The sequence below is a fragment of the Streptosporangium sp. NPDC049046 genome (assembly GCF_040649155.1).
Taxonomy (GTDB): Bacteria; Actinomycetota; Actinomycetes; order Streptosporangiales; family Streptosporangiaceae; genus Streptosporangium.
Genome location: NZ_JBEZEZ010000001.1, coordinates 286,262 through 343,932, shown reverse-complemented (window position 1 = coordinate 343,932; position 57,671 = coordinate 286,262). Strand labels below are relative to the sequence as shown.

General features: G+C 70.9%; 47 protein-coding genes and 1 riboswitch (2 of these 48 running past the window's edge). Of the genes, 35 read left to right on the top strand and 12 right to left on the bottom strand.

Annotated elements, in window-relative coordinates; translation table 11 throughout:
* On the bottom strand, nt 1-822 hold the 5' portion of the coding sequence (locus AB0B96_RS01395; RefSeq protein WP_362895544.1) for a hypothetical protein. It extends 213 nt beyond the left edge of the window; only the first 822 of its 1,035 coding nucleotides appear in the window; the start codon lies at nt 820-822; the stop codon falls past the left edge of the window.
* A 632-nt stretch (nt 823-1,454) separates the two neighbouring features.
* On the opposite strand from AB0B96_RS01395, the gene AB0B96_RS01390 reads away from it, so the two are divergent.
* The 10 genes from AB0B96_RS01390 (at nt 1,455) to rpe (ending at nt 14,839) form a co-directional block, all read left to right on the top strand.
* Complete coding sequence (locus AB0B96_RS01390) at nt 1,455-2,948, top strand: amidohydrolase family protein (RefSeq protein ID WP_362895542.1); 1,494 nt, start codon at nt 1,455-1,457, stop codon at nt 2,946-2,948.
* A 236-nt stretch (nt 2,949-3,184) separates the two neighbouring features.
* On the top strand, nt 3,185-5,512 hold the full coding sequence (locus AB0B96_RS01385; protein WP_362895540.1) for a primosomal protein N': 2,328 nt from the start codon (nt 3,185-3,187) through the stop codon (nt 5,510-5,512).
* Between the two features lie 64 nt (nt 5,513-5,576).
* Nucleotides 5,577-7,220 (top strand): hypothetical protein, encoded by a 1,644-nt coding sequence (locus AB0B96_RS01380; RefSeq protein WP_362895538.1) that lies wholly within the window; start codon nt 5,577-5,579, stop codon nt 7,218-7,220.
* A gap of 40 nt (nt 7,221-7,260) precedes the next feature.
* Nucleotides 7,261-8,637 carry a hypothetical protein gene (locus tag AB0B96_RS01375; RefSeq protein WP_362895536.1) on the top strand — a complete coding sequence of 459 codons (1,377 nt, stop codon included), beginning with the start codon at nt 7,261-7,263 and terminating at the stop codon, nt 8,635-8,637.
* Between the two features lie 201 nt (nt 8,638-8,838).
* Complete coding sequence (gene def / locus AB0B96_RS01370) at nt 8,839-9,387, top strand: peptide deformylase (RefSeq protein ID WP_350948063.1); 549 nt, start codon at nt 8,839-8,841, stop codon at nt 9,385-9,387.
* A gap of 5 nt (nt 9,388-9,392) precedes the next feature.
* On the top strand, nt 9,393-10,322 hold the full coding sequence (gene fmt / locus AB0B96_RS01365; protein WP_362895534.1) for a methionyl-tRNA formyltransferase: 930 nt from the start codon (nt 9,393-9,395) through the stop codon (nt 10,320-10,322).
* Nucleotides 10,323-10,327: 5 nt separating this feature from the next.
* On the top strand, nt 10,328-11,770 hold the full coding sequence (locus AB0B96_RS01360; protein ID WP_362895532.1) for a transcription antitermination factor NusB: 1,443 nt from the start codon (nt 10,328-10,330) through the stop codon (nt 11,768-11,770).
* A gap of 122 nt (nt 11,771-11,892) precedes the next feature.
* On the top strand, nt 11,893-13,761 hold the full coding sequence (gene asnB / locus AB0B96_RS01355; RefSeq protein WP_362895530.1) for an asparagine synthase (glutamine-hydrolyzing): 1,869 nt from the start codon (nt 11,893-11,895) through the stop codon (nt 13,759-13,761).
* Nucleotides 13,762-13,857: 96 nt separating this feature from the next.
* Nucleotides 13,858-14,097 carry a twin-arginine translocase TatA/TatE family subunit gene (locus AB0B96_RS01350; protein WP_362895528.1) on the top strand — a complete coding sequence of 80 codons (240 nt, stop codon included), beginning with the start codon at nt 13,858-13,860 and terminating at the stop codon, nt 14,095-14,097.
* 79 nt (nt 14,098-14,176) lie between these two features.
* Nucleotides 14,177-14,839: a ribulose-phosphate 3-epimerase gene (gene rpe, locus AB0B96_RS01345; protein WP_350948067.1), complete on the top strand. Its 663-nt coding sequence runs from the start codon at nt 14,177-14,179 to the stop codon at nt 14,837-14,839.
* Nucleotides 14,840-15,088: 249 nt separating this feature from the next.
* Here the strand turns inward: rpe and AB0B96_RS01340 are convergent, their stop codons facing one another.
* The 5 genes from AB0B96_RS01340 to AB0B96_RS01320 form a co-directional block, all read right to left on the bottom strand.
* Entirely contained in the window at nt 15,089-16,072 is a 984-nt protein-coding gene (locus AB0B96_RS01340) for an oligopeptide/dipeptide ABC transporter ATP-binding protein (protein ID WP_362895835.1), read from the bottom strand.
* Nucleotides 16,073-16,143: 71 nt separating this feature from the next.
* Entirely contained in the window at nt 16,144-17,145 is a 1,002-nt protein-coding gene (locus tag AB0B96_RS01335; protein WP_350948068.1) for an ABC transporter ATP-binding protein, read from the bottom strand.
* A gap of 14 nt (nt 17,146-17,159) precedes the next feature.
* Nucleotides 17,160-18,140: an ABC transporter permease gene (locus tag AB0B96_RS01330; protein WP_362895525.1), complete on the bottom strand. Its 981-nt coding sequence runs from the start codon at nt 18,138-18,140 to the stop codon at nt 17,160-17,162.
* A gap of 127 nt (nt 18,141-18,267) precedes the next feature.
* Entirely contained in the window at nt 18,268-20,052 is a 1,785-nt protein-coding gene (locus tag AB0B96_RS01325; RefSeq protein WP_362895523.1) for an ABC transporter substrate-binding protein, read from the bottom strand.
* Between the two features lie 16 nt (nt 20,053-20,068).
* Nucleotides 20,069-21,094 (bottom strand): ABC transporter permease, encoded by a 1,026-nt coding sequence (locus tag AB0B96_RS01320; RefSeq protein ID WP_362895521.1) that lies wholly within the window; start codon nt 21,092-21,094, stop codon nt 20,069-20,071.
* A gap of 301 nt (nt 21,095-21,395) precedes the next feature.
* Here AB0B96_RS01320 and AB0B96_RS01315 point away from each other — a divergent pair, with 301 nt between their 5' ends.
* From AB0B96_RS01315 to AB0B96_RS01290, 6 genes are all read left to right on the top strand, one after another.
* On the top strand, nt 21,396-22,211 hold the full coding sequence (locus AB0B96_RS01315) for an oxygenase MpaB family protein (protein WP_362895519.1): 816 nt from the start codon (nt 21,396-21,398) through the stop codon (nt 22,209-22,211).
* Nucleotides 22,212-22,338: 127 nt separating this feature from the next.
* Nucleotides 22,339-22,469, top strand: a riboswitch (FMN riboswitch).
* Nucleotides 22,470-22,858: 389 nt separating this feature from the next.
* Entirely contained in the window at nt 22,859-23,503 is a 645-nt protein-coding gene (locus tag AB0B96_RS01310; protein ID WP_362895517.1) for a riboflavin synthase, read from the top strand.
* Nucleotides 23,500-24,714, top strand: coding sequence for a bifunctional 3,4-dihydroxy-2-butanone-4-phosphate synthase/GTP cyclohydrolase II (locus AB0B96_RS01305; RefSeq protein ID WP_350948074.1), 1,215 nt, complete (start codon nt 23,500-23,502; stop codon nt 24,712-24,714). Before AB0B96_RS01310 ends, AB0B96_RS01305 begins: the two co-directional genes overlap by 4 nt.
* Before the next feature lie 49 nt (nt 24,715-24,763).
* Entirely contained in the window at nt 24,764-25,234 is a 471-nt protein-coding gene (gene ribH, locus AB0B96_RS01300) for a 6,7-dimethyl-8-ribityllumazine synthase (protein ID WP_350948075.1), read from the top strand.
* A gap of 134 nt (nt 25,235-25,368) precedes the next feature.
* Entirely contained in the window at nt 25,369-25,827 is a 459-nt protein-coding gene (locus AB0B96_RS01295) for a PH domain-containing protein (protein WP_362895514.1), read from the top strand.
* Nucleotides 25,828-26,149: 322 nt separating this feature from the next.
* Entirely contained in the window at nt 26,150-28,390 is a 2,241-nt protein-coding gene (locus AB0B96_RS01290; protein ID WP_362895512.1) for a glycoside hydrolase family 9 protein, read from the top strand.
* Nucleotides 28,391-28,459: 69 nt separating this feature from the next.
* Here AB0B96_RS01290 and AB0B96_RS01285 read toward each other — a convergent pair whose 3' ends face one another.
* Both AB0B96_RS01285 and AB0B96_RS01280 read right to left on the bottom strand, forming a co-directional pair.
* On the bottom strand, nt 28,460-29,128 hold the full coding sequence (locus tag AB0B96_RS01285; RefSeq protein WP_362895510.1) for a TrkA family potassium uptake protein: 669 nt from the start codon (nt 29,126-29,128) through the stop codon (nt 28,460-28,462).
* Nucleotides 29,121-30,461 (bottom strand): potassium transporter TrkG, encoded by a 1,341-nt coding sequence (locus AB0B96_RS01280; RefSeq protein WP_362895508.1) that lies wholly within the window; start codon nt 30,459-30,461, stop codon nt 29,121-29,123. Before AB0B96_RS01280 ends, AB0B96_RS01285 begins: the two co-directional genes overlap by 8 nt.
* A gap of 280 nt (nt 30,462-30,741) precedes the next feature.
* On the opposite strand from AB0B96_RS01280, the gene AB0B96_RS01275 reads away from it, so the two are divergent.
* The 4 genes from AB0B96_RS01275 to AB0B96_RS01260 all read left to right on the top strand — a co-directional run bounded on the left by AB0B96_RS01275 (nt 30,742) and on the right by AB0B96_RS01260 (nt 34,672).
* Nucleotides 30,742-31,647: a MoxR family ATPase gene (locus AB0B96_RS01275; protein WP_350948080.1), complete on the top strand. Its 906-nt coding sequence runs from the start codon at nt 30,742-30,744 to the stop codon at nt 31,645-31,647.
* A gap of 103 nt (nt 31,648-31,750) precedes the next feature.
* The gene (locus AB0B96_RS01270) at nt 31,751-32,965 is read left to right on the top strand and encodes a VWA domain-containing protein (protein ID WP_362895505.1); all 1,215 of its coding nucleotides are present in this window, start codon (nt 31,751-31,753) and stop codon (nt 32,963-32,965) included.
* Nucleotides 32,958-34,064, top strand: a complete 1,107-nt coding sequence (locus tag AB0B96_RS01265) for an XdhC/CoxI family protein (RefSeq protein ID WP_362895503.1) — start codon at nt 32,958-32,960, stop codon at nt 34,062-34,064. The genes AB0B96_RS01270 and AB0B96_RS01265 overlap by 8 nt, the downstream gene beginning before the upstream one ends.
* Complete coding sequence (locus AB0B96_RS01260) at nt 34,061-34,672, top strand: nucleotidyltransferase family protein (protein ID WP_362895501.1); 612 nt, start codon at nt 34,061-34,063, stop codon at nt 34,670-34,672. The genes AB0B96_RS01265 and AB0B96_RS01260 overlap by 4 nt, the downstream gene beginning before the upstream one ends.
* Before the next feature lie 23 nt (nt 34,673-34,695).
* Here AB0B96_RS01260 and AB0B96_RS01255 read toward each other — a convergent pair whose 3' ends face one another.
* Nucleotides 34,696-35,589 (bottom strand): endonuclease/exonuclease/phosphatase family protein, encoded by an 894-nt coding sequence (locus AB0B96_RS01255; protein WP_362895499.1) that lies wholly within the window; start codon nt 35,587-35,589, stop codon nt 34,696-34,698.
* A gap of 187 nt (nt 35,590-35,776) precedes the next feature.
* Between AB0B96_RS01255 and AB0B96_RS01250 the strand changes: the two genes are divergently transcribed.
* The 7 genes from AB0B96_RS01250 to AB0B96_RS01220 all read left to right on the top strand — a co-directional run bounded on the left by AB0B96_RS01250 (nt 35,777) and on the right by AB0B96_RS01220 (nt 41,922).
* On the top strand, nt 35,777-36,817 hold the full coding sequence (locus tag AB0B96_RS01250; RefSeq protein ID WP_350948085.1) for an LLM class F420-dependent oxidoreductase: 1,041 nt from the start codon (nt 35,777-35,779) through the stop codon (nt 36,815-36,817).
* Between the two features lie 84 nt (nt 36,818-36,901).
* Entirely contained in the window at nt 36,902-38,038 is a 1,137-nt protein-coding gene (locus AB0B96_RS01245) for an aminopeptidase P family protein (protein WP_362895496.1), read from the top strand.
* A 25-nt stretch (nt 38,039-38,063) separates the two neighbouring features.
* Nucleotides 38,064-38,624 (top strand): elongation factor P, encoded by a 561-nt coding sequence (efp, locus tag AB0B96_RS01240; RefSeq protein WP_362507015.1) that lies wholly within the window; start codon nt 38,064-38,066, stop codon nt 38,622-38,624.
* Complete coding sequence (gene nusB / locus AB0B96_RS01235; RefSeq protein WP_350948088.1) at nt 38,624-39,034, top strand: transcription antitermination factor NusB; 411 nt, start codon at nt 38,624-38,626, stop codon at nt 39,032-39,034. Before efp ends, nusB begins: the two co-directional genes overlap by 1 nt.
* A 301-nt stretch (nt 39,035-39,335) precedes the next feature.
* Complete coding sequence (locus AB0B96_RS01230; protein ID WP_362895494.1) at nt 39,336-40,094, top strand: methyltransferase domain-containing protein; 759 nt, start codon at nt 39,336-39,338, stop codon at nt 40,092-40,094.
* Between the two features lie 55 nt (nt 40,095-40,149).
* Nucleotides 40,150-41,370 (top strand): DNA polymerase IV, encoded by a 1,221-nt coding sequence (gene dinB, locus AB0B96_RS01225; RefSeq protein ID WP_362895833.1) that lies wholly within the window; start codon nt 40,150-40,152, stop codon nt 41,368-41,370.
* A 147-nt stretch (nt 41,371-41,517) separates the two neighbouring features.
* The gene (locus AB0B96_RS01220) at nt 41,518-41,922 is read left to right on the top strand and encodes a DUF3040 domain-containing protein (protein ID WP_350948148.1); all 405 of its coding nucleotides are present in this window, start codon (nt 41,518-41,520) and stop codon (nt 41,920-41,922) included.
* A 349-nt stretch (nt 41,923-42,271) separates the two neighbouring features.
* On the opposite strand, the gene AB0B96_RS01215 is transcribed toward AB0B96_RS01220, so the two are convergent.
* Genes AB0B96_RS01215 through AB0B96_RS01205 form a run of 3 tightly spaced genes read right to left on the bottom strand, consistent with a single transcriptional unit; the run spans nt 42,272 to nt 46,940 of the window.
* A complete protein-coding gene (locus AB0B96_RS01215) occupies nt 42,272-44,713 on the bottom strand; it encodes a DUF3488 and transglutaminase-like domain-containing protein (protein ID WP_362895492.1) in 2,442 nt (813 codons plus the stop codon).
* Complete coding sequence (locus AB0B96_RS01210; protein ID WP_362895490.1) at nt 44,710-45,966, bottom strand: DUF58 domain-containing protein; 1,257 nt, start codon at nt 45,964-45,966, stop codon at nt 44,710-44,712. The genes AB0B96_RS01215 and AB0B96_RS01210 overlap by 4 nt, the downstream gene beginning before the upstream one ends.
* Nucleotides 45,963-46,940 carry a MoxR family ATPase gene (locus AB0B96_RS01205; RefSeq protein ID WP_350948092.1) on the bottom strand — a complete coding sequence of 326 codons (978 nt, stop codon included), beginning with the start codon at nt 46,938-46,940 and terminating at the stop codon, nt 45,963-45,965. The genes AB0B96_RS01210 and AB0B96_RS01205 overlap by 4 nt, the downstream gene beginning before the upstream one ends.
* 491 nt (nt 46,941-47,431) lie before the next feature.
* Between AB0B96_RS01205 and mraZ the strand changes: the two genes are divergently transcribed.
* From mraZ to murD, 8 genes are all read left to right on the top strand, one after another.
* Nucleotides 47,432-47,863 carry a division/cell wall cluster transcriptional repressor MraZ gene (gene mraZ / locus AB0B96_RS01200; protein WP_350948149.1) on the top strand — a complete coding sequence of 144 codons (432 nt, stop codon included), beginning with the start codon at nt 47,432-47,434 and terminating at the stop codon, nt 47,861-47,863.
* Nucleotides 47,864-48,089: 226 nt separating this feature from the next.
* Complete coding sequence (rsmH, locus tag AB0B96_RS01195; RefSeq protein WP_350948093.1) at nt 48,090-49,082, top strand: 16S rRNA (cytosine(1402)-N(4))-methyltransferase RsmH; 993 nt, start codon at nt 48,090-48,092, stop codon at nt 49,080-49,082.
* A gap of 43 nt (nt 49,083-49,125) precedes the next feature.
* Nucleotides 49,126-49,614 carry a hypothetical protein gene (locus tag AB0B96_RS01190; RefSeq protein ID WP_362895487.1) on the top strand — a complete coding sequence of 163 codons (489 nt, stop codon included), beginning with the start codon at nt 49,126-49,128 and terminating at the stop codon, nt 49,612-49,614.
* A gap of 938 nt (nt 49,615-50,552) precedes the next feature.
* Nucleotides 50,553-52,340 carry a penicillin-binding protein 2 gene (locus AB0B96_RS01185; RefSeq protein ID WP_362895485.1) on the top strand — a complete coding sequence of 596 codons (1,788 nt, stop codon included), beginning with the start codon at nt 50,553-50,555 and terminating at the stop codon, nt 52,338-52,340.
* Nucleotides 52,341-52,380: 40 nt separating this feature from the next.
* Nucleotides 52,381-53,925 (top strand): UDP-N-acetylmuramoyl-L-alanyl-D-glutamate--2,6-diaminopimelate ligase, encoded by a 1,545-nt coding sequence (locus AB0B96_RS01180; RefSeq protein ID WP_350948096.1) that lies wholly within the window; start codon nt 52,381-52,383, stop codon nt 53,923-53,925.
* A gap of 12 nt (nt 53,926-53,937) precedes the next feature.
* On the top strand, nt 53,938-55,455 hold the full coding sequence (gene murF, locus AB0B96_RS01175; protein ID WP_362895482.1) for a UDP-N-acetylmuramoyl-tripeptide--D-alanyl-D-alanine ligase: 1,518 nt from the start codon (nt 53,938-53,940) through the stop codon (nt 55,453-55,455).
* Entirely contained in the window at nt 55,452-56,510 is a 1,059-nt protein-coding gene (mraY, locus tag AB0B96_RS01170) for a phospho-N-acetylmuramoyl-pentapeptide-transferase (protein WP_350948098.1), read from the top strand. Before murF ends, mraY begins: the two co-directional genes overlap by 4 nt.
* A 31-nt stretch (nt 56,511-56,541) precedes the next feature.
* A protein-coding gene (gene murD, locus AB0B96_RS01165) for a UDP-N-acetylmuramoyl-L-alanine--D-glutamate ligase (protein ID WP_362895480.1) crosses the window boundary here: on the top strand, nt 56,542-57,671 show its 5' portion. It continues 274 nt past the right edge of the window; the window shows 1,130 of its 1,404 coding nt (coding positions 1-1,130); the start codon lies at nt 56,542-56,544; the stop codon falls past the right edge of the window.

Here is a 57,671-nt window from a genome sequence, read left to right as displayed (position 1 = left end):
CTTCGGAAAGGTGAATTCGGTGAGCTTGTTGGAGACGATGTTGTCGCGTCTAGCCTCAGCTAGAATCTCCCCTTCTTCGTTTTTTAATTGCACCTTCATCGGGCGCGGTTCGGAGGCATCAGGAAGGCTCTCGTTAACTCCGACTACGATGCGTATTTCGGACACCACTCCTCGGGCGCTGATTCGAAACGACTCTGCTGCGCTTCCCCCTGCTTCGATATCGAAAACCAGGGCGCCTGTCCCGCTATCTGAATTAAGATCCCGTAAGCAGTGAAATTCTCCCAAGCGTGGCACATGTGTAGGCTGAGAAGAAACGATCAATGATTGACTCTTTTCACCCACTACCTGAAAAAGGACTGCGGTGCCAGCGACCGCGACGACGAGCGAGACCATGCCCCAAGCGTATCCCCGACGGTGATACAGCATCTGGGTCAACCATTGCAGAACCGCCGTGAGAACGAAAACGAAGACGAGGGTCGCCCATTCGGGTGCTGCGAGGATTCCGTTCATCGCAGCGCCGGCGGATACGGTACAAACCGCCAAGATTCCCTGGCTCGCCATCCCGGGGAATTCGGTCACCCTTTCAAAGGTTACGGACGGTCGCGCTTGCTGAAAGTTGACTGACTTCACTTTCCATCCCGCGCGGAGCCAGGCTCGTACGTGCGGACGCCACTGCGCTTTCCACCAGACTTCATTTCGTGCGCCAAATGGGAGTCGCGACGCGATCCCGTCTTTAATTTCTTCAAGAAAAAGCTCGACCTGCCGGTCCTCGTGGGAAACCTCGGTGAGACGTCGCGTGAGCCACTCGTACCTGTCCGCCATCAGGCCTCGTTTCTGCATGACTCCAGATAGAGAAAAGGCAGATCCGGCAGGAGAACGATTCGTCGAGCAGCAAAGTTCCCTACCATTGTTCGGCTGGAAATTTCGTGATCTTCCCGTGGTCGGGGAACGACTCGGCCGAATGTTGATTTTCGATCGGCTCAACGTCCTGGCCCGGCTGTCGTGCCTGATTGACGGGGTTCCATGGACCCGCGGTTGGCTCTTTCTGATCGTTTGGGCGGTTTGATGATGGTCGGGTTGGTGCCGGTAAGGCCTGCGGTCGGGCCACGGCAGAGATGACCTGCCGGGCGCGAGGTCATCGCACGGCGATGCGCAGTCATGGTCGCCGACCTCTGTGTGTCAGACAGTCGGGGACGGTAAACGGGCGTAGCCGGAGGTGGTCGGGTTCATAGGGGCGGGCCAGGGCTGCGCGGATCGTCCGTAATTCCCTTGGCGTCCAAAGACGTAACGATCTTGGGGCGACGACAGGTAGGCCGCACTCGAAAAGTGCCTTTCGAACTGGTGTGGACAGGACCCTCGGCAAGTCCGATTCTCCCAGCCCAAGGCGCTTTTCGTGTCTAAACGATAATTTTTTGCCGCTTCCCGGAGGAAAGCCCGAGGCTAATCTCTGCCTTATGTCCTCACCGTCTTCTCGCCTGCTGTTGCGCAACGCGCGACTGGGTCCCGGTGGCCCGCTGCGCCATGTCCTGATCGTCGGCGGCCGGGTCGCGGAGGTGGCCGCGGAGCCGCCCCCCTGCGACGAGTCGGTCGACGTCGGGGGCGGCACCCTCCTGCCGGGGCTGTGGGACGCGCACGTGCACTCCGTACAGTGGGCGCAGGCCCGGCGCAGGATCGACCTCACCTCGGCGCGGTCGGCACGGGAGGCGGTCGATCTCGTCGTCTCGCGGGCGGACACATCCGGTACGCCTGTCGCGTTCGGCGGGTCCGGTGCGTCCGGGTTCACGGTCGGTTACGGCTTTCGCGATGGCCTGTGGCCGGACACGCCGCACAAGTCGCTGCTGCAGGCGGCGGCACCCGACCGCCCGATCGTCCTGGTCAGCAATGATCTGCACACCGCCTGGTTCAGCCCGGCCGCGCTGGCGGTGGTCGGCAGGGGCGAGCACCCGACGGGGGTGCTGCGCGAGCGCGACTGCTACGACGCGATGGCCGAGATGCCCCCGCCGCCGCAGGACGAGCTGGATCGCTGGGTGGCCGAGGCCACCACCGCGGCCGCGGCGAGGGGGGTCGTAGGCGTGCTGGACTTCGAGTTCGCCGACAACGTCACCGACTGGACCCGGCGGGTGGGGTCGCGGCGGATCGACGTCCGGGTCGGCTGTTCGATCCCGGTGAACCGGCTGGAGGAGGCGATCGGCCGCGGGCTGCGTACCGGCGATCCCGTCGCCGGTGCGGAGGGTCTGCTGGAGGTCGGGCCGGTCAAGACGTTCGTGGACGGGTCGCTGAACACCAGGACCGCCTACTGCGAGGACCCGTACCCCGGCGGCGAGGCGCGCGGGCTGCTGGAGACGGCGCCCGAGGAGTTGTACGGCGTGATGGCCCTGGCGGCCGGGCACGGGATCGACCCGGCGGTGCACGCGATCGGCGATCTGGCGGTGAGCATCGCGCTGGACGCCTTCGAGCGGGTCGGCTGCCCGGGGCGGATCGAGCACGCGCAGCTCGTCCGCCCCGAGGACTTCGGGAGGTTCGCCAGGCCGGGGCTGGTCGCGGGCGTGCAGCCCGCCCACGCGCCGGACGATCGCGACGTGGCCGACCTGCACTGGCGGGGACGGACCGGCAGGGCCTTCGCCTACGCCGACCTGCTGGCGGCCGGAGCGGTCGTCGAGCTGGGCTCCGACGCCCCGGTGGCGCCGCTCGACCCGTGGGACGGGATCGCCTCCGCCGTGGCCAGGACCGACGACGAGCGGCCGCCGTGGCACCCGGAGCAGGCGATCCCGCTTCCGGCGGCGCTCGCGGCGGCGGCCAGGGGACGTACGGGTGTGCGTCCGGGAGACCCCGCCGACCTGGTGATCACCGAGTACGATCCGGCCGGGCTGGACGGGGACGGCCTGCGCCGCATGCCGATCCTCGGCACCCTGCTCGGTGGCCGCTGGACCCACCGCCGCTCCATCTGACCAGTCCCGCGGGCGATCGCGCCGCGTCCGCTCCATCTGATCGGCTCAGCGGACGATTGCGACAGGGCCGCTCCATTCGACCGGCCCTGCGGGCGATCGCGCCGGGGTCGCCTCTCGCCGTCAACGGCACGAGACCGGGCTGTCACAGGTACGGAGACCTGCCGTCAGAGGCACGGGACCGGCCCGTCCTTCCGCCGTCGTCTGGAGGGGGTGCCCGGGTCTGGTAGGACAGGTGGGTGACCCACGCCAGCCCTTCGCCGGACGACGACGCCCTGCTGCCGCTCGACGCGGTCCGTGAGCGGCACGTGCCGGGCGGTCCCACGAGGACGCGGGGTGGCCGCGCCGGGGCCGTGAGGGCCACCAGGGTGGTCAGGGCCGCTGGGACGGCCAAAGCCTCCACGGTGGCCGAGCCGGTGAGAGGGGTGCCGGAGCCGGCCGCCGAACTGCCGGTCGCGCGGGTCCTCGTCGACACGCCGCTGCCGCACCTCGACCGGTTGTTCGACTATCTCGTCCCCGCCCCCCTGGCCGCCGCCGCCGTGCCGGGGACCCGGGTCCGCATCCGGTTCGCGGGCAAGCTCGTCGACGGGTTCCTGCTGGAGCGGGCCGAGACCACCGAGCACGAGGGCAAGCTGACCCGCCTGGAGAGGGTCGTCTCCGCCGAGCCCGTGCTCACCCTGGAGATCGCCGCGCTGGCCCGCGCCGTCGCCGACCACTACGCCGGGACCATGGCCGACGTCCTGCGCCTCGCCATCCCGCCCCGCCACGCGAGGGTCGAGGCCGAGAGCCCCACCCCGGCCGTCTCAAGTCCGGCCTCACCGGCTCAGGCCGCTCCGAGTCCGGTCCCGCCGGCCCAGACCACCTCGGCCCCGCCGGCTCAGGGCGCCCCGACCCCGGCCGACTCGACCTCGGTCACCCCGGTCCTGACCGTGTCGACCTCGGCCGTCCCGGCCCAGAGCGCACCGGCACGAGCCGCCCAGGATCCGGTGCGGGGAGAGGGGCCCGGGCCGTGGGCGGACTACTCGGAGGGGGAGGCGTTCCTGGCGGCCCTGGCGAAGGGGGACGCCCCCCGCGCGGTGTGGACGGCCCTGCCGGGCATCGGGGAGAGCGGGCCCGCGTGGCCGGAGGCGGTCGCGGTTGCCGCACGGGAGACCCTGCGTGGGGGCAGGGGAGCCCTCGTGGTGCTTCCCGACGGTAAGGACGTGGGTCTGCTCGACGCGGCCCTGAGCGCCGTTCTGGAGCCCGGCGCGCACGTGGCGCTCACCGCCGACCTCGGGCCCGCCGAGCGCTACCGCCGATGGCTGCGGGTGTCCAGGGGGCAGGTGCGGGTCGCGGTCGGGACGAGGGGGGCGGCGTTCGCCCCGGTCAGGGATCTCGGGCTCGCGGTCATCTGGGACGACGGCGACGACCTGCACTCCGAGCGGCTCGCCCCCTACCCGCACGCCAGGGAGGTTCTCGCCCTGCGCGCCCACCGGGCGCGGGCGGGCCTGCTCATCGGGGGATACGCCCGTACGGCGGAGGCGACCAGGCTCATCGCGGCGGGCTGGGCGGGGCCCATCGTCGCGGCCCGCGCGACGGTGAGGGCGAGGGCGCCGAGGGTCCGTCCGGCGGGAGAGGACTCGGAGCTGGCCAGGGACGAGGCGGCGAGGGCCGCCCGGCTGCCCAGCCTCGCCTGGCGGGCCCTGCGTGCCGGGCTGGAGAGCGGTCCCGTGCTGGTGCAGGTCCCCCGCCGGGGCTACCTGCCCGCGCTGGCCTGCCAGAGCTGCCGGGCGACCGCCCGCTGCGGGCACTGCGGCGGCCCGTTCGCGCTGCGCGGCGGTCACGTGGCCCCGTACTGCCGCTGGTGCGGCCGGATCGCGGGTGACTGGCGCTGCACGTCCTGCGGCGGCGCCCGGGTGCGGGCCCTGGTGATCGGTGCCCGCCGCACGGCCGAGGAGCTGGGGAGGGCCTTCCCCTCGGTGAAGGTCAAGACGTCGGGCAGGGACGGGGTGCTCGCCACCGTCGGCGCGGGCCGCGCCCTGGTGGTGGCGACCCCGGGCGCCGAGCCGGTGCCCGAGGGGGGGTACGCGGCGGCGGTGCTGCTGGACGGCTGGGCGCTGCTCGGCAGGCCCGATCTGCGCGCCGCGGAGGAGACATTGCGCCGGTGGATGAACGCGGCGGCCCTGTTGCGGACCTCGGCCGAACTGGTCGTGCTGGCCGATTCCTCACTCGCCGCCGTACAGGCTCTGCTGCGCTGGGATCCGGTGAACCACGCCGAGAGAGAACTGGCCGACAGGACAGAACTCGGTTTCCCTCCGGCGGTGAAAATGGCGACGCTCACCGGATCTCCGGCGGCGGTGCGGGAAATGATCGGCGAGATGACCCTGCCCCCGGGGGCGCAGGTGCTCGGCCCCGTCCCGGTGGCCTCTCCCAAGGGGGATCAAGTGCGGGAACGTGCCATGGTCCGGATCGCGCAGGGCTCGGGACCGGCGCTGGCCGCGGCGTTGAAAGGGGCCGCCGGAGTACGCTCCGCGCGCAAGGCGGCGGAGGTGGTCAAGGTGTGCATAGACCCCCTAGATGTGATTTGAGTTGTTTCCCCGATTCGCGGTGCTGGCAGTAAGCCGTTAATTTTCCCCTGTGTCGATCGAATGGGTGAATCGGGCCGTAGACGACCTGCGCGCGTGGGGGCGTGCGCACAGCCTTGACGTTGACGTGGACGAGGTGCGGCTGCTCTGCGACTACGCGAGTGACTATCTGGACGTGAACGAGCTGGGTGACTTCACCCCTGTCACCTTCGAGGAACTGCTGCTCAACATCTACCCGCGCAAGGTCATCGCCCCCCCGGAGAGCGCCCCGGAGACCGTCGCCGCCGCCCGCACCCTGGTCGACTTCCTGCTCGCCACCGAGGAGATCGGCGGCAAGATGGCCGTCCGGATGAGGACCGTCCTCGACCGGATCGAACCCGAGATGCCCATCGCCCTCGCCGACACCTCCCGGTTCGGCATGGCCAAGAGCCTCTTCAGCGCGATCGGCGCCGACTCGCTGGAGCAGGACGCCGGGAGCGCGATCCTCTCCGTCTCCGCGGTTCGCGAGGAGCCCGCCGTCGAGCACTGCGACTGTCCCGGCTGCTCGCCCCTTCCCCCGGTGCGCCTGGCGCCCCGCGAGACACTCGTCCAGAGCGCCCTGCGGGTGCCGCTGGTCACCGACGCGCGCAGGCTGGTCCAGTGGATGCTCGCCGGAGGCCGCACCCCGACCCTCAAGGGCCGCCTGCGGGTCCGCGACGCCGGCGAGGCGGCCGCCCAGCTCTCGGTGGCCGACCCGGGGCTGCTGTGGGAGCTCGCGGTCCACACCGGCCTGGTCCAGGTCGAGGGCAGCGCGATCTTCGACGGCGAGGACTTCGATCCGCTCGAGATCTGGGCCGCCACGGTCGAGTTCGTCGTCGAGAAGGACACCGGCGGCGCCGTGACGGGCGACGTCTCCCTCGACGAGGAGCTCTACGGCCTGTGCGACATGCTCTACCGCCTCCAGGCGCCCGTGCCGATCCCCCTCGTCAGGGACTATCTGGAGGAGATCGGCCTGGTCGAGGGTGGTGAGATCGACGTTCCCGAGGCCGTCAGGCGACTCGCCTACTGCGGGATGGCCGAGCCGGGTGAGGAGCTGCTCGAACTCACCCCGCTGGCCCTGTGGGGACTGCGTGAGCTCTACACCGACCTGGGCGTCGAGGCGCCCGAGGCGGCCGATCTGACCACCGCCGACGCGCCCGAGCTCATCGAGGGGCTGCTTTCCGGAATGCCCGCCGAGATGGCCGAGGCCGACATCGGGGGCTGGCTGGAGAACAGGACCCCGGAGCAGGCGGTCACCGAGTTGTTCGGTTCGGTCTCCGGCGCGCCGTCGGTCGCGAGGGGCATCGCGGTGACGATCGTCGACCGCCTCGGCCCCGACGCCGAAGAGGCGGTGCGCGCCTTCCTCAAGGAGCCCGAGCTGCGCCCGCACGCCATCCACTGGCTGAGTTCGCGCGGCCTGGCGGCTCCCACGCTCACCCAGGAGGAGATGCTCTGGATGAGCGTGGACATGCTCGCCCTGGCCATGCCCGCCGCCGAGGAGGATCCGGAGACGTTCGCCGAGAACATGTCCGCCTCGGGTCCTCCGCCACACGTGATCGAGGAGATGTGGAGGGTCGACCATCCGGAGGTCGTCGACGTCCTTGAGCTGCTCGGACGCTCCCTCAGAGATCACGGAGCGGCCAAGGCCGCCCGCAAGGCGGCTTTCAAGGCGCGTTCCCGCGCCATCGGCTGAGCCGTGTATGCGTGAGGCGCGAGTGCAGTAAGTTTCACGAGTGGCAAAGAGCGGGAACAGTGGGAACGTCTTCGACATCGGCGAACTGCGCAGGCTGGTCGACGAGCTGGGAACGGCACCACGCGAGCTGCGGGCGGCCGTTCTCGAGGAGTCCGTCACCACCACGGGCCGAGGTCGCCCCCCGCGCGGCGACGCGCTGAGCTTTCCCCCGGTCGACCTCGCCACGGACGAGGAGCTGGCCGCGCACGTCCCGCAGGTGCCGCTGGTGATCGACGCCCAGCGTGTTGCCGTCTGGACCGGCACCCGCCGGGTGACCCCCGAGGGGCTGCTGCCCGACCCGTTCACGCCGTGCGCCGAGCTCGGACTGCCGGGCCCCGCGCGGCTGCACCTGCTCTGGGTGGTCGCCGTCAACACCGGCATGCTCCGCATCGTTCGCGGCGAGGTGACGCCCGGCCCGCTCGTGCTCTCCGCCGACCTGCCGCCCCGGGCGCTGCTGGGATTCTGGGACGGCGTGGTCATGGACGTCCTCGACCGTGCCGACGACGACCTGACCGGTTCCCCGGTGATCGACGACCATCTGGCCGAGATGCTCGCCACGCTGTACGCCGTGCGCGAGGGGCTGTCCACCGCGACCCTGGTGAAGGGCATCCTGCAGTCGCACGAGGTGGCCTGCGGTGCCCGCCAGGCGGAGATGCGGGTGCTGACGGGCGCGCTTCCCGCCCAGCTGGAGTCGGCCCTGTCGCTGCTGAGCTACTGCGGGCTGGTCGAGACCTCGCGGTCAGGGCGGCCGAGGCTGACCCCGCTGGGCATGTGGGCCGTCCGCCAGGACCTGATGCGGGAGGGCCACGACGCGCCGACGGGCGCGGAGGTCGCCGTCTTCACCGACCTGGGCGCGGCGGAGCTGGTCGAGGCGATCATGAAGGGTTCCGCCGCGCCCAGCGCCGTCACCGTGTGGCTGGAGTCCCGCCACCCCGAGGCCGCCGCCCGCGAGCTGGTCAAGGTCGCCGCCTCGGGTACGGCCGGCCGCCGTGGCGCCGTGGGCACGATCCTGGAGGAGCTCGGCCCCGAGGCCGAGGCCCCGCTCAGGGAGGCCCTCTCCGAGCCCGCCATGTGGCGCTACGCCGCCTCCTGGCTGCACATCCGCCACCTGCCCGCGCCCGCCCTCACGCCCGCCGACAACACCTGGCTCGCGGTCGACTCGCTCGCCTCGCTGCTCGAGCGCGGCGACGCCTCGGAGGCGATCTGCGAGTTCGACACCCTCGAACCCGGTGAGGACCTGGTCCGGGTGATCGAGGAGATGGCTCTGGTGGACCACCCGGACACCTTCGCCGTCCTGGATCTGCTGGGTTCTCGCCACGGTGACGCGGCGGTGGCCAAGTCCGCCCGCAAGGCGGCGATGAAGGCCCGCTCCCGCTGATCCCGGCACTCCCGGTCCCCGGCGACGGCTCGCCCGGATACGTCCGTGTCCCCGGGGACGGACGTGCCCGGGTGAACGCCCGTCCTTCCGCGGCGACGGCTCGTCCGGCCGGTCCCCGTGCCCGGTCCTGAAGAGGGCCCGGGGGAGGCGGCCGCCGCCCTTAGACTGGGCGGCATCCCATGAAGTGTGAGGAGACCCCTGTTGTCCATTCAGCCGATCCGTCTTTTCGGCGATCCGGTGCTGCGCACTCCCGCCGACCCGGTCAAGGACTTCGACAAGGAGCTGCGCAAGCTCGTCAAGGACCTCACCGACACGATGATGGACGCGCCGGGAGCCGGGCTGGCCGCGCCGCAGATCGGGGTCGGCCTGCGGGTCTTCACCTACTACGTGGACGACCAGCTCGGGCATCTGATCAACCCCAACCTCGACCTGTCGGAGGACAAGGACGAGGAGGGTGAGGAGGGCTGCCTGTCGTTCCCCGGCCTGTCCTTCCCCACGCCCAGGTCGATACGGGCCGTGGCGACCGGCTTCAACATGCACGGCGAGCCGGTGACCCTTGAGGGCACCGACCTGATGGCCCGCTGCTTCCAGCATGAGACCGATCACCTGGACGGCGTGCTGTTCATCGACCGGATGGACGCCAAGCAGCGCAAGCTCGCGATGAAGGCGATCCGCGAGGCCGACTGGAGCGGGCTGTCGGCCCCCACGTTCAAGTTCTCCCCGCACGCCACCCAAGGGAAGGCTCTGTAGGAACCTTGCGACTGGTCTTCGCCGGAACCCCGGACACCGCCCTGCCCTCGCTGCGGGCACTGATCGACTCGCCTCGCCACGACGTCGTCGCCGTCGTCACGCGCCCGGACGCCCAGTCGGGCAGGGGCCGCAAGGTCCATCCGAGCCCCGTCGCCGAGCTCGCCGAGGAGGCGGGCATCGAGGTGCTCAGGCCGCCCAAGGCGGGCGACCCGGAGTTTCTCGACCGGCTCACCGAGCTCGCCCCCGACTGCTGCCCGGTGGTCGCCTACGGCGCGCTGCTGCCGCAGGCCACCCTGGACATCCCTCGGTACGGCTGGGTCAACCTGCACTTCTCGCTGCTGCCGGCCTGGCGCGGCGCGGCGCCGGTGCAGCACGCCGTGCTCCACGGCGACGAGATCACCGGCGCGGCCACCTTCCGGATCGTCAAGGAGCTGGACGCGGGTCCGGTCTACGGCGTGGTGACCGAGGAGATCCGCCCCACCGACACCAGCGGGGAGCTGCTCGCCCGGCTCGCCGAGTCCGGGGCGGGGCTGCTGGCGGCCACCCTCGACGGGATCGAGGACGGCAAGCTGGAGGCCGTGCCGCAGCCCGCGGAGGGGGTGAGCCTCGCCCCGAAGATCAGCGTCGACGACGCGAGGGTCGACTGGTCCGCGCCCGCGATGCGGGTCGATCGCCTGGTCCGCGCCTGTACCCCCGCCCCGGGCGCGTGGACCGAGTTCCGCGGCGGGCGGATCAAGCTGGGTCCCGTGCGGCCGGTTCCCGACGCCTCCGGCCTGGCCCCCGGCCAGATCGCGGCGTCCAAGAACTCCGTCCTGGTCGGCACCGCCACCTACCCGGTCGAGCTGGGTGAGGTGCAGCCGCAGGGCAAGCGCCTGATGGGCGCGGGGGAGTGGGCCCGCGGCGTGCGGCCCACCGACGAGGATCGGCTGGCCTGAAGATCATGAGCAGTGGTAACGGCCGTAACGTCCCGCGCGGCGGGGGTCACGGCCCGGCGGGCGGTTCACGCGGCGCCGGAGGCAGGGGCAGAGGTGGGCGCCCGCCCAAGCCGGTCCGCGACGAGGCGCGCAACGCGGCGTACGACCTGATGCGCGCCGTCGACGAGCGGGACGCCTACGCCAACCTGCTGATGCCCGCGCTGCTGCGCGAGCGCCGCCTTTCCGGGCGCGACGCGGGCCTGGCCACCGAGCTGGCCTACGGCACCCTGCGCGGCCTCGGCACCTACGACGAGGTCATCGCGGCCTGCAGCGACCGGGCGCCCGAGGACGTCGACCCGCCGCTGCTCGACGCCGTCCGCCTGGGCGTGCACCAGCTGCTCAAAACGCGGGTGCCCCCGCACGCCGCCGTCGGCACCACGGTCGACCTGGTGCGGCTGCGCGTGGGCATCGGCGCGTCGAAGTACGCCAACGCCGTGCTGCGCAAGGTCTCCACCCGCTCCCTGGAGCAGTGGATCCCGATCGTGGCGCCCGACCAGGCCGAGGACCCGGTGGGTCACCTGGCGGTGGCCCACAGCCACCCGAGGTGGATCGTCGACGCCCTGCGCGACGCGGTGGGCGGCGACTTCGACGAGACGGCCGCCCTGCTCGCGGCCGACAACGAGCGTCCGAAGGTGACCCTCGTCGCGCGCCCGGGCCGCTCCTCGGTCGCCGAGCTTCTGGAGGCGGGCGCGGAACCCGCCAGATACTCCCCGTACGCGGCCTATCTGGCCGAGGGCGACCCCGGTGCGATCCTCGCCGTGGCCGAGTCGCGCGCGGCCGTGCAGGACGAGGCGAGCCAGCTCGTCGCGCTCGCCCTGACGCGGGTGCCGCTGGAGGGCTCCGACTCCCGCTGGCTCGACCTGTGCGCGGGTCCCGGTGGCAAGGCGGGCCTGCTCGACGCCCTCGCGACCCAGCGGGGCGAGGCGCGCCTGCTCGCCGCCGAGCTGCAGTACCACCGGGCGCGGCTGGTGTGGCAGACCACCCGGCAGGCCGCGGTGATCACCGCGGACGGCACCGCGCCGGCCTGGCGGCCGGGGGTCTTCGACCGGGTCATGCTCGACGCCCCCTGCACCGGCCTGGGCGCGCTGCGCCGCCGTCCCGAGGCCCGCTGGCGCCGCGACCCCCGGAGCCTTCCCGAGCTGGGCAGGATCCAGCGCGCCCTGCTCGACTCGGCGATCGACGCGGTACGTCCCGGCGGCGTCGTCGCGTACGTGACCTGTTCGCCGCACCTGGCGGAGACCGTCGCCGTGGTCGGCGACGTCCTGGGGCGCCGTGACGACGTCGAGGCGCTGGACGCCCGCGATCCGCTTCCCGAGGTCGAGGGGCTGGGCGAGGGGCCGTACGCGCGGTTCTGGCCGCACCGGCACGGCACCGACGCGATGTTCCTCGCCCTGCTGCGCCGCCGCTGAGCGAACGCCGCCCTCCTGGCGAAGGAGGGCGGATGAGATCATCACCGCAGGTCAGAGGGCATTATTTGGGCATATATCGACACCTAGGGCTGTTCGCCTGAATGTAACTGCTTCCGAGCAGGATGCGGGGTGGCGAAATGTGTGGAATCTGCGGATGGGTGGACTTCGAGCGCGATCTTCGACAGTCGCGGGCCATCGCGCAGGCCATGACCGACACCATGGCCTGCCGCGGACCCGACGACGAGGGGCTGTGGCTCGCCCCGCACGCCGCGATAGGCCATCGGCGTCTCGCCGTCATCGACATCGAGGGCGGGCGCCAGCCGATGATCGCCGATGAGGACGGGCAGACACTCGCCGTCCTCACCTACAGCGGCGAGATCTACAACTTCGTCGAGCTGCGCGCGGAACTGATCGCCCACGGCCACCGTTTTTCCACCCGGAGCGACACCGAGGTCCTCCTGCGGGCCTACCTCGAATGGGGTGAGGGCTTCCCCGAACGGCTGAACGGCATGTTCGCCTTCGCGATCTGGGACGTCCGCCGCGAGGAGCTGCTGCTCGTCCGGGACAGGATGGGCATCAAGCCGCTGTACTACCACCCGCTCCCGAACGGTGTGCTGTTCGGCTCCGAGCCCAAGGCGATCATGGCCAACCCCCTGATCGGGACGCCCGCCGTCGACGCCGACGGCCTGCGCGAGCTGATCGCCTTTGTGAAGAACCCGGAACACGCCGTCTACCGGGGCATGTACGAGGTGCGCCCCGGCCACACCGTCCGGGTGACCCGCGACTTCCTGTGCCGGCGCCCCTACTGGCACCTGGAGGCCCACGAGCACCCCGACGACCTCACCACCACCGTCGGGACCGTGCGCGAACTGCTGAACGACATCGTCACCCGTCAGCTCATCTCCGACGTGCCGCTGTGCACCCTGCTCTCCGGGGGCCTCGACTCCAGCACCATCACCGCGCTCGCCGCGCTCGGGCTGGAGGGGCAGGGAGGAGGGAAGATCAGGTCGTTCTCCGTCGACTTCACCGGATACAGCGAGAACTTCACGCCCGACGAGATGCGCGACACCCCCGACACACCGTACGTGCACGACGTCGTACGGCACATCGGCTCCGAGCACGCCGACATCGTCCTGGACTCCGCCGATCTCATGGACCCCGCGGTGCGCGCCGCGGTCCTGAGGGCGCGTGACCTGCCGATCGGCATCGGGGACATGGACACCTCCCTCCACCTGCTGTTCCGCGCCATCCGGGGTCACTCCACGGTGGCGCTGTCGGGTGAGTCCGCCGACGAGGTCTTCGGCGGCTACCGGTGGTTCTTCGACCCCGAGGCGGTCTTCTCCGACACCTTCCCGTGGCTGGCGTCCCCGGGGTTCGGACGGTTCGCGGGGGTGGGGGCGCTCCTCGACGAGGACCTGATGCGCAAGCTGGACATCCCCGGCTACCGCGCCGACAGCTACCGGCGGGCGCTCGACGAGGTGCCCCGGCTACCGGGCGAGGAGGGCCTGGAACGGCGCATGCGGGAGATCTCCTACCTGCACCTCACCCGGTTCGTGCAGATCCTGCTGGACCGCAAGGACCGGATGAGCATGGCCGTCGGGCTGGAGGTCCGGGTGCCGTTCTGCGACCACCGGCTGGTGGAGTACGTCTTCAACGCCCCCTGGGCGATGAAGACGTACGACGGGCAGGAGAAGAGCCTGCTGCGCGCCGCCGCCGCGGACGTCCTGCCGCCCTCGGTCGTCGGACGCCGCAAGAGCCCCTACCCCTCGACGCAGGACCCCGCCTACGAGCAGGCCGTCCGCGCGGAGGCGGCCCGGCTGCTCGGCGGCGGCCACTTCGCCGCCGCGCCGTTCGTCGACAGGGAGAAGGTACGGGCCGTGATCGACCGGCCGGAGGCGGGCGGCGGCCCGGGGGGAGGCCGGGCGTCCCTGGAAGGACTCCTCCAGTTCAACGCCTGGCTGGAGAGATACCGCGTCCGGGTCGACATCTGACCCGCCCGGACCGTCGACCGTCGGCGGCACGGCGGCGCATCCCGTCCTCCGGCAGGCTCCGGAGACGGGGACGCCCGATCGAAAGGAGATCGTCCCATGGCCGATCTGGGACTGCCCGAACTGCTCATCATCGCGGCGGTGTTCGTGCTGCTGTTCGGCTCCGCGAGACTGCCCGACGCCGCCAGGTCGGTGGGCCGCTCCCTGCGCGTCTTCAAGAGCGAGCTGAACAGGCCGGACGACCTCCCGCCTCCTCCTGGTGCGGGCGGCGGGCCGGGCGACCTGCCGCCGGCCTCCGGCGGGAGCGGCGAGAACGGGGGACCGGGCGACAGGCCGTAGCCCCTCGGCCGCGCGGTCCTGGGCGTCGCGGACCCGAGCCGGACGGAGGAGAGGGGCCCGCCGCTAGAATCGGCCAATCATGGCCGTACAGATCTCGCCCAGCATCCTGTCCGCCGACTTCGCCCGCCTCGCCGAGGCGGCCGCGGCGGTACCCAACGCCGACTGGCTGCACGTGGACGTCATGGACAACCACTTCGTGCCCAACCTCACCCTCGGGCTGCCGGTCGTCGAGTCTCTGCTCAAGGCGACCTCGACGCCACTCGACTGCCATCTCATGATCGAAGACCCGGATCGCTGGGCACCCGGCTACGCCGAGGCCGGTGCCGGGAGCGTGACCATCCACGTGGAGGCGGCCAAGGCCCCTGTGCGTACGCTGCGCCAGATCCGCCAGGCGGGCGCTCGCGCGGGCCTGGCGTTGAACCCGGCCACCCCCGTCGAGCCGTACGAGGACCTGCTCGGCGAGATCGACATGCTGCTGGTGATGACCGTCGATCCCGGTTTCGGCGGGCAGAGGTTCCTCGACATCGTGCTGCCCAAGATCCGCAGGGCCCGCGAGCTCATCGGCCGGCACGGCGGGCAGGTCTGGCTCCAGGTGGACGGCGGCGTCTCCGACACGACGATCGAGCGCTGCGCGGAGGCGGGGGCCGACGTCTTCGTGGCGGGCAACGCCGTCTACGGCGCGGAGGACCCGGCCCGCGCGGTCGACGGCCTGCGCGCCCTCGCCACCTCCGCCGAGTCGTGAGCGGCCGGCCGCCGAGCCGCTGACCACCGGATCAGCAGGCCGCTGAGCCGCTGACCACCGGATCACCCGGCGCTGGACCGCCGGCCGTCGATTCACCCCGCGGGCGGCCGTTGAGCCGCCGAGCCGACGTCACCGGCCGCCGAGGTGGCGGCCGGTGCCGGAAAACGGCGAGGATCGGGGGAAACGCCGCCATCGGACCGCCGGGCCCGCGACTGCGGGCCAGGCGTCCCGGGGGAAGACGCGGGACCGTCAGGTCTGCAGCGCCGGGTCCAGCACCACGTCCTCGCCGTGCACGGTCGGCTCCTCGGGGAAGTGGCAGGCTGTCAGGTGACCTTCCCTGTTGCCCTCCAGCCTGAGCAGCGGGGGCTCCTCGGTCGCGCACTTCTCCTGGGCCTTCCAGCAGCGGGTGCGGAAGCGGCAGCCGGACGGCGGGTTGATCGGGGAGGGCACGTCCCCGGCCAGGCGGATGCGCTCGCGCGGCGCCTCGTCCTCCAGCACCTCGGGCACCGCCGACAGCAGCGCGTGCGTGTAGGGATGACGGGGGCGCTCGTACAGGGAGGCACGGTCGGCGACCTCGACGATCTTGCCGAGATACATGACCGCGACCCGCTGGGAGAAGTGCCGCACGATCGCCAGGTCGTGCGCGATGAACAGGAACGCGATGCCCAGGTCCCGCTGAAGCTGCTGGAGCAGGTTGACGACCTGCGCCTGGATGGAGACGTCGAGGGCGGAGACCGGCTCGTCCGCGATGATCAGCTTGGGATTGAGGGAGAGCGCGCGGGCCACCCCGATGCGCTGCCGCTGGCCGCCGGAGAACTCGTGCGGGAAGCGGTTGAAGTGCTCGGGGTTGAGCCCGACGATCTCCAGGAGCTCCCGGACCCGTTTCTCCCTGCCGCCGGGGGGATTGATGCCGTTGATCTCCATCGGGCCGCCGATGATGCTGCCCACCGTGTGCCGGGGGTTCAGCGACGAGTACGGGTCCTGGAAGATCATCTGGATCTCGGCCCGGATCGGCTTCAGCTCCTTGCGCGTGGCGTGGCCGATCTCCCGCCCGGCGTACCTGATGCTGCCCGCCGTGGGCTCCAGCAGCCGGGACGCCAGCCGCCCGGCGGTGGACTTGCCGCAGCCGGACTCGCCGACCAGGCCGAGCGTCTCACCGGCGTGCACCGTCAGGTCGATGCCGTCCACCGCGTGGACCTTGCCCACCTGGCGTTTGAAGACGAGACCGCCCATCACCGGGAAGTGCTTCTTCAGGCCGGACAGCTCCAGCAGCGCCTCGCCGCGGGGTTCACCGGTTGTCTCGCTCACTTTTGGATCTCCCTCTTCTGGGCGAGGGTCAGGTAGCACGCGTCGCCGTGGCCGCGGTGCGGGGACAGTTCCGGCCGCTCGGAGCGGCACAGCTCGGGGCCGGCCAGCTCCATGTAGTCGCACCGGGGGTGGAAGGGGCAGCCGGAGGGAACGTTGATCAGGCTCGGCGGGGTGCCGCGGACCGGCCGCAGAGGCACGTCCACGGGAGCGCTCAGGCGGGGCATGGAGGCGAGCAGGCCCCAGGTGTAGGGGTGCCGGGGCTCGCGGAGGACCTCTCTCACGGTCCCGCGCTCCACCGCCCGCCCGGCGTACATCACCAGCACGTCGTGCGCGGTGTTGGCGACCACGCCGAGGTCGTGGGTGATCAGGATGATCGAGGCGCCCGTCTGGTCCTGGAGCTCCTTGAGCAGGTCCAGGATCTGGGCCTGCACGGTCACGTCCAGGGCGGTGGTGGGCTCGTCGGCGATCAGCAGGTCCGGGTCGCACACCAGGGCCATCGCGATCATCGCGCGCTGCCGCATGCCGCCGGAGAACTGGTGGGGATAGTCGTCCACCCTGGTCTTCGGCTGGGGGATGCCGACCCGGGTCAGCATCTCGATCGCGCGGTCCCTCGCCTCGGCGCGGCTCGCGCCGGTGTGCTTGCGGTAGACCTCGGAGATCTGCCTGCCGATGGTGTGGTACGGGGAGAGCGAGGTCAGCGGGTCCTGGAAGATCATCGCGACCTTGTTGCCGCGCAGCTTCTCCATGGTGGAGTTGGAGGCGCCGATCAGCTCCTCGCCGTCCAGCCGGATCTCTCCACTGATCTTGGTGGTCTCCGGGTTGTGCAGGCCGAGCACGGTCAGGTTGGTCACCGACTTGCCGGACCCGGACTCGCCGACGACACCCAGGGTGGTGCCCTTCTCGACGTCGAACGAGAGCCCGTCCACCGCGTGGACGACGCCGTCCTCGGTGTGGAAGTCGACGGTCAGGTCACGGACCGAGAGGAAGGGAGTTGACACTTTTTTCAGAACTCCTAGCTCAGCCGGACGCGAGGGTCGATGAAGGCGTACAGGACGTCGACGACGATGTTGAAGAAGACGATCGCGGCGGCCGCCACGAGCACCGTCCCCATCAGCATGGGCAGGTCGGAGCTGTCGACGGCCTTGATGGAGAGCCGCCCGAGCCCCTGTAACCCGAAGGTGGTCTCGGTGATGATCGCGCCGCCGATCAGCGTGCCGAGGTCCACGCCGAAGATCGTGATGATGGGGGTGAGGGTGCCGCGCAGGGCGAATCTCAGCACCACGCTCCGCCCTGACATGCCCTTGGCCCGCGCGGTGCGGACGTAGTCCTCACTGAGCTGTTCCACCATCGTCGAGCGCGTCATACGGGTGTAGTTGGCGGTGAAGATGATCGCCAGCACCACCCAGGGCAGCGCGAGCCCGCTCGCCCAGGCGACGGGGTTCTCGGTGAACGACAGGTACTGGGGCCGCTGGAGGATCTGGTTCTTGTAGACGAGGAAGTAGAGCGCGAGCGTGCCGATGAAGTAGATCTGCACGGAGGCGCCGATGAGGGACGCCACGCTGGCGATTTTGTCCAGCGGCTTGCCCTGGCGCAGGGCCGCGACGATGCCGGTCGCCATGCCGAAGAGCAGGAAGACGATCGCCGCGCCGATGGTGAGGGAGACGGTGACCGGCAGCCGGTCCAGGATCGTCTCGAACACCGGCTCGCGGTTGACGAACGAGTAGCCGAGGCAGGGGGCCGGGCAGTGGCCCAGGCTTTCGTAGTCGCGGCCGACGAAGATGCCGGCCAGCCAGGCCACGAACTGGGCGAACAGGGGCTGGTCCAGTCCCAGGTTGTGCCGCGCCTGCTCCAGGAGCTCGGGCGGGCAGACCTTGCCGCAGGCGAGCCTCGCCGGGTCGGCGGGCACGGCGAAGAAGAGGAAGAACGTGACCGCGGAGATGATCAGAAGCGTGACCGCGGCGCCGAGCGTGCGGCGAGTGATGAATGGAAGCATTGCCTGTTTCCCGAGGTGGCTGGGACCGCTGCTGGGGCCGACGGCCCCTTGGCCGTGGCCTCGCGGGAGAAGGTGTCGCCCTCCCGCGAGGCCACGGCCGCCGGTGTCTCCTAAGGCTTCGTGGGTGTTACTGCTTCACGAAGATTCTGTTCGGCTGGACGACCCACGACTGCGGGTCGATCTCCGCGCCGCCGATCTTGGAGCCGTGCAGGGTGTTGGCGATCCGGTTCTCGGCGACCACGAGCGGGGTGATCGTCTCCTGGATCTTCTTGTCCAGGTCCATCCACGCCTTGTTCTGGGCGTCGATGTCGGTCATCGCGGTGATCTCGTCCATCTCCTTGGTGAGCGCCTCGTCCTTCAGGTGCGAGTAGTTCGGCGCGCCGTCGGCGATCGGGCCGAAGATGACGGGCATGACCGTCGAGCCGGACGGCCAGTCGGCGCCCCAGCCACCCCAGTACATGTCGAACTCGTTCTTCACCAGGCCGATGGAGTCGTAGTAGGTCTTGCGGTCCAGCGGCTTGGCGACGACCTTGATACCGGTCTTCTCCAGGGCACTCTTGATCACGACCATGATCTGTTCCTGGAGCGGCGTCTGGTTGTGGGCGAAGACGATGGTCGGCGTCGGGTTGCTCGACTCGGCCAGCAGCTGCTTGGCCTTCTCGATGTCACCCTCGGGCTTGGCCTCCTTGCCGAACAGGTCGTAGGGCTGGTAGCCGACCGTGGTGTTCTCGTTGAGGATGGTGGTCGGCAGCGCGGCCGCCTGCGGGCCACCGTAGACCTGCTGGATCTGCTTGGACGGCCACGCGTAGTTGATGGCCTGGCGGATCTTCTGGTCCTTCACCCGGTCAAGGTTGAAGTAGTAGTAGTTCCCGTACGGGGAGGGGCTCTTCATCAGGCGCGGGGCCAGGCTGGCGTCGCCGAGCACCTGCTGCAGACGCTCCGGCGGGACCGTCGCGTAGAAGGTGAAGGCGGTCTGGTCCGGGCCCGCGTCCGCGATCAGGCGGTCGGTGATCTGCAGGTTCTCCTGGCCGAACTCCAGGCGCCACTTGTCGGGGTAGGCGCCGCGGATCGGGTCGGTGGCCGGGTCCCAGTTCGGGTTGCGCTCAAGGTCGATGGACTTGTCGACCACGTGGTTCTTGATGATGTACGGGCCGCTGGAGACGGGGGCCTTGTCGTACTTCTCCTTGGTGTCCTTCTCCTTGGGGACGATGCCGTAGCCGCCCATGGCGAAGGCGTAGTTGGCGTCGGCGTGCGGCGTCTTGAACTTGTAGACGATCGTCTTGTCGTCCGGCGTCTCGATGCTGTCGAGGCGCTTGCCGTCGTAGGGCCCCTGGTAGGCCTTCTTGTGGTCGACCTCGGTGAGCCACTGCTGGATGTAGGTCGGGCCCTGGGTGACGAAGGGGGCGAACGTCCGCTCCATGCTCCACTTCACGTCCTCGGACGTGATGGGCGTGCCGTCCTCCCACTTCACCCCGTCCTTGAGGGTGAAGGTCCAGGTCTTGCCGCCGTCGGAGGGGGTGCCGGTGTCGGTGGCGAGGTCGCCGACCAGCTTGTACTCGCTCTTGTCGGTGCGCTTGTAGCCGGTGAGGGTACGCGCGATCAGGAGGGAGAAGTTCGTCTCGGTGTTGACGTAGAGCTGGGCAGGGTCCAGGTGGGAGAAGTCGTCCCGGTCGATCATCGTGACGGTGCCGCCCTTGACGACACCCTCCGGCTCGATGGCGGGACCCTTGGAGTCCTCCGCGGTGCCGACCGTGATCGTCGGCGGCTTGAAGGGCTCCGCGGCGGGGGCGGACGCGCCGGCGGAACCGCTGGGAGCGGCGGGGGCGCCCTGGTTGCCCTCGGCGCACGCGCTGGTGAGTGCGAGCGCGCCTATGGCGAGTACGGCCATCGCTGACCGCGTACGGACTTTCATCTCTCTCCTATCGGGTCTAACGCTTGAGCTTTGGATCGAAGGCGTCGCGGACCGAGTCACCGAGAAGGTTGAAGGCGATCACGAAGATGAGCAGAGCCGCGCCGGGGAAGATGAGGTAGGTGATGTCGTTCTGGTAGACCTCGGTGCCCCGCAGGAACATCCGGCCCCAGTCGGGGATGGGCTCGATCATGCCGACGCCCAGGAAGGACAGGGCCGCCTCGGCGGTCACCATCGCGGGCAGCAGCAGGGTCGACTGGATCAGGATCGGTGTCCACAGGTTGGGCAGCAGCTCCTTGAAGATGATCCGCGCGGGGGAGGCGCCGGTCACCTTGGCGGCCTCGACGAACTCCCGCTCGCGCATGGAGAGCACCTGGCCGCGCAGCAGTCGGGCGATGCCGGCCCAGCCGAAGGCCGTCAGCAGGGTGATGAGCGTCACCGCGCGCAGCCAGACCGGCGTCTCCTCCGAGGGGTCGACGAAGAGGTTCTCCACCACCGGCATGAACGCGATGATGAACAGGGTCGAGGGGAACGAGAGGACGATGTCGATCAGGCGGCCGATGAAGTAGTCGGTTCTGCCCCCGATGTACCCGGCGACGATGCCCATCACGATGCCGATCATCGAGATGAGCAGCGTCGCGGCCATCGCGATCATCAGTGAGGTCCTGATGCCGTAGACGAGCTGCATGAACACGTCACGGCCCAGGCCGGGCTCGACGCCGAACCAGAAGTCCGAGCTCATGCCGCCGTTGGGCAGCACCGGGTAGCCGAAGTCGTTCAGCAGCCCGGGGGTGTCCTGGCCGTAGAGGGTGTAGGGGTCCTTTCCGTAGAGCCAGGAGATGACCGGCGCGAGGATCGCGACGAGGAAGAAGAAGATCACCACGAGGGCCGAGGCGATTCCGGTGGGGTCGCGACGGAAGCGCAGCCACATCAACTGGCCGGGGGAACGGCCCACCGTCTCCGTTGCCTTCACCGAGAGGGGGTCCTCGGTGGTGGACGCGGCTGGTGCAGGGATGGTCATCGTGCGGGCGCTCCCAACGAGCATGGTTGAGCCTGATCCTTGGAACCATCGCAAAGCAGTGAAGGTCAAATCAATGGTCTGCTCCTTACTCATTTTATCGTTGTGTAATTTCCATCTGTTCGTAGCGTCAATTCCGTTGACGTGATGGGGGGGCGGAGTGAAAGAATCGGCGCACATAAATGATGGTTTTCACGGATCTGTGACACTTTGATGACCTGGTCGTGACACCCCTGCCTGGATCTCGTCTCGCTTGTGTCGCAGATTCGGGACATATGGGTTTAGACCCCTCCTGTAACGTCGTCAGTACGTGTGAGGGAGGCGACGCATGGATCACGGCCTGTTCGGACCGGAGTCGGTGACCTGGAAGGTGATGGGCGAGCGGATCCTGCTCGTCGCCGGTTTCCGCGCGTTACTCATGCAGGGGCTGCACCCCCGGGCGATGCGCGGGGTCGCGCAGAACTCCGCGCTCATGGACCCGGCCGAGGCGTGGTCCCGCTTCGTGCGCACCACCGAGTTCGTCCGGGTCCGCGTTTACGGCACGACCGCCGAGGTCGCCCGGGCGGGAGCCAGGGTTCGGAAGATCCACGCCGGCCTCACCGCCCTCGACCTCGACACCGGCGAGCGGTTCCGCCTCGACGACCCCGACGCGCTGCTCTGGGTCCACGTCGGCGAGGTCGACTCCTACCTCTCGGTCGCCCGGCGCGCGGGAGTGCGCCTGACCGACGAGGAGGCCGACAGGTTCGTCGCCGAGTGGCGGCGGGTGGCCGAGGTGGTCGGACTTCGTCCCGAGGACGTGCCCGGCTCGGTCGGCGAGATGGACGACTACATCCGGGCCAGCCGCCCCGGCCTCTACTTCGTCCCCGAGGTGGCCCACCCGCTCCTGCGGTCGCTCAACGCGCCGCTCCCGGCGCGCCTGACCGCTCTCAAGCCGATGTTCCCCCTCATCACCGGGCTCGCCTTCGCGACCCTGCCGCGCTGGGCCCGCAGGCTGTACGGCCTGCCCGCCACCCCGCTGGGCGACCTGTGGGCGACGGCCTCCCTGCGGGCCCTGCACGCTGGTATCGGCCTGGTGCCCGAGCAGGTGCGCTACTCCCCGGACGCGCTGAAGGCGCGGAAGGCGGTCGCCGAGCGCGTGGCGTAACCCGACCAAGTGCTCGCTTGTTCCACATGATGGAAGAGCGTGTCGTCCGGTTTTCCGGACATGGCACACTGGTGGAGGAGGGTGAGCCGTCCGCGGCGTGCCCTTCGATCGAACAAGAAAAGCAGAGCAGCGTGCTCCGGGGTCGGTGAAATTCCGAGCCGGCGGTTACAGTCCGCGACCCGGTCGAAGCCATCGACCGGTTGACCTGGTGAAACTCCAGGACCGACGGTTAAAGTCCGGATGGGAGGAAGCGCGCGGGTGAAGGAGTGTCTTCGGGCACCCTTCACCGATCGGGTGTACGCATCCGTTGATCCCCCGGGGCCCGCCGTGGCGAAAAGCTACTGGCGAGTAGGAGACCTCGGGTGACTGATCCGGCGCGGACGCGCCAGGCGGTGGGATGTGCCCCTCACGGGCACGGCGCCGTCGGCCCCCACCATTCCCCGCATTCCCCGCATTTCCCGTATTCCCCGCCCGGCCGTTCACGGTCCGGGCACATCGGCATTTCCCCCTTCCTGAGCTTCCCGAGCGCGCCCCGCCTTCCTGGGACACGCTCTGTCGGTCTTCCGCCCCCCGGCCCGCGTCCTTGGGCGTCCCGGACGCCTCTCCCGAGCCCGGCCGTCCGGGCGGTCCCCCGCAAGGAGTTGTGAATGTTCACCGGAATCATCGAAGAACTGGGAGAGATCGCCGGAATCGAGCCGCTGACCGACGCGGCCAGGCTCTCGATCCGCGGTAAAACGGTCACCTCGGACGCCGGGCACGGTGACTCGATCGCCGTCAACGGCGTCTGCCTGACCGTGGTGGACGTGGAGGGCGAGGTGTTCACCGCCGACGTGATGAAGGAGACCCTCGACCGCAGCTCCCTCGGCGCGCTGAGACCCGGCTCCCCGGTCAACCTGGAGCGCGCCGTCCGCGCCGACCAGCGACTGGGCGGCCACATCGTCCAGGGCCACGTGGACGGGACGGGCGTCCTGCTGTCGCGGGAGCCCGCCGAGCACTGGGAGGTCGTCCACATCTCCCTGCCGCCCGAGCTCGACCGCTACGTGGTCGAGAAGGGCTCGATCGCCGTCGACGGCGTCAGCCTCACCGTGATGGGCGTCGGCTCCGGAGGCTTCGCCGTCAGCCTGATCCCCACGACCCTGAGCCTCACCACCCTGGGCGCGAAGCAGCCGGGAGACCCGGTGAACCTCGAGGTCGATGTGATCGCCAAGCACGTGGAGAAGCTCGTCGGGGCGTACGTCCCGGCCGGTGAATCCGTCCGGAGCGCCGTGCCCGCCCCCGAGGAGGCCCCGTGATCAAGCTGGATCCGATCGAGCGCGCGATCGCCGACATCCGCGAGGGCAAGGCCGTCGTGGTCGTCGACGACGAGAACCGCGAGAACGAGGGCGACATCATCTTCGCCGCCTCCAGGGCCACCCCGGCGCTGCTCGCCTTCACCATCCGGCACAGCAGCGGCGTGGTCTGCGTGCCGATGCGCGGCGAGGACCTCGACAGGCTCGGCCTGCCGCTGATGGTCTACGACAACAAGGAGCGCCTGCGCACCGCGTACACGATCAGCGTGGACGCCAGGGACGGGGTGAGCACCGGCATCTCCGCCGCCGACAGGGCTCGCACGATCCGCGCGCTGGCCGACTCGGCGACCGAGCCGGCCGAGCTGGTGCGGCCCGGACACGTCTTCCCGCTCCGCTACCGGGAGGGCGGCGTCCTGGCCAGGCGCGGCCACACCGAGGCGTCGGTGGACCTGGCCAGGCTCGCCGGGCTGAGCGAGGCGGGCGTGCTCGCCGAGGTCGTCAACGACGACGGCACCATGATGCGGCTGCCGCAGCTGCGCGACTTCTGCGACGAGCACGATCTGGCGCTCGTCTCGATCGAGCAGCTGGTGGAGTTCAGACGCCGCACCGAGCGGATGGTGACCAGGGTCGCCGAGACGCGGCTGCCGAACAGGTACGGCGAGTGGCGGGCCTACGGCTTCGCGAGCTCGCTGGACGGCGGAGAGCACCTCGCCCTCGTTCTCGGCGACATCGAGGACGGCGAGAACGTCATGGTCAGGGCGCACTCCGAATGCCTGACCGGCGACGTGCTCGGGTCGCTGCGGTGCGACTGCGGGGTGCAGCTCGACCACGCCATGTCGCGGATCGCCGCCGAGGGCAGAGGGGTGGTCGTCTACCTGCGCGGGCACGAGGGGCGCGGCATCGGACTGCTGGCCAAGCTCAGGGCGTACGGCCTCCAGGACGCCGGCAGCGACACCGTCGACGCCAACCTGGAGCTCGGTCTGCCCGTGGACGCGCGGGAGTTCTCCAACGCCGGGCAGATCCTCGCCGATCTCGGGGTGAAGTCGATCCGGCTGCTGACCAACAACCCGGCCAAGCTGCGCGGCATGGACGGCTACGGCATCAAGGTGCTCGGACGCGAGCCCATGCCGGTGGCGATGAACCCGCACAACGAGAAATACCTGTCGGCCAAGCGCGACCGCCTCGGCCACGAGATTCCCAGGGAGGGCGCATGAGTGAGCGAGTGCACCGGGCGGAGCGGGGCAGCGGGCACGGAGTGATCGCGTGAGCGGGGTCGGACGGCCGGCGGCCGAGGCCGTGCGGGCGAAGGGGCTGACCGTCGGCGTCGTCGCCGCCCGGTGGCACGAGAAGATCACCGATCAGCTCGTGGCGCGGGCCGAGCAGGCGGGCAGGGACAGCGGCGCGGAGATGACCGTGGTGCGGGTGACCGGATCGCTGGAGATCCCGGTCGTGGCGCAGGTCCTGGCCAGGAAGTACGACGCGGTCGTCGCCCTCGGGGTCGTGATCCGCGGTGAGACCCCCCACTTCGACTACGTGTGCGACTCCGTCACCTCGGGCCTGACGCGGATCTCCCTGGACGAGGAGGTCCCGGTCGGCAACGGCGTGCTGACCTGCGAGTCCCTCGACCAGGCCCTCGACAGGTCGGGCCTGCCCGGCAGCCACGAGGACAAGGGCTACGAGGCCACCGTCGCCGCGCTGGAGACGGCGCTGCTGCTGCGGGAACTCCGTTCCTAGAGATCGCTCGCGGCCCCGCTCCACCGTGCCTCGTGGTCGGTGCGGCGGGGCCGTGCGGTAGGTTGCCAACGGCGTCGTGACCAGCTGTCACAGCCGTTCCGGCCGGTGGTTTTCCGAAGGATCGTGATCTGAGAGTGAGCCAGGAGAGCGTCTCCCCGCCCCCGCTGCCCGTCGTGTGGCGGCCCAAGAGGGGACGGATCGCCGCCTACGGCTTCGCCGGTCTGATCATGCTCGGCGCGGTGCTGATGGCGATCTTCCTGTCCGAGCAGTTCACCCTGGCCGACAGGATCGCGATGATCGCGCTGGGCGGGGTGGTCGCCGGGGTCCTGCACCTGCTGGGACGGGTCCGGGTGGAGGCCGACGAGCAGGGGATCACCGTCGTCAACCCGCTGCGGGTGCACCGCTACGAGTGGCCCGAGGTGCTCGGGGTCACCCTGATCGAGCACGAGCCCTGGGCGAAGATCGATTTCACCGACGGGGCCACGGTCGGCGCGATGGGCCTGCAGGGCTCGGAGAAGGACCGTGCCGTCCGCCAGGTCCGCGAGCTCGCCGCCCTCATCAGGGAGCGCGGAGAGGCGTCCGAGACCGGCTGAGCCGCCCTACGGGGGCTCAGGGGGGCCCATTGCCCGCCGAGCCTGCCGGGCCTTCCCGGGGGTCCCGGAGCCGGTCGGCTTGGTGATGTGCGCGAGCGTGACCTCCCGGCGGGGACGCGGGGAGATGTGTGCGGGCCGTGGGAAAAGCGGTCACGTCGCGGTTCCGCGAATCGCTGGAACCCCATGAAAGTTACACGGTCATTCGCCGGAAACATCGCTGTGAGCTGCGTGAAGCGTTCTCTTCGATGGTGGTGACTGTCTTTTCCCGGTCTGAGGGTTCCAAGATGCGAAGCCCACGCAGTACAGGCCGAGAGGACTCCACGTGAACACGTCAGGCCGGATTCGGCTGTCGGCGGCGGCGCTGGCCGTAGCCCTGGCCGCGGCATCGATCACCGCGGCCGTCACCACAGGAACCGCCCATGCCGTCGTCCGACCGGCGCTCGGCCAGAACATCAAGGTCAACCAGGTCGCCTACGCGCCCGGCGCGGCCAAGCAGGCGACCGTGATCAGTAACTCGGGATCACCGCTGACCTGGAGCCTGCTGAACGGTTCCGACCAGGTGGTGTCCAGTGGCACCACGACCGTCTTCGGCGCCGACTCACCCTCCGGCGACTCCGTCCACAAGATCGACTTCTCGTCCTACACCGGGACCGGCACCAACTACGTGCTCACGGTGAACAACGAGTCCAGCCACCCCTTCGACATCGGCACCGCCGCCTGGAAGAAGCTGCCCTACGACGCGCTGGCGTTCTTCTACCACCAGCGCAGCGGCATCGCGATCACCTCCCAGTACGCCGGGGGAAGCCAGTACGCCCGCGCCGCCGGCCACCTGAACGTCTCTCCCAACCAGGGTGACAACAACGTGCCGTGCCGCAGCGACTGCGGCTACCGGCTGGACGTGCGCGGCGGCTGGTACGACGCCGGCGACCACGGCAAGTACGTGATCAACGGAGGCATGTCCGCCTGGCAGCTGGTCAACACCTACGAGCGGGCCAAGAACATCCCCGGCGCCGACACCGGTGCCTTCGCCGACGGCACCATGTCCATCCCCGAGCGCGGCAACGGCGTGCCCGACATCCTGGACGAGGCCCGCTGGGAGATCGACTTCCTGCTGAAGATGCAGGTCCCCGACGGCCGCCCGCTGGCGGGCATGGCCCACCACAAGATCCACGATGCCAACTGGACCGGGCTGCCGCTGCTGCCCGCCCAGGACCCCGAGGCCCGGGTGCTGTCGGCGCCCAGCACCGCCGCCACCCTGAACCTGGCCGCCGCGGCCGCCCAGTGCGCCCGGGTGTGGGCGTCCATCGACTCCGCCTTCTCCGCCCGCTGCCTGACCGCGGCGGAGAAGGCCTACGCCGCGGCCAAGGCCAACCCCTCGCGGTTCGCCCCGGCCTCCGACGGCACCGGCGGCGGCTCCTATGCCGACGGCAAGGTGACCGACGAGTTCTACTGGGCCGCCGCCGAGCTGTACACCACCACCGGCAAGCAGGCCTACCGCACCGACCTGACCTCCTCCTCGCTGTACTACGGACGCAGTTTCACGAACGAGGGCGCCCTGTGGGCGGAGGTCGGCAGCCTGGGCGACATCACCCTGGCGCTGGTGCCCAACGGCCTGACCTCCTCCATCGGCCAGCAGCTGCGGGCCTCCTTCGTCTCGGCCGCCGACGGCCTGCTGAACGTGATGCGCGGCCAGGGTTACCCGGTGCCCTTCCAGCCGTCCGGCGGCGGTTACATCTGGGGGTCCAACAACCTGATCCTCAACAACACCGTCGTGCTGGCCCTGGCCCACGACTTCTCCGGCGCCGAGCGGTTCCGCACCGGGGTGTTCGAGACGATGGCGTACCAGCTCGGCCGCAACCCGACGGGCTACTCCTACGTCACCGGCTACGGTGACAAGCCCTCCCGTAACGTCCACCACCGGTTCTGGGCCAACCAGATCAACTCCTCCCTGCCCATCGCGCCGCCCGGCGCCCTGGCCGGCGGTCCCAACAGCGGCCTGGAGGACCCGGTCGCCCAGCAGCGCCTCAGCGGCTGCCGGCCGCAGAAGTGCTACCTGGACGACATCGACGCCTGGTCGGTGAACGAGGTCGCCATCAACTGGAACGCGGTCCTTGCCTGGGTCGGCGCCTGGACGGCCGAAAAGGCCGGCACCAGCGGCCCGACGCCGACACCGACGCCCACTCCGACCCCGACCCCGACCCCGACCCCAACGCCCACCCCGACGCCCACTCCGACCCCGACGCCGACACCGGCCGGAAAGGCCTGTGCCGCGACCTACACCGTCACCAACCAGTGGAACGGCGGCTTCGGAGCCAACGTCGAGGTGAAGAACACCGGCACCGCCGCGCTCACCGGCTGGACCGTCGCGTGGACCTTCCCCAGCGGCCAGACCATCACCCAGCTGTGGAACGGCTCGCACACCGCGAGCGGCTCGGCCGTCACCGTGGTCAACCTGTCCTGGAACGGCGCGCTGTCTTCGGGCGGCACCACCTCCTTCGGGTTCAACGGCGCCTGGTCCGGGGCCAACACCGCCCCCACCGGGATGACCTGCACCGCCCGGTAGGCGGCGCGGTGGGAACCCGCCGGTGCGCGACGGGGCCGAGTTCCGGTCCGCACCGGCGCGTTCCCGCGCTCAGGTCTCCTCGGCGAACCGCTCGGCCTTGTCGGTGTCGCCCGCCACGAGCAGGGTGTCGCCGTTGTGGATCACCGTGTCGGAGGTGGCGTAGGTGAACTTGCCGCCGGGTTTCTTGATCCCGACCACGGTGACCCCGTACTCGCTGCGGATGCCCAGGCTGCTCAGACTCTTGCCGTCGGCCCACCGGGGCGCGAGGGTCTTGATCATGGCGTAGTCCTCGTCGACCTCGACGTAGTCGAGCATGCGCCCGGTGACGAGGTGCGCGACCCGCTCGCCCATGTCGTGCTCCGGCTGCACCACGTGGTGCGCGCCGACCCGCCGCAGGATCCGGCTGTGCTGCAGGCTGATCGACTTCGCCCAGATGTCGGACACTCCCAGGTCGGTGAGGATCGAGGTGGTCAGGATGCTCGCCTCGATGTCGGTGCCGATGCCGACCACGGCCCTGCCGAACTCCCTGATGCCCAGCTGTTCGAGGGCGTCGGGGTCGGTGGAGTCGGCGCACACCACGTGGGTGAGCCGCCCGGAGAAGTGCTGCACGTTCTTGGGGTCGCTGTCGACGCCGAGCACCTCGACGTCGCGGCTCACGAGTTCCGCCGCCAGCGCGCCGCCGAACCGGCCGAGGCCGATCACCACGACCGCGTCGCTGCGGCCCTTCCTGTCAACCAACGAGGGGACGCTCCTCCGGGTATCGGAACCGCCGGGTCTGTACGTGCAGTGCCAGTGCGGCGCCCAGGGTCACCGGACCGAGCCGCCCGACGAACATCAGGATGGTCAGGATGAGGTGTCCCACGGTGCCGACGTCGGCGGTGATCCCGGTCGAGAGCCCGACCGTGCCGAAGGCGGAGACCACCTCGAACAGTACGCGGTCGAGCTTGAACGGTGTCACCGTCATCAGGGCGAACGTGCCCATCGCGACCGACGCCACACTCAGCAGGGCGATCGTGAGCGCCTGCCGCTGCAACTGCTCGGGAACGCGGCGGCGGCCCGCCGACACGTCGGGCTCGCCGCGCAACTCGGCGAGGATCACGAATCCGAGCAGCGCGAACGTCGTCACCTTGATGCCGCCCCCGGTGCTCGCGCTGCCCGCCCCGATGAACATCAGCACGTCGCTGATGAGCCAGGAGCTCTCGCTCATCTGGGAGGTGTCCACGGAGTTCAGGCCGCCGCTGCGGGTCATCGTGCTGTGGAACAACCCGGCCATGATCCGCAGGCCGGGGGAGAGGGGACCCAGCGTTCCCGGGTTGTTCCACTCGGTGGCGGTGATGGCCACCGCCCCGCCGAACAGCAGGACGGCGGTCATCCCCAGTGTGATCTTGGCGTGCAGTGTCCAGCGCGCCGGGCGGCGCCAGTTCTGCCGCAGCACGGCGTAGACGGGGAAGCCGAGACCTCCGGCGACCACCGCGGTGATGAGCGGGAGGCAGATCCACGGGTCGGTGACGAACCTCATCATGCTGTCCGGCCAGAGCGCGAATCCGGCGTTGGTAAACGCTGAGATCGCATGAAAAATCCCGTAATAGGCGGCGCGGCCGAACGGCTCCCCGTACCCGATCATGAAGCGGGCGGCGAGCACCGCGGCGGTGAGCGCCTCGGCGACCAGGGTGACCTTGGCGACCCCCACGATCACCTTTCGCACGTCGCCGGGACCGAGGGTCTTGGTCTCGGCCTGGGTGTTGAGACGGGCGCGCAGACCGAGCTTTCCCGAGACGATCACCGCGAGGATCGAGGAGAGCGTCATGATCCCGAAGCCGCCGATCTGCATCAGCACCATGAGCACGATCTCGCCGAAGAACGACCAGTGCGTCGCGGTGTCGTGCACGGCGAGCCCGGTCACGCACACCGCGGAGGTGGCGGTGAACAGGGCCGACGTCCACGAGACGCTCTCACCCGCCGCGACCGCGACCGGTAGCGAGAGGAGCCCCGTACCGGTGAGGACCACCGCGAGGAACGCCAGCACGACGGCCCTGGACGGGGTGTTGATCCGGTCGAGCAGGTTCTTCACTCAACACCTGCAGCGTGAAGGCCCGGTCCTTCTGGGCCGGGAGGAAACGCGGAACGGTCCTGCACGATGCGATCCTTCCACGACTACCGGGCGATATCGCCAATGAGGCGTTGGTGACGGAAATGTTGAAGCTCGTCCCGAGCACCGAGCAGGCCGGGGGCCCGCCGGCGACGGTGCGGGCCTGCGATGCCGCCGCCGGGCGGGCAGACGCGGGAGCCGGGGCGCGGTGTGGTGCGGTGTGGTCACGCTGGGACCCCGCCGACGGGCGTAGCCTGAGGTGGTGGTGAGGCGGACAATCGAGACATCCAATGTGGAGTCGCCCGCGCAGTTGGCGGAGCTGCTCGACGAGCGGTCATACCTGGCAGACGAAGGGCTCGTCACGGCGACCTTCCTCGCGCTGCGGATGGGCCGCCCGCTGTTGCTCGAAGGCGAGGCGGGAGTCGGCAAGACCGAGCTGGCCAGGACCCTCGCCGAGGTGTTCGACGCGCCACTGATCCGCCTGCAGTGCTACGAAGGGCTCGACGCGTCCCAGGCGCTCTACGACTGGGACTTCGCCCGCCAGCTCCTGCACCTGAAGGCGGCCGAGGCGGCCAACGCAGGGGGCGTCACCGACGCAGCCCGGCTGGAGGGCGAGGTCTACGACCGAAGATTCCTGATCGCCAGGCCGCTGCTGAGGGCGATCGAGACCCAGCCCGCGGTGCTGCTCATCGACGAGGTCGACCGGGCCGACGTGGAGTTCGAGGCGATCCTGCTGGAGGTGCTCTCGGACTTCGCGATCTCCGTCCCCGAACTCGGTACGATCCGCGCCGCGCGGCCGCCGGTGGTCGTGCTCACCTCCAACCGCACCCGCGAGGTGCACGACGCGCTGAAACGACGCTGTCTCTACCACTGGCTGGACCACCCCTCCTTTGACAGGGAGGTGGCGATCCTGCGCAGGAGGCTTCCCGAGTGCTCGGAGATCCTGGCCGAGCAGGTGGCCACGGCGACGGGGCGGCTCCGCGAGGCCGATCTGATCAAGCCGCCGGGGATCGCCGAGACCCTGGACTGGACCGAGGCACTCCTCGCCCTCGGCGCCCGCGAGCTCGACCCCGACCTGGCGGCCGCCTCGCTGGGCGCCCTGCTCAAGCACAGGGAGGACCACGAGACGGTGCTCGGGAAGGGATTCCTCGGTGCGTCCCGGCGCTGACGGCGTTCCCCCGACCGGGTCTCCCACAACCGGGTCTCCCACAACCGGTGTTCCCCCGACCGGGTCTCCCGCAACCGGTGTTCCCCCGACCGGCTCCCCCTCGGTGGGAATCCCGCCGACCGGGGCTGCCTCGACCGGACTCCCCTCGACCGGCGTTCTTCCCGTCACCCGGGCCGCTCCGGACGGCGGGGCCCCTCTCGCGGCGCTCCCCTCCGGACTCGGCGCGGGGGAGGACCTGGTCGCGGTCATGACCGGTTTCGCCAGGACGCTGCGCGCCGCGGGGGTGTCCGCCGACCACGAGCGGACCCAGGGCCTGCTGCGTGCCCTGTCCCACCTGGACGCCTCCAGGCCCGGCGACGTCTACTGGGCGGGCAGGGTCACGCTGTGCGCCTCGGCCGAGGACCTGCCCCGTTACGACCGGGTCTTCCGCGCCTACTTCGCAGGGCTGCGGGCGGGCCGTGCGAGAGCGGAGGCGGTCACCGTCACCCGGCACACCGCGGCGAGGCCCGAGGTACGCCCCGAGCACCGCCAGGGCGGCGAGCCTCCCGCCCTGGCGTCGACCGCGAGCGCGACGGAGGTGTTGCGCACCCGGGACGTGGCCCGGATGACGGCGGCGGAGCTCGCCGAGGCGCACCGGCTGCTCGCCCTGCTGCGGGTCGGCAGGGAGCGGCGCGCGTCACGGCGTTTCCGGCCCTCGCGCCGAGGGCGGCTGGACGGCCCGGCGACCGTCCGGGAGACCCTGCGCAGAGGAGGGGAGATCGCCGGGCTCCGCTACCGTGCGCACCGGACCAGGCCGCGCAGGGTCGTGCTGCTGGTCGACGTGAGCGGCTCCATGACCCCGTACGCGGACACGCTGCTCCGCCTCGCCCACGCGCTGGTCAGGTCGGAGCCGGGTGCCACCGAGGTGTTCAGCGCGGGCACCCGGCTGACCAGGCTCACCGCCGAGCTTCGCCACCGCGACCCGGAGACCGCGATGAACGCCGTCTCCCGCGCCGTTCCCGACTGGAGCGGCGGAACCCGCCTGGGCGAGGAACTGCGGCGTCTCCTGGCGCTGAACGACGCGGCGGGGGCGGTGGTGGTGATCGCCTCCGACGGCTGGGAGCGCGGCGACGTCTCGCTGCTGGGAGCGGAGATGGCCAGGCTGTCCCGTACGGCCCACCGGGTGATCTGGGTGAACCCGCACAAGGGCAGGGAGGGCTACCGGCCGCTCACCGCCGGGATGCGGGCCGCGCTTCCCCACATCGACGACTTCGTGGCCGGGCACAGCCTGGCCGCGTTCGAGGAACTGGCGACGCTGCTTGGAGGTACGCATGCGTGACGTTCTGTCACAGATCCTGCGATGGTGGGAGGCGGGAGAGACGTTCGGCCTGGCCACCGTGGTCAACACCTTCCGCAGCGCGCCCCGGCCACCGGGGGCGTCCATGGCGGTGCTCGGCGACGAGGCCGAGGGCAGCGTCTCCGGCGGCTGTGTCGAGGGCGCCGTCTACGAGCTGTCCAGGGAGGTGGTCTCCTCGGGCGCGCCCGTCCTGCAGCGGTACGGAGTGAGCGACGACGACGCCTTCTCCGTCGGCCTGACCTGCGGCGGCATCCTGGACATCTTCGTCGAGCCCGTCTCCAGGGAGACCTTCCCCGAGCTGGGGGAGGTCGCCGCCTCGGTACTGCGGCGTGAGCCGGTGGCGGTGGCGACCGTTCTGTCGGGGCCGGGCGCGATCGGCACCCGCCGGGTCATCTGGCCTGACCGCTCCTCAGGCTCCCTGGGGGTGACCCGGCTGGACGACGCGGTGGACGACGACGTCAGGGGGATGCTCGCGCAGGGACTGACGGGCATCCGCAGGTACGGGGCGAAGGGAGAGCGACGGCTCGACGAGCTGTCGGTCTTCGTCCAGTCCTTCGCGCCGCCGCCCAGGATGCTGGTCTTCGGCGCGATCGACTTCGCCGCCGCGGTCGCGAGGGTCGGCAAGTTCCTCGGCTACCACGTGGTCGTGTGCGACGCCCGGCCGGTGTTCGCCACGGCCAAGCGCTTCCCCGAGGCGGACGAGGTGGTCGTGAAGTGGCCGCACGACTATCTCACCTCGACCGTCGTGGACGAGCGGACCGCGATCTGCGTGCTCACCCACGATCCCAAGTTCGACGTTCCCCTGCTCGAGGTCGCGCTGCGCACCCCGGCGGGCTACGTCGGCGCGATGGGGTCGCGCCGCACGCACGAGGACCGGCTGGCCCGGCTGGCGCAGGCGGGGATGGGAGAGGCCGAGCTGAAGAGGCTCCGCTCTCCGATCGGGCTGGACCTGGGCGCGCGCACGCCGGAGGAGACGGCGATCTCGATCGCCGCGGAGCTGATCCAGCTGCGCTGGGGCGGCTCTGGCCGGCCGCTGACCGACGGTTCCGGCAGGATCCACGGCGAGGGACCCGGCGGGTGAGCGCAGCGAAGATCGGTGGGCGTGCGGCGAGCGCGGGACTGCTGCTCGCCGCCGGATCCGGCTCGCGGCTCGGCACTCCCAAGGCGCTGGTGGACTTCCACGGGGAGCGGCTGGTGGATCGCGGGGTGAGGGCGCTCCACGACGGCGGCTGCCGTCCCGTGGTCGTGGTGCTCGGCGCGGCCACCGTGCGGATAGGGGGAGCGGTGACCGTCCACAACCCGGAGTGGAGCTCGGGGATGGGCTCATCGCTCAGGGCCGGACTGAACGCGATCCCGGACGTCGCCGAGCACGTGGTGATCGCCCTGGTGGACCAGCCGTTCGTCGGCCCGCGGGCGGTGGAGCGGCTCGTCGAGGCCGCGCGGCGGGGCGCCTCGGTCGCCGTCGCCACCTACGGCGGCGCGCGGAGGAACCCGGTGTTGATCGCGAGGGAGCACTTCGAGGAGGTCGCCAGGCTCGCGACCGGGGACGCGGGCGCCCGCCCGTTCCTGAGGGCCCATCCGGAACTGGTCGTCGCGGTCCCCTGCGACGACGTCGCCGACCCCGCCGACATCGACACCCCGGCCGACCTGTCCGCCCTCCGTGCCCGCCCGGGAGCGCCGGGTCTCTAGGGCGCCGGTTTCCCGGGGCCTTCCTAGGCGGCCAGGCGCAGGGAGGCGACGGCGGCGCGGTGGTCGCTGCCCGCGGCCCGCTCGACGCCGGCGCTGGTGGCGATCATGCCGCGGTACAGGATGTGGTCGGGGCGGGTGACGGGGAAGGACGCGGGCCAGGTGAAGCCGAATCCGGTACCGGCCTCCTGCTGGGCGTCCGACAGCGGCGGCACCAGGCCGGAACGCTTGCGGTCGGTGGTGGCGGTGTTGAGGTCGCCGAGCAGCAGCAGGTGCTCGCTGTCGTCCCTGTCGACCATCCTGCGGGCGTGGGCGAGGGTCTCGTCGCGCTGGGCGGTCTGTCCCGGGCGGGCGGAGGCGAGGTGCATGACGTACACGGTCACCCTGCCCTTGGGAGTGACGACCACCGCGCGCAGTGCCCGCGCCCAGTCGAGGCCGATGTCGGCCTTGCGTGCCTCGGCGATCGGGAACCGGCTCCACAGGCCGACCGTGGCGATCCGGTAGCGGTGGGGGAAGTGGTCGTTGAGGAACTTCGCCGCGGGGCCGCCGGCGGTCAGTTCCTGCACCGCGACCAGGTCGCGGCCCTTGGAGACGGACCGCATGGCCTCGGCGGAGGCGGCGTTGGTCGCGCCGACGTTGAGGGTGGCGACCGAGAGGTCGCTGGGTCCGCCGGGCGGGCTGCGCAGCAGCGCCGGGCCGAACATGAGGCCCCACACGGTCGCCGGGACCAGCGCGGCGACGATCACCTGCCACGAACGGGTGGCCAGCGCGCAGATCAGCAGGATCGGCACGGCCACCCCGAGCCATGGGAGCAGGCTCTCCAGCACGGGCGTGAAACCGCCCAGCTCCGGCAGGAGCCGGTGCCCTCCGAGCGTGAGGGCGAGCGCTGCCGCCGCCACGACGATCGACTGCCTCAGCACACCGCTCCTCGTCCGCCCTGTGGTGGTGACCCGCCCCTCCGGGGTCCCCTACCCCGGAATGCGTAGGCTACCGGCCCGATGGCGGCGGCGCGGGGCTTGGTGCTTCGGCGGTGAGTCGATAGCCTTTGCCGACGAGGCGACGGAATAACATTCGGTTTTGTCGGCACCGCGGAAGGACGATCTCACGATGCGCATCGGTATGGCCCTGAACTACTCGGGGGGCTTCAAGGAGACGGTGGCCGAGCTGGCCGACTACGAGAAGGCCGGGCTCGACATCGTCTTCGTCGCCGAGGCGTACAGCTTCGACGCGGTCAGTCAGCTGGGCTACATCGCGGCCAGGACCGAGAGGCTGCAGATCGCCTCCGGCATCCTGCCCGTCTACTCCCGCACCCCCGCCCTGCTGGCCATGACCGCCGCGGGCCTGGACTACGTCTCCGACGGACGCTTCACCCTCGGCCTGGGAGCCTCGGGCCCCCAGGTCGTCGAGGGTTTCCACGGCGTTCCCTACACCGCGCCGCTCGGCCGTACCCGCGAGGTCGTCGAGATCTGCCGTCAGGTCTGGCGGCGCGAGCGCCTGACCTACGAGGGCAGGCACTACACCGTCCCGCTCCCCGCGGACCAGGGAACGGGGCTGGGCAAGCCGCTGAAGCTCATCAACCACCCGGTCCGCGAGCGCATCCCCGTCGTGATCGCCGCCATCGGTCCCAAGAACGTCGAGCTCGCCGCCGAGCTCGCCGAGGGCTGGGAGCCGATCTTCTACGTGCCGGAGAAGGCCGCCGACGTGTGGGGTGCCTCCCTGGCGGCGGGCGGGGCGAGGCGGGATCCGGCGCTGGGCGAGCTGGACGTGATCGCCCAGGCCCCGCTCGCCATCGGCGACGACGTCTCCGGCTGGCTGGAGCTGGGCCGCCCGATGGCCGCGCTCTACATCGGCGGTATGGGCGCCAAGGGCAGGAACTTCTACAACGACCTCGCCCGCAGGTACGGCTACGAGAAGGAGGCCGAGCAGATCCAGAACCTCTACCTGGAGGGCAGGAAGGACGAGGCCGCCGCGCTCGTACCGCACGAGCTGCTGGAGAGGACGTCCCTGATCGGCTCGGAGGGGCACGTCCGCGAGCGCCTGCAGGCGATGCGCGAGTCGGGTGTCACGACCGTCAACGTCGCCCCGCTGGCGGGCACCCACGAGGAGCGCGTCCGGCTCATCGAGAGGGTGAGGGAGCTCGCCTCCTGACGCCGGCCCGGTGAGCGCAGGGTCGCAGGATTAAGGTGACGGCATCGGTTAAAATTGGTCAAATCGGTTAATAACATGCCTACTATGACCGCCACCCACGCCCGGCGCCGCGCGAGCCTCGCGGCCCTGCTGCCCGCTCACCGGGCGGACGCGATCCTGGTCACCAGCGTCGTGAACGTGCGCTACCTGACCGGCCTGGCCAGCTCCAACGCGGCCGTCCTGGTCGGGGCCGACGCCGGCGCCACCCTGGCCACCGACTCCCGCTACATCGAGGCCGCCCGGCGCGTCTGCGCCGACGTGGAGGTGATCGAGGCGCCCGACGTCGCCGGGGCCCTGCTGCCGGAGAACGGCCGGACCGGCATCGAGGCCGAGCACATGTCCGTCGCCGACTACTTCCGGCTGGGCGGAGGACTGCCGCGCCTGTCCGGGCTCGTGGAGTCGGTGCGCACGGTCAAGGACGACGCCGAGATCGACCTCATCCGCACCGCGTGTGAGCTCACCGGCCGGGCCTTCGACGAGGTCGTGCCCGGCTTGCGTCCCGGACTGACCGAGAAGGAGGTCGCCAGGGCACTGGAGCGCCGGATGGTGGAACTGGGCGCGGACGGGCTCGCCTTCGACTCGATCGTCGCGAGCGGGCCCAACGGCGCGATCCCGCACCACTCGCCCTCTGACCGGCCGCTGGAGCGCGGCGACCTGGTCACCATGGACTTCGGGGCGCTGTACCGGGGCTACCACGCGGACATGACCAGGACCGTGGCGATCGGCGAGCCCGCGGGATGGCAGCGCGAGCTGTACGACCTGGTCCGCGCCGCCCAGCGGGCCGGAAGCCTGGCCGCGCGGGTCGGCGCGGCGCTCCACGAGGTGGACGCCGCGGCCCGCGACCTGATCGGGGAGGCGGGCTACGGGGAGTTCTTCAAGCACGGCCTCGGCCACGGCGTCGGGCTGCAGATCCACGAGGCGCCGTTCCTGTCACCGGCGAGACCCGAGAACCCGCAGGACTCCCGGGGAGAGCGGGAAGGTTCTCCGAAGCCGGAACGATCTTCGAGAGAGCCGGAGCGCGACCATGAGCACGCTAGACTAGAGGATCGAGTTCCGGTGACCGTCGAGCCAGGGGTTTACCTTCCCGGCAGGGGTGGTGTCCGCATCGAGGACACGCTCGTGGTGCGCGATGGCGGACCGGAACTTCTCACACGGACGACCAAAGAGCTGCTCGTCCTTTAAGAGCGGCCGTACGCAGGAGAGACTAGTGGCGACGACGAACGACCTCAAGAACGGCCTGGTGCTCAAGCTCGACGGCGGTGAGCTCTGGGCCGTCGTGGAGTTCCAGCACGTCAAGCCCGGCAAGGGCGGCGCGTTCGTCCGCACCAAGCTCAAGAACGTGCTATCCGGCAAGGTCGTCGACAAGACCTTCAACGCGGGCGTGAAGGTCGAGGTGGCCAACGTCGACAAGCGCGAGATGCAGTTCTCCTACATGGACGGCGACGACTACGTCTTCATGGACACCGAGACCTACGACATGCTCAACGTCTCCAGGACGGCGGTCGGCGACTCGGCCAACTACCTGCTGGAGAACATGCTGGCCACCGTGGCGATCAACGAGGGCAACGTCCTCTACGTCGACCTGCCCGCGGCCGTCGAGCTGCTCGTCGCCGAGACCGAGCCCGGCCTCCAGGGCGACCGCTCCACCGGCGGCACCAAGCCCGCCACGCTGGAGACCGGCGCCGAGATCAAGGTGCCGCTCTTCATCACCACCGGTGAGAAGGTCAAGGTCGACACCCGCACCGGCGATTATCTCGGCCGCGCCTGATGTCGGCACGAGGTAAGGCGCGCAGGCGCGCGCTCGACATCCTCTTCGAGGCCGAGGCGCGTGGCCAGGACCCGCTGAGCGTCCTCGCCGAGCGCCTCGAGCGGGCCGAGCCGCCCGTGAACGAATACACCACGACGATCGTCGAGGGCGTGTGCAGGCACCGGTCGCGCATCGACGAGCTGATCACCACCTACTCCGAGGGCTGGACGCTCGACCGCATGCCCGCGGTCGACCGCAACCTCCTGCGCGGCGGCACCTACGAGCTGCTGTGGATGCCCGACGTCCCCGAGGGCGTCGTCATCAGCGAGTGGGTCAGCCTGGCCTCCGAGCTGTCGACCGACGAGTCGCCGCAGTTCGTCAACGGGCTGATGGCCCGTTTCAAGCAGCTCAAGCCGTCCCTGGCGCTCTAGCGGTCCTGCGCCGGACGTCGACCGGGAAAACCTCGGCGGGGAACGACCGTCCCGGCCGGGGGAAACCCGGTCAGGGGCAGGAGAGGCCTCGCCGGTCGCCCTGCGGGGGCCCGGATCTCCGGGTCTCCCCGCCCTGGCGTACCCCTGTCCGGGGTGTCCCCTTTTCTCCCGGCTTGCCCATGGGATCCGTCCGAGCCGGGAAAAAGACTCGATCAAGTACGAGTATGGATACTCCTTGGGCCGCACCGGGGGGCGCGCCGCGTAGGCTGGGCTCGTCACCGAACGAGGAGGCGATCTGAAGTTGCACGCCGTAGGCATCTCACGGCAGGCGGGCACCCCCGCGGTCCGCACAGCGGTCGTGTGGGACGTCCTGAGTGCCGTGCTGGCCGAGCGGGTGGCCGCGACAGGCCGTGAGCGGCTCGACATCGTCGACGCCGGGGGCGGAACGGGTGGTTTCGCCGTTCCCCTGGCCGACCTGGGGCACGCCGTGACGGTCGTCGATCCCAGCCCCGACTCGCTCGCCGCGCTGGAGCGCCGCGCGGCGGAGGCGGGGGTGGAGGTGCGCGCCCTGCAGGGTGACGCCGCGGACCTGGGGGAGTTGCTCCCGGGTGGCGGGGCCGACCTGGTGCTCTGCCACAGCGTGCTGGAGTACGTGGAGGACCCGAACGGCGCGGTGCGGGCGATGGCCGGCCTGCTGCGCGAGAGCGGCGTGATCAGCGTGCTCGCCGCCAACCCGCTCGCCGCCGCGCTCCACCGCTCCATCGCCGGCAGGTTCGACGAGGCACTCCAGGTCCTGGACGACCCCCAAGGTCGCTGGGGCGACCGCGACCCCACGCCCAGGCGCTTCACCCGAGAGGCGCTGGAGCGGCTTCTCGCCGCGGCGGGTTTCACGCCCGGCGAGGTGCACGGTGTGCGGGTCTTCGCCGACCTGGTGCCCAGCAGGCTGCTCGACGGCGAGCCCGGAGCCGCCCGCGCCCTGGTCGCCCTGGAGCAGGCGGCGGCGGCGCATCCGGTGCTCCGCGACATCGCCACCCAACTGCACATGCTTGGCCACCGGTGAACGCCACATCGAACGCGTGTTCCCGTAGGATGGCGGGGTGTCGAGAAAGCAGCAGATGCCGCGTCCGGGTGCCGATCTGGGGACGGACGACAGCGGCTGCCCGATCCTCCACGTCGACATGGACGCCTTCTACGCGGGCGTCGAGCTGCGTGACCGTCCCGAGCTCCGGGGTTCTCCCGTCATCATCGGCGCGCCCGGGGCGCGCGGGGTGGTGCTCAGCGCCACCTACGAGGCCCGGAGATTCGGGGTGCACTCGGCCATGCCCATGACCCGGGCCCGACGGCTCTGCCCCCAAGCGGTGATCATCCCGCCGAGCCGGGGCAAATACGCGGAGGTCTCCCGGCGCGTCATGGAGATCTTCCACACCTACACCCCCGAGGTCGAGCCGATCGCCTCCGACGAGGCGTTCCTCGACGTCGGCGGGGCCCGCAAGCGTCTCGGCCCACCGGCGGCGATCGCCAAGATGATCCGTGAGCAGGTCGTGCGAGAGCAGGGCGTCACCTGTTCCGTCGGGGTCGCCGGCAGCAAGTTCGTGGCGAAGCTCGCCTCGCGGCACTGCAAGCCCGACGGCCTGTTCGTGGTGCCCGCCGACAGGGTGGTCGACTTCCTGCACCCGCTGCCCGTGGCGGCGCTGTGGGGCGTCGGAGAGCGCACCGAGCGGTCACTGGCACGCCTCGGCATCAAGACCGTCGGCGACCTCGCCAGGGTCCCTGTGGAGACGCTCCAGCGGGATCTGGGCCAGGCGGCCGGCGCGCACCTGGCGGCGCTCGCCTGGGGGCGCGACGAACGCCCGGTGACCCCGTACGTCCCCGACAAGAGCATCGGCGCGGAAGAGACCTTCGCCACAGACATCGCCGATCCCGTGGAGATCCGCAGGGAGCTGCTCCGGCTCTCCGAGCGGGTCGCCGCGAGGCTCAGGGAGGGCGGCAGCGTCGGCCGCACGATCAGCGTCAAGCTCCGCCGCGCCGACTTCACCACCCTTTCCCGGTCCAGGAGCCTGCGAGAGCCCACCGACGTCGCCAAGGTCCTGTACGAGGTCGCCTGCGCCCTCTACGCCGCCTCAGGCCTGGAGAACACCAGGCTGAGACTGGTCGGCGTGCGGGTGGAGAACCTCGGCCCGGCCGCCGGGGCGACCCGGCAGCTCGGGCTCGGAGAGCGTGAGACGGGCTGGCGGGAGGCCGAGCGGGCGATGGACAGGGCGGCCCGCAGATTCGGTCGCGATGCCGTCCTCCCGGCCTCCCTTGTTCGCCCGCCGTTTGATGGAATAGACCCATGACGCGGCCTCCGGTTTGGACTACGTTGGACGTTTTCTTTCGTCTACGTCTACAGCCTCGTATTCTGGGGATAACCGACCGCGAGGTTCGGACACCCCGTGTCGTCCGTCACCGTCTTCCCCGTCCTGGGGCTGTCCTTGGGAGGCGCCGTGCCGCTCTCTGAGCACGAGCAGCGCTTGCTCGACCAGATCGAGCAGGCCCTCTACGCCGAGGACCCGAAGTGGGCCAATACCGTCAGGATCAGTGATCCCCGCAGCCATTACAGGCGCCGCCTGGTGAAGGCCTCCATCGGCTTCATCCTGGGTGTCGTCCTGCTGATGGTCGGCGTTGTGATCATCAACATCCCGCTCGGCGTCGGCGGTTTCGTGGTCATGCTCGCCGCGTGTCTGTGGGGTCTGTCCAGCTGGAAGCGGATGAACGGGTTCGGTGAGGCCAACGCGGCCACGTCGCCCGATCAGCCGCGAGGCAAGGGGGGGCGCCGTCCCGGCGGCTCCCGCCAGAGCTTCATGGAACGTATGGAGGAGCGCTGGCGCCGTCGCAACGACGAGCGCTAGCCCGGCGGGGGGCGTCACCTTCCCCGGAGGATCCCCCCGACGATCTCTCCACGCCGACGAGGGTCACTCCCGCATGGGAGCGGCCCGCGTCACCCCTTGTGTCGTTCAGCGCGTCGTCCATCGCCTCGTCCGCTGTGTCGCACGGTGTCGTCCCCCGGGTCCCTCTCGCGTGCCCCGGCGGCTCCTGCCTCGCCGTCAGCGACGAGGATCCCCGGGTAGCCCGGAGCGCCGATGATGAACGCCGGTCGGCCGACCGGCTCGACGATCACCGCGGCCGGGACCGTGAACAGCGCCTGCAGCGGCGGCCCGGTGATCGGGGCGCGATGTCGCGTCCCGATCACCGGAGGGCTCAGGCGCCCTTCCTGGCCGGTCGGCGCAGCCGGATGTTCTCCAGCCGGTCGAAACCGTCCAGCACCCGCCCGCCCATCGCCCGCGCCCGCAGCAGCGTGGAGGGCGGTAGCAGCACCGCCCTGATCCGTCTGCCACGGGTCACGGTGGCCGCCAGCGCCCGCCGCACGGTGCGCATGTCCTCGCGCAGGGTGCCGATCTCGCCCGGCGTTCTGGCGTAGAGCATCCGCTCCACCGCCGCGGCGATCCTCGCCAGCGCGGCGGCGGCCTCCGGCTCGAACACGTACTGCTCGGCCAGCCGCCTGGCCAGCGCGCGCGGACTCTCGCTCACCTGCCGCGACATCCCGTAGTCGCACAGGGCGTCGTCGAGTTCGGCCCACGCGGCCGTCACCGCAGGCTCCCAGCGGATCTCCCTGACCGCGGCGGGCGCGACGGCGGTGGGATCGGGGACGGCCGAACCCTCGCCCCCGGGACCCCTCACCGGCCGTGAGTAGGACCTGCCTCGGCGGGCCCGCAGCTGCCAGCGGATCAGCGCGGGGATCAGCGCGACCAGAAGCGCGATCGCGACCCCGATGCCGATCTTCGCAGCGGGCGGCATTCCCTCGTCCACCGGGATCAGCGCGCCACCGGAGTCCCGGTCGAGTTGCTCGCGGCGGCGGTCGTCCGCCGCGCCGGTGGGCGAGTCGGAGTCGTCGGGGGCCGACGACGGTGCCGCGCTCGGCTCGTCGGAGGTGGCCGGCGCCACCTCGGGGCGGGTGTAGGACGGCACCGTCGCGCTGCCCTGACCTGCTCCGCCAGCCGGGGTGGGCTCGAAGCGGAGCCACCCGACGCCCTCGAAGTACAGCTCGGGCCAGGCGTGCGAGTCGTGGGTGCGCACCTGCCACCCCTCGGAGGTGACGCTGCCCCCGGTGTAACCGATGGCGACCCTGGAGGGGATGCCCAGGACGCGCGCCAGCACCGCCATGGAGGCGGCGAACTGCTCGCAGTAGCCGGTCCTGTTGCGGATCAGGAAGTCCGTCAGCGCCGGGCCGTCGTGCCCCTGGGTGGCCAGACTGTAGGTGAACCCGCCGGTCTTGGTGAAGAACTCCTGCAGCTGGATCGCCTGCTCGTACGGGCCGGCATCCTGCTTGGTCTCCCTGAGGGCGAGCTGCCTGATCTCCTCGGGCAGGGTTTCCGGCAGCGTCAGGTATCGGTCCCTGATCGCCGTGGCGGGCGAGGGCGCCGCCTTGAGCCTGTCCGCCGTGGCCTCGGGCTCGGCGGTGAGGGCCTGGTAGGTGAGGCCCCCCGCGGTGTTCCGCGTGGAGAAGACCATGAGCGTGTCGCGGTCGGGACGCCAGTCGCCCGCCACCGTGACCTTGGACACCGGGTAGGGCAGGGGGAGGAAGCTCAGTCTCCTGACCTGCGGGCTCACCGTGACGGTGACGGTCGCGGGCGTGACGGGCACGTTCGCGCCCTGGCCGGGAGGCGGCGGCATCGGCGCCTCGGAGGTCCGGTCCTCGGGACGGCCCCTGGGCTCCGACATCGTCCACTGCTCGCCGTCGAAGACGTCGAGCGAGTACATCCTCAGGTAGCGCGGCGTGCTGTCGCTGGCCTGGTAGGTCAGGACGGTGGAGTTCTCCGGAAGCGACAGCTGGCCGCGCAGGTTGACCATGGGGTTCGGGATGCTGATCGAGTTGCCGCCGCCGCCTCTGCCGTTGCCCACGCCGAAATTGAACAGCGGGTCGGGCTCAAGGGTGGGCAGCAGCGCTGGCAGCAGGACGGCGAGCGCGATCGCGGTGAAGCCGATGCGTCTGCCGGAGAGCCGCAGCGGCCCGGTGTCGGCGGGGTTCGGCCGGGTGGCGGTGAAGGACGACGTGCGGCGCACCAGCACCGCGCGGCCCCATTGGCCGACCCGTTCCCGTCCGTCGGCGACGAGGATCCCCAGGTAGCCCAGGGCGCCGATGATGAACGCCGGCCAGCTGATCGGCTCGACGATCACCGCGGCCGGGACCGTGAACAGCGCCAGCAGCGGCAGCCCGGTGAGCGCCGCCCTGCGCAGCCGCGCGGCGAGCAGGTCCACCAGGACGGCGATCAGGCCGACACCGCCGCAGGTGAGCAGGACGATGCCGGCGTTGTCGGGCACGGGGGCGGCGAACCGCTGGATGTCGGCGAAGCCCGTCGTCAGCAACTCGTCCAGCCTGTCGAGCGAGTCCCAGGTGGGAAACACCCTCGCCCACGCCTCGTCCCCGGCGAACACCGCCGTGAGATAGAGGAACACCGCGAGCACCTGCACGGGCGGCGCCAGCCAGCCGGGCAGCGTGTAGTGACCGGCCAGCATGCCGACCCCGGTCACGACCAGGATGGCGCCCAGGCTCGACCAGAACCAGGAACCGCCCTGGAAGAGCGGGTAGAGCCCGAGCGCGACCGCTCCCGTGGCCACGCCCGACGCGATGGAAAGTCTCATGAGCCACTCCTGCCGGCCGCGAATCGTCCGCGTTGCGCGACGTCCTGCCAGACGCTCGCGACGGAGGTGCCGGCGGGCAGCCCCACCACGCGCCAGCCCGTTCCCGTGAGCACCGAGCGCACCGCCCGGAACTCCTCGTCCTCGCCCAGTTCGGGATTCTCCCAGCCCTCGACGTCCAGCAGCACGGCCACGCCGGTCATGTTGCCGTGCCTGGCCCTGGCCAGCTCCTGGGCCTGGTCGAGGTCCATCTTGCCGAGCACGGCGACGATCAGGCCGTCACCGCCCCCCTGCCGCAGCGCGCCGACGCCGTACTCCAGTGACCGTGCCGTGCTGGTCCGCACGACGGCCAGGGTGTCCAGCAGCGACAGGCTCAGCCCGCTGTCGGTGAGCTGCTCGGCCCCCTGGTCGGTGACCAGGCGCAGGCCGAGACCCTCGTGGGCGAGGTGCACGCCGATGGAGGCCGCGACCGAGACCGCCGCCTCGAACGACGAGCGCGGCCCCTCGCCCCGGTGGGCGTAGCGCCGGGTGTCCAGCAGCAGCGCCCCCCTGCTCTGCCACTGCTGCTCCTCGCGCCGCACCATCAGCTCGCCGTGCCTGGCGGTCGAGCGCCAGTGGACGCGACGCAGGTCGTCGCCCTGACGGTACTCACGTGGCGCGACGTCGTCGTCTCCCGCGGCCGCGACGCTTCTCGTACGGCTGTCGCCCCCGCCCGTCCACTCACCGGACAGGCGCACATGGGGCAACGCCACCACCTGGGGCGTCACCATGAGCGTGTCGGTGATGGTGAACGACCTGGTCAGCTCGACCAGGCCGAAGGGGTCGCTGATCCGGATGGAGAGCGGCCCGATGGTGAAGCGTCCGCGCAGGTCGGAGCGGACCCGGTAGTCGATCTCCCGGATGCCCTGCGCCTCCACCCGGTCCAGCACGAACCTGGGCCGGGCGCCGAGGGCGTAGGGAACGGTGTCCTCGATCATCAGCAGCCCGGTCGGCAGCCGGGTGATGTTCTCCAGCCGCAGCGTCACGGTGGCCTCGCTGCCCACCTCGGTCCTGGGCGGGTCCAGGCGCCGGGCGCAGCTCAGCCGGTAACGGGTGCGGGCGACCACCAGGGCCGCGAGCAGCGGCAGCGAGACGATCAGCACGCCGATCCTGAGCAGGTCGTGCTCGCCGAGGATGAAGGCGCACAACAGCGCCGCGACGCCGGACGCGAGGAAGGACCGGCCGCGGGCGGTGAGTGCCTTGAGGCCAGAGGTCACCGGGCCTGGGCCTCGGGCACGGGCACCCGGCGGACCAGGTCGGCGATCACCTGCTCGGGCGGGCGGCGCTGCCCCTGGGCCTCGATGCTGGGCAGCAGCCGGTGCGCGAGCACGGGGGCGCACAAATCCTGAAGGTCGTCGGGGATGACGTAGTCGCGGCCCGCGAGTGCGGCGTGCGCCCGCGCCGCCCTGACCAGCTGCAGGGTCGAGCGGGGGGAGGCGCCCAGCCTCAGGTCGGGGGACTGACGGGTGGCGGTCACCAGGTCGATCGCGTATTTCTTGATCGGCTGGGAGACGTAGACCCCGCGCACCGCCTCGATCAGGGCCTTCACCTGCTCGGTGGTGGCCACCGGCTCCAGCTTGTCCAGCGGGGAGGCCGCGCCGTGCACGTCGAGCATCTCCAGCTCAGCGGAGGGGGCGGGGTAGCCCATCGCGATCCGGGCGGTGAACCGGTCGCGCTGTGCCTCGGGAAGGGGATAGGTGCCCTCCATCTCGATCGGGTTCTGTGTCGCGATCACCATGAAGGGGGAGTCCAGGCGGTAGGTCGCGCCGTCGACGGTGACCTGGTGCTCCTCCATGCACTCCAGCAGCGCCGACTGGGTCTTCGGCGAGGCCCGGTTGATCTCGTCACCGACCACGATGTTGGCGAAGACCGGGCCGGGCTTGAACTCGAACTCCCTGGTCTGCTGGTTGTAGGCGCTCACCCCGGTGATGTCGCTCGGTAGCAGGTCGGGGGTGAACTGCACGCGGCGCACCGGGCAGTCGATGGACCGCGCCAGCGCCTTGGCGAGCATGGTCTTGCCGACTCCGGGCACGTCCTCGATGAGGAGGTGTCCCTCGGCGAGTAGTACGGTCAAGGTCAGGCGGACGACGTCGCTCTTGCCCTCGATCACCGATTCGATCGACTCACGAATCCGGTGCGCGGTGACCACAAGATCATCGAGCTGTGGTGAGACGTCATGTGTTACTGCCACCAGGCCTCCATGAGGGTGCGGCGGTTGTGCGCCGAGGGGTTACCGTTGCGGAATCTTTGCGATCCCGTAACTCATTCTGCCTTCCGACACTACGGCGCCATACGTTCCCACGGCGACTTTATGCGGTCATCAGGGCTGATTCCGGGTAAACGGTCATAGCGGGCGACGCGGTGGTCGCGACCACGTGCCGGGGTGCGCCGATTCCGGAACGGTGCGGGGATCCCCGCCTTCCATCATTCTTCACCGCGACCCGACTTATTTCATGATCCATAGCCTATTCGGCGGCCTTACCCGACACGCCCGTGGCGTACGAGGGGCCGCTTACCCCCTCCACTCCGCACCACCCCATTTGAACTGGGGAAATGTCGGCGAAACCCGTCGTGAAGAGGCGTGGAATCAGTTGACGGTGGAGAGAAGTGGAGTATGGTGGTGCGCAGTGGAGGGCAGGGCGGCGACGCCTGGCGCTCCGCTGGGCACGGGAGGTGAGGCCGGTGTTCCTCGGCACTCACCACCCACGTCTTGATGACAAGGGACGGCTGTTCCTGCCGGCGAAGTACCGCGAGGAGCTGGCGGAGGGTCTGGTGATCACCAAAGGCCAGGAGCGCTGCCTCTACGTCTTTCCCGTAGAGGAGTTTCAGCGCATAACCGAGGCTCTGCGCACCGCGCCGGTGACCGCCAAGGCGGTCCGCGACTACAGCCGCGTCCTCTTCGCCAGCGCATCCGACGAGGTCGCCGACAAGCAGGGCCGGATCACCGTTCCGCAACCTCTGCGCGAGTACGCCAGCCTGCGCCGCGACTGCGTGGTCATCGGAGCCAACACCCGGTTGGAGATCTGGGCCGCGGACGCCTGGAGCGCCTATCTGGCCGACCAAGAGCAGGCTTTCGCCGATCTGTCGGAGGAGGTGCTGCCAGGGATTCTGTGATTCCACGGTCGACTCATCGGTAAAACGTCGTTCGGCGAGGTCTCCACCCGCAACCACCTGTCCGTCAGCTGATGCACCTTCCCCGGTGTCAGGTGACGGGTGGACACGCGGGTGCGGATGGGGACCTGGCCGGACGGCCCCGGGGGTGGGGGCCTGTTTTCAAGACACCGGTGAGCGTCCGCCGCGCGTCCACGGGACGAGGCGGGAAAGAGGGGGGTTGCGCTTCATGCGCGCCGAGAACCACAACCATGATCTCCAGACGGCCGGGGGTCACGTCCCCGTCATGCTCGACCGGGTGCTGGAGTTGCTCGCTCCGGCGCTGGCCCGCCCCGCCCCCGTGCTCGTGGACGCCAACCTCGGCCTCGGCGGTCACGCCGAGGCCCTGCTGGCCGCGCATCCCTCGCTCCACCTGATCGGGATCGACCGCGACCCCACCGCCATCGAGCGCTCCACCACCAGGCTCGCCCCGTACGCCGAGCGGATCACGCTGGTCCGCGCGGTCTCCGACGAGCTTCCCGAGGTACTGGCCGAGCTGGGCCGTCCCCGCGTCGACGCCGCGCTGTTCGACCTGGGCGTCTCCTCCCCACAGCTGGACGAGGCCGAACGCGGTTTCGCCTACTCCTACGACGCGCCGCTGGACATGCGGATGGACCGCGACGAGGAGCTGACGGCCGAGGTCGTGGTCAACACCTACCCGGCCGCCGAGCTGATCCGGATCCTGCGGGATTACGGAGAAGAACGATTCGCCCCGCGTGTCGCGCACTTAATCATCAAGGAAAGGGCCAGAGAGGCCATAACGTCTACCAAGCGGCTTGCGGAGATCGTCAGAACGGCGATCCCGGCCGCTACCCGCAGGACCGGGGGCAACCCCGCCAAAAGGACTTTCCAGGCGTTGCGGATCGAGGTGAACGCGGAGTTGACAGCACTGGAACGCGCGCTCCCGGCCGCGCTCGACGCATTGACGCTGGGCGGGCGCGTCGTCGTGCTCGCGTACCACTCCCTTGAGGACCGGCTGACGAAGCAGGTCATCACCGCGCGGACCAGGGACACCGGCCCTGTCGGCCTCCCCGTCCCGCTGCCGGCTCACCAGCCGCGGTTCGCGCTCCTGACAAGGGGAGCCGAGCTTCCGAGCGAAGAGGAGGTGGCCCGCAACCCGCGGGCGGCCTCCGCCCGGTGTCGGGCGGCAGAGAGGATCCGTGAGGCAGTTGACGAGGAGTGAGACAGACGTCCGACGCGCCGCGCCCAGCCGCGGCGCACGCCCCGTGCGCGTCCCCCGCGCGGTGCCGCAGGGGTACGGGACCAAGCCGGCCAGGCCTGCGCCCGCCACCGCTCCGGCCGCGCAGGGTAAGCAGGTCAAGGCTGTGGCTCTCGGGGCTCCAGGTGCCTCAGGGCCCCCGGCGGCCCGTCGCGCCAGGCCGCCGAGAACTCCTTTCCTGCTGCTCGTGGTCGGCCTGCTCTGCGGCGGGCTGATCAGCCTGCTGCTGCTGAACGCCGTGCTCGCCCAGGACTCCTTCAGGGCCAACGGGCTGCGCAAGGAGATCAGTGACCTGCGCATCGCGAAGGAGAGCAAGCAGAGCGCGATCATGCGGCAGGAGATGCCGGAAGCGGTGGCGAGGAACAACGAACTCCAGGGTCTGGGTCCCGACTGGGACACCGCGCGCGTCATCGACCCCGACAAGCCCGCCGTCGGGGGCGCCGACGACGCCACCAAGCCCGCGGGGCAGGAGCGAGTGCCGGGCACGGGCCGGTGAGGGAGACCGGGGGGCCCGGTTCCGGGCAGGGCCGCGGGGGCTCCGGGGGAGGACCGGCGGGAGGGGCGGGCCGCCGTTCTCCCGGCGGTCCCGGCCGCGCGGCCAGACCGGGCGGTTCCCCGGACGCCTCCGGTAAGCCGCGCAGGCCCGGTTCCGGCGACGCCGGGCCGTCCGGCGCTCCCGGCGTTCCCGACAGCCCCCGGGAGCCGGCCCCCCCGCGCAGGCCTCCGGCCTCGGGTAGGCAGGGGGCAGGCGGTTCGGGCCGTACGGGTTCCTCCGGAAGTTCCGGCCGTGCGGGCTCCCCTTCGGGCCGTGCGGGTTCCTCCGGTGGCTCGGGGCGCGGGGGCTCCGCCGGGAGCTCCGGTCGTGCGGGCTCCTCCGGTGCCTCTGGCAGGGCAGGCTCGTCCGGCGGGTCACCGGCACCGGAAGGTTCCGGCAAATCAGGTAAACCGGCGAGGGGCGGCAGGCCGGGCTCCCCGGCGAGGCCGTCGGCCGCCGGCGCGTCCGGCAGGCCGGGAGCCCCGGGCAGGCCCGCTCCCACCGGCAGGACCGGTTCCGGCGCACGGCCGCCCGCTTCCGACGGCTCGGGTCGGCAAAGACGACCGGACGGCAAGGGCGGTGCCCCCGGTGCCCCCGGTGCCCCCGGCATCCGTGGTGTCCCCGGCGTTCCCGGTGTCTCCGGAGCCCCGAGGGCTTCCGGTGGATCCGGCCGGCCCGAGGCGCCGGGCAGGACCTCCGCCCCCCGCCCCGGCAGGCCGCCGGGGCCCGCCCCGCGTAGGTCCTCGGGGCCCGAGGCGCCGCGCAGGTCTCCGGGAGCCGAGGCCCCGCGTGGGCCGGTGCGGTCCTCACGGGCGGAAGGACCGCCGGACCCGCTGGGCTGGGTGCGGTCCGCGCCGAGGCGCGGAGGCGAGCGACCGGGGGATCACGAGCACACCCGCATGACCACACGCGGCGGCGGTGGCAGGCCGCCGCGGCCGCCGGCGCGCCCGTCGGCGGTGCTGCGCCTGGGCAACCCCCGCAGGCGCATCGGTATCGGCCTGATGGCGATGACCTTCGTGCTGTCCATCTTCGCGGGGCGGCTCATCCAGCTCCAGGGCCTCGACTCGAAGGTCTACACCGCGGAGGCGGCCAAGCAGCGCGTCCAGGGCGAGAAGCTGCCCGCGAGGCGAGGGTCGATCACCGACGTGAACGGTCACGAGCTCGCGCTCACCCTGGAGGCTCGCGAGATCTTCGTGGACCCCTCCCAGGTCTCCGCCGGCCAGCGTGACCGGGTGGCCACGATCCTGGCCAAGGAGCTGGGCACGCCCAAGGAGTCGATCGCCGCCAAGCTGGCCCAGAGCACCAGCCACTACCAGCAGCTCGCCGCAGCCGTCGACCCGCCGCTCGCCCAGCGGATCATGGCGCAAGACCTCAAGGGCGTCGGCAGCAAGCACCGCTACCGGCGTGACTACCCCGGCGGCGACCTGGCGGGCACCCTGCTGGGCTTCGTCGGCACCGACGGCACCGGGCTGGCCGGGCTGGAGAGCACCTACGACAAGCTGCTCGCGGGCCGCGACGGCGAGCAGATCATCGAGACGGGTGCCAGGGGGCAGCGCATCCCGATGACCCGCAGCACCGTCCGGGCGCCCGTCGAGGGCAGGGACGTGCGTCTGACCATCGACCGCGACGTCCAGTGGGCCGCGCAGAAGGCGATCGCCGAGCAGGTCAAGGCGACCGGGGCGCGCACCGGCAGCGCGATCGTGCTGGACACGCGGACCGGCAAGGTGATCGCCATGGCCAACGCGCCCGAGCTCGACCTGAAGAACTGGATGAACTCTCCCGGCGCCGACCGGGTCAACCGGTCGGTCACCGACGTGTTCGAGCCGGGCAGCACCAACAAGGTCATCACCGCGGCGGCGGCCCTGGAGTCGGGTGCCGTGCGGCCGGAGACCCTGTTCACGGTCGCCGACCGGATCAGGTGCGCCGACCAGGTGCTGAAGGATTCCCACCCGCACCCCACCGAGCGCCTGACCTTCTCGGGCATCGTGGCGACCTCCAGCAACGTGGGTACGATCCTCGCCACCCAGAAGATCGGCGACGAGAAGCTCCACTCGATGCTCCAGCGCTTCGGGTTCGGCACGAAGCCGGGCTCGGAGTTGCCGGGGGAGGAGGCCGGGCTCCTGCCCGACTGGAAGAGCTGGTCGGGTAGCCAGCGCTGCACGATCGCGTACGGCCAGGGGGTCTCGGTGACGGCGCTGCAGACGGCGAGCGTGTACCAGACCATCGCCAACGGCGGGGTGCGTGTCACCCCGCGGATCGTGGCCGGCACCACCGGGGAGAACGGCGTGTTCACGCCGTCGCCGCCGGGCAAGCAGACCCGGGTGGTCGGCGAGCGTACGGCGCGGGAGATCGCGACCATGCTGGAGGCCGCCGTGAGCGAGGAGGGCACCGGCAACCTCGCCGCGATCGACGGTTACCGGGTGGCGGGCAAGACGGGGACCGCGATGCGCTACGACACCAGATGTCAGGGTTATTGCGGTTATACCGCGACTTTTGTTGGTTTCGCTCCCGCGGACAAGCCCCGCCTCGTCGTCCTGGCGGTCCTCCAGGACCCCAAGGAGGGCCATTACGGCGGGGAGATCGCCGCGCCGGTCTTCAAGAAGGTGATGACGTTCGCGTTGAAGAGCGGGAAGATCCCGCCGACCGGAACCAAGCCGTCCCCGGTGCGGATACGCGCCGGAGAGTGACGAGTGAAGGTACGCTCTCGCCGTGCGTCCCCCGTCGTCAATGCGACCCTCAACCAGTTCACCCCGTCCGCTCTCGGGGCTGGCGAGCCTCATCGGCGCGCCCTCGGGCACGTCGCGAGCTCCGCTTGCCGCGGTGTCCGGGATCACCATCGACTCGCGCCAGGTGTGCCGGGGAGATCTCTACGTCGCGCTCCCGGGGGCCTCGGTCCACGGGGCCGACTTCTCCGCCCAGGCCCTCGCCGCGGGTGCCAGCGCGATCCTGACCGACGAGGCGGGAAGGGAGGCCGCGGTCGCGACCGGCCTCCCGGTCCTCGTCGTGCCCGATCCGCGGGCCCTGCTCGGGCAGGTCTCCGCCTGGGTGTACGGCAATCCCGTGGCGGACGTCATGGTCGTCGGGGTCACCGGCACCAGCGGCAAGTCCACGGTCACCTTCATGCTGGAGGCCGGGCTGCGGGCCGCCGGGCACAGCCCCGGGCTCATCGGGGGGGTGGAGATCCACGCCGGTGAGCTGCGCTTCGCGCCGAAGCTCACCACGCCCGAGGCGAGCGACCTGCAGAGCCTGTTCGCCCTGATGCGCGAGCGGGGCGTCACCGCCGCGGCGATGGAGGTCTCCAGCCACGCGCTGGCGCTCGGCCGGGTCGACGGGGTGTTCTACGACGTGGCGCTGTTCACCAACCTGTCCCAGGACCACCTCGACTTCCACCGTGACCTCGACGACTACTTCGCGGCGAAGGCCAGGTTGTTCACCCCCGAGATGAGCCGCGTGGGGGTCGTCAACCTCGACGATCCGCACGGGCGTGAGCTCGCGGGCTTCGCGAAGATCCCGATGACCACCTTCTCCGCCGAGGGCGCCCTGGAGGCCGACTGGCGGGCCACCGGTGTGCGGCTGGGCCCCGAGGGCAGCACCTTCACGGTCGTGGGGCCGGGAGGCGTCGAGGAGGCCGCCTCGGTCGCCCTGCCGGGGCCCTTCAACGTGTCCAACGCCCTGGGCGCGATCGTCGCGCTGGTGGAGGCGGGTGTGCCGCTGCGGGCCGCGGTGGCGGGTGTCGGTACGCTGACGGGGGTTCCCGGCCGGATGGAGCGGGTTCCCGGCGGCGAGGACTTCCAGGCCATCGTCGACTACTCGCACAAGCCCGGCGCGGTCGAGTCGGTCCTGCGCTCGCTGCGCGAGGTCACCGAGGGCGAACTCATCGTCGTGCTCGGCTGCGGGGGTGACCGTGACCGCAGTAAACGCCCAATGATGGGAGAAGCCGCCGCAAGGTTGGCAGATGTGGCTATTCTCACCAGCGACAACCCCCGCTCCGAGGATCCCCTGCGGATCCTCGCGGAGATGATGGACGGAGTTCTCGGTGTGCCCCAGGACGGGCGCGCGCATGTGATCATTGAGCCGGACCGCGCCGCGGCCATCGACCTGGCCATCGGCCGGGCGGGTCTCGGTGACGTCGTCGTCGTGGCCGGCAAGGGCCACGAGCAGGGCCAGTACGTCGGCGACCAGGTGCTTCCTTTCGACGACAGGCAGGTCGTGGCCGACGCGATCGTCAGGCGCAGGAACCGCACCGGGCGCCGAAGCACGTATGGAGAGTAGGGAAGACGCATCATGATCCCGTTGCCGCTGGCCAGGATCGCCGAGATCACCTCGGGGGCCCTCGCGGGCATGGCCGACCCACGCGCGGTGGTGCGCGGCCCGGTCGTCACCGACTCCCGCGCCGTCGAACCGGGGTCGCTGTTCGTCGCGATCAAGGGCGAACGGGTCGACGGGCACGACTTCGCGGCCCAGGCCGTCGCGGCCGGGGCGGTCGCCGTGCTCGCCGCCCGGCCGGTCGACGCCCCCGCCGTCATCGTCGGTGACACCGTGGCCGCCATGACGGGCCTGGCCACCGCCGTCTGCGCGGCACTGCCGGCGACCACGGTCATCGGCATCACCGGCTCCGCGGGCAAGACCACCACCAAGGACCTGCTCGCCAGGCTCACCGCGAGGATCGGCCCGACGGTCGCCACGGCCGGCTCGTTCAACAACGAGATCGGCCACCCGCTGACCGTGCTGAAGTCCAGCGAGGACACCCGCTACCTGGTGCTGGAACTCGGCGCGAGGAACGCGGGGCACATCGCCCACCTGACCCGCGTCGCCCCGCCGAGGATCGGCGTGGTCCTCAACGTCGGCACCGCCCACCTGGGCGTCTTCGGCGGCAAGGAGGAGATCGCGAGGGCGAAGGGCGAGCTGGTCGAGGCGCTGCCCGCCGACGGGGTGGCCGTGCTCAACGCCGACGACCCGCTGGTGGCCGCGATGGCCGGGCGCACCGGTGCCCGCGTCACCTGGTACGGCCGGGGCGAGGACGCGACCGTACGGGCCGAGAACGTGACCGTCGACGAGCGCGGCCGCGCCTCCTTCACGCTGCGCACCCCCTCGGGTGCCGCCCCCGTCGGCCTGCGCCTGTACGGCGAGCACGCGGTGGAGAACGCGCTCGCCGCCGCGGCGGCCGCCTACGAGCTGGGCCTGCCGGTCGCCACCATCGCCGAGGAGCTGTCCGAGGCCGAGCCCCGCAGCCGCTGGCGGATGGAGGTCACCGACCGCGCGGACGGCGTCACCGTGATCAACGACGCCTACAACGCCAACCCCGACTCCATGCGGGCCGCCTTCGGCACCCTGGACGTGCTCGCGGGCGGCCGCCGCCGCTTCGCGGTCATCGCCGCCCTGCGCGAACTCGGTGACGAGAGCGCCGCGCTCAACGAGGGGCTGGGACGCCTGGCCGGGGGCGCGGGCCTGGCGGGCCTGTTCGTCGTCGGCCCCGACGCGGATCCGGTCCTGGCAGGGGCGGAGGCCGCCGTACGGGCCGCGCGGGAGAGCGGCGTCGTCGCGCACGCGGGAGCGGCGCCGCACGGGGCGGGAGGACCACCGGGCGACGGCGCGCTCTCGCCTCTCTCCGCGTTCGGCGAGACCGCCGAGCCCGATGCCGCCGCCGGCGCCATCCGGATCTCGCACGCCGCCGACGCGGCCCAGGCGGGCGCGGAGCTGTCGGCACTGCTCGCCCCGGGCGACGTCGTACTGATCAAGGGACCGCGCGCCGCGGGCCTCGAACGCGTGGCCACGGCGCTGCTCGGGGGTGACCGCCGATGAGGGAGATCCTCGTCGCGGCGGCGGTCAGCCTGCTGCTGTCCATGCTGGGCACGCCGCTGGCGATCCGCCTGTTCTCCCGGCGCGGCTACGGGCAGAGCATCCGGGAGGAGGGACCCTCCGGCCACCACGACAAGCGCGGCACCCCCACCATGGGCGGCACCGTGATCGTGATCGCCGCGCTGGTCGGCTTCGCCTGCGCCCACCTGTACAGCTTCACACCCCCCACGGTCTCCGCCGTCCTCGTGCTGTTCCTGATGACGGGACTGGGCGCGGTCGGCTTCCTCGACGACTTCATCAAGATCTACAAGCAGCGCAGCCTCGGTCTGCGAAGCGGCGCCAAGGCGCTGGGCCAGCTCATCGTGGGCGCGGTCTTCGCGGTCCTGGTGACCCGTTTCCCCAACTCCTACCAGATCACCCCGGCCGAGACGCGCCTGTCGTTCCTGAGGGACTTCGGCCCCTCCATCGGCCTCATCGGCTTCACCATCTGGGTGCTGATCATGATCGTCGGCTTCTCCAACGCAGTGAACCTCACCGACGGTCTCGACGGCCTCGCCAGCGGCGCCACCGGCGTGGTGCTCGCCTCGTACGTGCTGATCGGCAACTGGCAGCTGCGCAACAGCTGCACCAGCCAGCTCGGACCCAACTGCTACTGGGTCCGCGACCCGCTGGACCTGGCGGTGGTCGCCGCCGCTGTGCTCGGCGCGCTGGTCGGGTTCCTGTGGTGGAACGCGCCGCCCGCGAAGATCTTCATGGGCGACACCGGTTCGCTCGCCCTGGGCGGCGTGATCGCCGGTCTGGCCATCACCACCAGGACCCAGCTGCTGCTGATCATCCTCGCCGGGATGTGCGTGCTCATCACCATGTCGGTGATCATCCAGGTCGGCTTCTTCAAGATGACCGGAAAACGGGTCTTCAGGATGGCGCCGCTCCAGCACCACTTCGAGTTGAAGGGCTGGGCCGAGACGACCATCGTGGTCCGCTTCTGGCTGATCGCCGCCCTGTGCTCCGCCGCCGGGCTGGGGATCTTCTACGTGGAATGGATGCCCAGGCTGTGAGCGTACGGACGAACGTGGCCGGGGAGGACGTGTGATCTGCGTCGCGGGGCTGGGGGTCTCCGGCACCGCCGTGGCCCGCGCGATGGCCGGTCGCGGCGAGAAGGTGGTCGTCCTGGAGGGCAGGGACGGCGAGCGGGCCAGGGCGGTCGCGGGGGAGCTGACCGCGCTCGGCGTCGAGGTGCGCTTCGGCGAACCCGCCGAGCCTCCCGAGGGCACCTCCCTCATCGTCACCACCGGCTGGCCGCCGCACCACCCGCTGCTCGCCGCCGCCGCGGCGGCCGGTATCGAGGTGATCGGCGAGGTCGAGCTGGCCTGGCGGCTCCGAGGCGAGGGCGCCGCCCCCTGGCTGGCGCTGACCGGCACCAACGGCAAGACCACCGCGGTGCGCATGCTCACCGCGATGCTCCTCGCCGCGGGCCACCGGGCGCTCGCCGTCGGCAACGTCGGCACCCCGGTGGTGGAGGCCGTCGCCGGTCCCGGCGACGTGCTGGCGGTGGAACTGTCCAGCTTCCAGCTGCACCGCTCGCCCAGCATCGCCCCGTACGCGGCCGCGGTGCTCAACGTGGCGCCCGACCACCTCGACTGGCACGGCTCCATGGAGGAGTACGCCCGCGTCAAGGGGGAGATCTTCGCCAGGGCCGGGACGGTCGTGTACAACGCCGACGACGAGTGGGCGGCCCGTCTCGCCGCGCCGTACGAGAGCGAGGCCGGGCACGGCGCCACGGCGCGGAGCGTGGGCTTCACCCTCAAGGTGCCCCGGCCCGGCCAGCTCGGCGTGGTCGAGGACCTGCTGGTGGACCGGGCGTTCGTGGCCGACCCGGCGAGCAGCGCCGAGGAGCTCGCCTCGTTCGCCGACATCCGCCCGTTCGCGCCGCACAACGTGGCGAACGCGCTCGCCGCCGCGGCCCTCGCCAGGGCCTACGGGGTGCCCGCCGCCGCCGTCCGCGAGGGACTGCTCGCCTTCGTTCCCGACCCCCACAGGATCGCGCACGTGGCCAGGGTCGCCGAGGTCGACTACGTGGACGACTCCAAGGCCACCAACCCACACGCCGCCGCCGCCTCGCTGGCCGCCTACCCGTCGATCGTCTGGGTCGCCGGAGGGCAGCTGAAGGGCGCCGACGTCGGCGAGCTGGTACGCCGGGCCGCGCCCAGGCTGCGCGG

Bases quoted from the DNA above. Each gene is read 5' to 3' on its own strand.
- AB0B96_RS01180 (WP_350948096.1), top strand. From the start codon at position 52,381: ATGCGACCCTCAACCAGTTCACCCCGTCCGCTCTCGGGGCTGGCGAGC.
- AB0B96_RS01185 (WP_362895485.1), top strand. From the start codon at position 50,553: ATGACCACACGCGGCGGCGGTGGCAGGCCGCCGCGGCCGCCGGCGCGC.
- AB0B96_RS01350 (WP_362895528.1), top strand. From the start codon at position 13,858: ATGGCCGATCTGGGACTGCCCGAACTGCTCATCATCGCGGCGGTGTTC.
- AB0B96_RS01315 (WP_362895519.1), top strand. From the start codon at position 21,396: ATGGATCACGGCCTGTTCGGACCGGAGTCGGTGACCTGGAAGGTGATG.
- AB0B96_RS01360 (WP_362895532.1), top strand. From the start codon at position 10,328: ATGAGCAGTGGTAACGGCCGTAACGTCCCGCGCGGCGGGGGTCACGGC.
- dinB (WP_362895833.1), top strand. From the start codon at position 40,150: ATGCCGCGTCCGGGTGCCGATCTGGGGACGGACGACAGCGGCTGCCCG.
- murF (WP_362895482.1), top strand. From the start codon at position 53,938: ATGATCCCGTTGCCGCTGGCCAGGATCGCCGAGATCACCTCGGGGGCC.
- AB0B96_RS01390 (WP_362895542.1), top strand. From the start codon at position 1,455: ATGTCCTCACCGTCTTCTCGCCTGCTGTTGCGCAACGCGCGACTGGGT.
- AB0B96_RS01325 (WP_362895523.1), bottom strand. From the start codon at position 20,052: ATGAAAGTCCGTACGCGGTCAGCGATGGCCGTACTCGCCATAGGCGCG.
- nusB (WP_350948088.1), top strand. From the start codon at position 38,624: ATGTCGGCACGAGGTAAGGCGCGCAGGCGCGCGCTCGACATCCTCTTC.
- asnB (WP_362895530.1), top strand. From the start codon at position 11,893: ATGCGGGGTGGCGAAATGTGTGGAATCTGCGGATGGGTGGACTTCGAG.
- AB0B96_RS01250 (WP_350948085.1), top strand. From the start codon at position 35,777: ATGCGCATCGGTATGGCCCTGAACTACTCGGGGGGCTTCAAGGAGACG.
- AB0B96_RS01340 (WP_362895835.1), bottom strand. From the start codon at position 16,072: ATGGGCGGTCTCGTCTTCAAACGCCAGGTGGGCAAGGTCCACGCGGTG.
- AB0B96_RS01320 (WP_362895521.1), bottom strand. From the start codon at position 21,094: ATGCTCGTTGGGAGCGCCCGCACGATGACCATCCCTGCACCAGCCGCG.
- mraY (WP_350948098.1), top strand. From the start codon at position 55,452: ATGAGGGAGATCCTCGTCGCGGCGGCGGTCAGCCTGCTGCTGTCCATG.
- AB0B96_RS01245 (WP_362895496.1), top strand. From the start codon at position 36,902: ATGACCGCCACCCACGCCCGGCGCCGCGCGAGCCTCGCGGCCCTGCTG.
- rsmH (WP_350948093.1), top strand. From the start codon at position 48,090: ATGCGCGCCGAGAACCACAACCATGATCTCCAGACGGCCGGGGGTCAC.
- AB0B96_RS01215 (WP_362895492.1), bottom strand. From the start codon at position 44,713: ATGAGACTTTCCATCGCGTCGGGCGTGGCCACGGGAGCGGTCGCGCTC.
- rpe (WP_350948067.1), top strand. From the start codon at position 14,177: ATGGCCGTACAGATCTCGCCCAGCATCCTGTCCGCCGACTTCGCCCGC.
- AB0B96_RS01265 (WP_362895503.1), top strand. From the start codon at position 32,958: ATGCGTGACGTTCTGTCACAGATCCTGCGATGGTGGGAGGCGGGAGAG.
- AB0B96_RS01310 (WP_362895517.1), top strand. From the start codon at position 22,859: ATGTTCACCGGAATCATCGAAGAACTGGGAGAGATCGCCGGAATCGAG.
- AB0B96_RS01330 (WP_362895525.1), bottom strand. From the start codon at position 18,140: ATGCTTCCATTCATCACTCGCCGCACGCTCGGCGCCGCGGTCACGCTT.